The sequence below is a fragment of the Nocardia sp. NPDC059240 genome (genome assembly GCF_042753865.1).
GTDB lineage: Bacteria > Actinomycetota > Actinomycetes > Mycobacteriales > Mycobacteriaceae > Nocardia.
In genome coordinates this window covers 35,983-93,653 of record NZ_JBHZAC010000002.1, presented here as the reverse complement: position 1 = coordinate 93,653, position 57,671 = coordinate 35,983, and the positions used below count along the sequence as shown (strand labels likewise).

Here is a 57,671-nt window from a genome sequence, read left to right as displayed (position 1 = left end):
CCCTGGGTGCCGGGCGCTTCCGAGCTACGGACCGTGGCGGGACCTTGTCCGATGGGGCATTCGGACCTGCCACTGATCACTTGCGGTTTGCTCTCTTCTCGAGCCCACGCGGATGGTTGCCGCGCGGATAGCGGGGTGAAGCAGTTGTGTAACTCTCGACGGCGGGCGAGGCGGGACCGATTCGGTCTCGTCGCGCGGCCGTCGTCAATGGTGTCACAATCCGTTATCCGAACGTTACAGATTTTCGGATTTCTTTGGAAGCCCTCAGATTCTCGGGCCGTCGTGTCGGCGAGTCGTGGTGTCACCGCGTTGTCCAGCGGCGTTACGGGTAACGCACGGTTGCGGGTAGCAGTACCTCCCCTTGAGCGCTGGCACTCCCGTGTATAGAGTGCTAGGAGGCACTGGTTACTGCTGAGGTGCCAGCTAGTGACTACTACGCAGGGGTCCCGGCACCCGCGACGACGGGGCTGATTGCGCAGGGGTCATGCACGAACGAAACCGTGAGTCCGGGGAACAGCCCCGGGCGAGAAGAATCCCCTGAAAGTGGAGGGCTCAACGTGGCGAGCGTGAACATCAAGCCGCTCGAGGACAAGATCCTCGTCCAGGCCAACGAGGCCGAAACCACCACCGCCTCCGGCCTGGTCATCCCCGACACGGCGAAGGAGAAGCCCCAGGAGGGCACCGTCATCGCCGTGGGCCCGGGTCGGGTTGCCGAGGACGGCGTGACCCGCATCGCGCTGGACGTCAACGAAGGCGACGTCGTCATCTACAGCAAGTACGGCGGCACCGAGGTCAAGTACAACGGCCAGGAGTACCTGATCCTGTCGGCGCGCGACCTGCTCGCTGTCGTCACCAAGTAAGAACGCTTCAACTCTCGGGGCTCTCAGGGGCTTCCCCTGAAACCCCTTCGAGAGAAACGCCGCCCCGGAGTCAGCTGCACACCGCAACCGACCCGGGGCGGAGTGCGTTCCAGCCCAACTCATTTCAGGAGTAGGTACACATGGCAAAGCAGATCGAGTTCGACGAGAAGGCTCGTCGCGCTATGGAGCGCGGCGTCGACAAGCTCGCCGACGCCGTCAAGGTCACCCTCGGCCCGCGCGGCCGGCACGTGGTGCTGGCCAAGGCTTTCGGTGGCCCGACCGTCACCAACGACGGTGTCACCATCGCGCGTGAGATCGACCTCGAGGACCCGTTCGAGAACCTGGGCGCGCAGCTGGTCAAGAGCGTCGCCACCAAGACCAACGATGTGGCCGGCGACGGCACCACCACCGCCACCGTGCTGGCGCAGGCCCTCATCAAGAACGGCCTGAAGAACATTGCCGCGGGCGCGAACCCGATGACCCTGGGCAAGGGCATGAGCAAGGCCGCCGAGGCCGTCGCCGCCGCCCTGGCCGCCGCCGCGACCCCGGTCAACGGCGAGAAGGCCATCGCGCAGGTCGCCACCGTGTCCTCGCGTGACGAGGAGATCGGCGCCCTGGTCGCCGAGGCGCTGACCAAGGTCGGCAAGGACGGCGTCGTCACCATCGAGGAGTCCTCGAGTCTGCAGACCGAGGTCGCCATCACCGAGGGCGTGCAGTTCGACAAGGGCTACCTGTCGCCGTACTTCGTGACCGACCCCGAGACCATGCAGTCGGTCTACGAGGACGCGTGGATCCTGCTGAACCGCGAGAAGATCAGCTCGCTGCCGGACCTGCTGCCGCTGTTGGAGAAGATCGCGGAGTCGGGCAAGCCGGTCGTCATCATCGCCGAGGACGTCGACGGCGAGGCGCTGTCCACCCTGGTGGTCAACGCGATCCGCAAGACCCTCAAGGTCGTCGCGGTGAAGGCCCCGTTCTTCGGTGACCGTCGCAAGGCGTTCCTGGACGACCTGGCCATCGTCACCGGCGGCACCGTCGTCAACCCGGACCTGGGCATCACCCTGCGTGAGGCCGGCCTGGACGTGCTGGGCAAGGCCCGTCGCATCGTGGTCACCAAGGACGACACCACCATCGTCGAGGGTGCGGGCGCTCAGTCCGACATCGACGGGCGAGTCTCGCAGCTGCGCAAGGAGATCGAGAACACCGACTCCGACTGGGACCGCGAGAAGCTGGAAGAGCGCCTGGCCAAGCTGGCCGGCGGCGTCGCCGTCATCAAGGTCGGCGCGGCCACCGAGACCGAGCTCAAGGAGCGCAAGTACCGCGTCGAGGACGCTGTCTCCTCGGCCAAGGCCGCGGTCGCCGAGGGCATCGTCCCCGGCGGTGGCACCGCCCTGGTCCAGGCCGCCGCGACCCTGAACGCGCTGCGCGACTCGCTCACCGGCGATGAAGCGGCCGGTGTCGAGGTCGTGCGGCTGGCCATGCTGGCCCCGCTGTTCTGGATCGCCAGCAACGCGGGTGTCGACGGCGCGGTCGTCGTCTCCAAGGTCACCGATGGCTCCAACGGCTTCAACGCCGCCACCCTCACCTACGGCGACCTGGTCGCCGAGGGTGTCATCGACCCGGTCAAGGTCACCCGCTCGGCCGTCGAGAACGCCGTCTCGGTCGCCCGCATGGTGCTCACCACCGAGTCCGCCATCGTGGAGAAGCCGGCCGACGAGCCCGCCGACGCCCACCACGGCCACTCGCACTGAGTCTCTTGAAGGCGCACTGAGAATCGTGACGGCCGATCTCGGCTGACATGACGAGGCCCCCGGACGAACCACCGTCCGGGGGCCTCGTTGTCTGTCCAGTCTGGACCGCAGCGTCTTTCAGGCGAGACCGGTGCGGGTCAGCAGGGATTCGGCTTCGGCCGAGGTGAATTCTCGGGTCAGTTCCACCGAGGATTCGAGGGCGTCGTGGAGGACGCCGTACATATTGGACGGCCGCCAGTTGAAGTGGATTCCCTTGGGGGCCACGACGAGCAGGTGTTTGCCGTCGAGGCGGGGGAGCTCGTCCAGGGAACCGGAACCGGGCATGAAGGCGACGCCGGGGTAGGCGAAGTTGAAGCGCTGGTGGTCCATCAGCGTTGCGGCACTGTCGTAGTCGGCGCGCGTGAGGTGGTCGTTGCGGGCGTACCGGACGGCCAAGGGGTCCACGGGGTCGGCGTCGAGGTAGCCGGGGCCGGTGTGGCGCAGCAGGGCGTCCTGGAGCAGGGCGTAGCAGTGGTAGAGGCGGTCCCGCACGCCGGTGAGGCGGAATTCGAAGGCGCGCCGATTCTTCGGGTCCAGGACCAACAGATCGACATCGTCGTGGAGGGTGAAGACGTCGCGCAGCCAGAGCGGGACGAGCTGGTCCTCCTCCAACTGATCGAGGCGGTCCATGATCGCGGGGCGTTCCCGCCAGCGCTTGCGGGTCTCCTTGGAGCGGCACAGCATCGTCATCGACGCCGGAATGCTCAATTGCCCCGCCGCGCGGGCGAGTTCATCGGGTTTCTCGGCCAGCGCGTCCAATTGCCGGACCAGTAGTTCGAGCGTCGCGTCGATGGCCGCGCCGGGATCCGCCCCGTGCTCGACCATGGTTCCGCTCAGCAGCGCGAGCAGCGCGGTGTGGAACAGATCGCCCGCGGGCATGAGATTGCGCAGCGACACCACACCCGCCGTCAACTCCGCGGCGGTGGTCCCTGACTGCACCTGCGCGATCTCCGCACGCACCGCGTCGGGCAGCAGGATGCCCTGCCCGGAGGTGAACGAGTCGATCTCCTCGGAACTCGTGCGTGCGCGCACGAATTCGGTCAATGCCTCCAGCGTCATCAAAGTCCCAACCCCCGAACCGAACCGACCGCCGCACGCTACCAGCCGATCCTCAGAGCGACTCACAGGTTATTTGCGAGAGCCTCGGCGGGTGGGTGCGGGCAGAAGTAGGAACGGACGAAGGCGCGGAGGAACTGCCTGTTAGCGGCAAAGTGCGCACCCGGAACCGGTCAGGCGACCTGTTCCTCGGGTGCGCAAAAGGAGCGGAGGGTCTTCGAAGTGGCTAGTCCCGCACTGGGTACGTGGGGCGGCCGTTGCTGTGTCGGAGCGCGGTGTGGGAGCGGTGAATCGTGTTCGGCGTCGAGTCTGTGGCTATCGCGGCGAGAAGACGTTCGCGGAGGGCGGGCGGCGGCGCGACGGCCGTCGTCGACGCGGCCAGCGCGAGCGCTTCTCGGGTCTGCTGCACTTCCTGGGTGAAGGCGGCGCGCAGTACCGGGTCATCGGTATCCAGGATTTCCGCCACTGCGCGCTGATCTTCGTCGCCGATCGATCCGAGCGCGACAGTGTGCGCGAGATCGATCTGGCTTTCGTTCATCTCACGTCACTCCCAAACTTTTCTTGAGTCGTGTCAGTCCATCCCGTATACGGGACTTAACGGTCGGTAATCCTACGCCCAAATATGCCGCTACCTCGGCATATGTCCGTCCACCGAAGTAGGCGAGGGAGATGGCTTCCCGTTGTGTCTCCGTCAACGTGGCCAGGCCGGCGAGTACCGCCTGCTGCTCCAGCCGTCGTCCGACTTCTTCGGTGACCTCATCGAATTCGTTACCGAGAGTGCTGGTGCCGTAGGCGACTTCGCGGAGGGCGTGCGCCTGCTCGGCACGGACCCTGTCGACCGCGCGTCTATGGGCGAGCGTCATCAACCACGTGACGGCTGAACCCTTGTTCGAGTCGAAATTGGATGCGGTGCGCCAAATCTGGAGATAGACCTCCTGGGTGGTCTCCTCCGCGTATCCCGGATCATGTAGGACGCGTAGGACGAGGCCGAACACTCGCGCGTTGGTGCGGTCGTACAGCTCGGCAAACGCCTGCTGGTCGGACTGCCCACAGCGTTCGAGAAGTGCGGCGAGTTCGAGACTTTCGGCTGCACGCGCCGTCACCGCAGAGTCCACGCTGGGTGTTCCCACCCGACTGTTCCTCGAACTCTGGAACGAGTCGCCCTCTGCGGCAGGCGGCCGCGTTGTCACAACGCTCCGTTCTGTGTCATCGGCCACGAGGATAGCGTGCCGCTATGGCCTCCTCTCGGTGGGGGTATCGGCAAAGCGACTGTGGCACAGCAGTTTTCCGTTTTGCACCGAAACGCCGCAATCGTGGCTCGCGAGACACGCCGGGGCGAGTCGACAACCGTCAGACCCCGCCGAGCGGTGCCGGTTGTTTGCTAGGCATTCGGTACACCATCACCCGCGGATGGGAAAAATCTTCAGCTCACGCCGCCGCCTGCACCAGCAACAACGCTGATGAACACCAGTCACGCGAGTTTGCTCGCGCTCACTCCACCGCACCGATCGGCAACCGGCACGAACCTCGGATACCTGTCACCCGAATCCACAGCGACCACGCCCGGATTCGCGTCAACCCGCCTTGCCAAGCATCTCCCGCAAGAAGATTCACCGGGGACCCGTTCACTCCCGAGTTCCGCGACCGGGATTCGGCCGGTACCGCGAGAAGTCCCGTGACGAGGATTCGGCCAGCAGTCCGAGCAGCCTCGTCACGAGGTTCGGTCAGTGGCCCGAGAAGTCTGTGTCGAGAGTTCGGCCGGCAGTCCGAGGGGTCTCGTCACGGGTTTCGAGCGGAAGGCCCGGTGGGGTCCGATGGCGGGTTGGTCAGGCGACGATCCGGCGGCGGTTGCGGCGGGCGTGGAGTTCGCGTTCGGTCTCGGACATGCCGCCCCAGATGCCATAGGGCTCGCTGACCTTCAGTGCGTGCGAACGGCAGTGCAGCAGCACCGGGCAGGCCTTGCAGATCTCCTTGGCGCGTAGCTCGCGCTGGGAGCGGGCACGGCCGCGTTCGCCGTCCGGGTGGAAGAACACGGACGAGTCCTGGCCGCGGCAGGACCCGCGCATCTGCCAGTCCCAGACGTCGGCGTTCGGACCAGGGAGGTGGGTTGGCATAGGCATGGTGAACTCCTCTTGGTGCGAGCTCGTCGGCATTGTCGAGCGGTGCTGGTGGCAAACAGATGGCCGCATCGCCGTGGCCCGGCGATCGCACTTCGCTGGTGCCGTATTTCAACACGACGCCAACGATGGCGATGACGTACGTTAGGTCGCACAACGAATTCGAGTCAATAGCTTCATTCGACTCGAGCCGAATACCTGCGCATTAGAGAATTAACATCCTCGCTATTTACAAGACACCCTCGCTGTGGCGATACTGTTCGGTTGCCCAGCAGCGTGACCAACCTGTGATAGCTCATCCGACTAGTCAAATCCGCTGGTCGCAGCTGCTTTTCGAGTGCGAATACCTGTCATGCGATCTATGCAAGCATCGCGATCAGAGTGATCTCAGCCATTGGACATCCGGCGCTGAGTACGGTAGAGATGGCCGCTTCGAGGCGCTCAGGTTAATAGCGCGAAACGCTATACGAATTCCTTACGGGCGTGCTAGCCGATAGCGAGAACAGATTTACGGACTGGAAACACAAAGGCGCTTGTGAATGCTGATGGGTTGCTGGCGAACTGTGATATGGCGGCTGCCCTCACTTGACCCCGCGCTGGTTAGAGTGCGGCTGTGCCTGTGCTCGAAGTGAACTCCGAACTCGCCGACGCCGCCTTCGGCGCGGCCCCCGAACGCGCTGCCGCCGGGTTGCCCAGCGCCGCCGATGCGAACGAATCCTGGTTGCGGGCGGTCGCTCTCGGTGGTGTCGGGCGCTATGCCGCCGCCCGTACCGAGCTGATCCGCGCCCGCAGCGCGACCGCCGATCCCGCACTGCTGTCACTCACCCACAGCACCGAGGGTTCGCTGCTGCGCCAGCTCGGATGGCACAGTCACGCCGCTGTCGCGGATGGCCGCGCCGCCGCGTTGGTGCTCCCCGTCAAATGTGACGGACCTCACGTCCCGGCTGTGGCCGCGGCCGATATCCGCCAATCGGAAGCGGTTTGCGATGCGTTGACCGGACTCGCGGCCGACGCCCTCGGCACCTTCCGCCCGGCGCTTGCCGCCCGGCTGCTGAATCGTTGCCAGAATTACCTCGACATTCATCTTCCGGGCGGCGAGTCGGCCTGGCGGCCGCGTCTGCGGTTGCACTGGGTGTCTGCCGAGACGGCGCTGTCGGCCCCCGGCGCGGGGTTGATCTCCGCTCCGGCCGGCGACCTCACCGAGGCGGCGCGGCAGGCTCCCGCGCTGGCGCACGCGCGGGCCGCGGTCGCCCTCGCCGAGCGGTCGCCCTCGCGCCGGCATCTGGTGAAATCCCGGCTACTGCTGGCCGCCGCGCACGCCGCCGCCGGTGATCTCGACGGATCCCGCACTCTCGCAATCGAAGTCGACCGCGAGTGCCGCGAACACGAACTGCTGCCCCTGCGCTGGGCCTGCGCCATGCTCCGCTCGGGCGTGCAGCCGGACGGCGACGGCACGGCGGTCGCCGCGGCGGCCGCGCGGTTGCTGGCAACTCGCGGTGGGCGATTGCGTTCGGCGAGCGAGGTTCTCGGGCGTCCCTGAGCGCCCCCGGGGGCTTCCCTGAGTCGTCCCCGAGAAGGACCCCGTAACGCCTGGCTTGAATGAGCCAGCCGCTATTGTTGGACCGTTCCGCCCCTCCGCGGAAGCACCGGCCCTCCCGCCGCCGTGCCCTCTCGTAAACGCCAGGAACAGCTCTGACGATGAACAACACGGGTGAGGAGTTGGATCCCGCTGTCGTTGCTGCCGCAGCGCAGGGCGACCGGGCTGCCCTTTCCCAGGTACTGGTGAGCATCCGCCCCCTGGTGGTGCGGTATTGCCGTGCGCGCATCGGGTCGGCCGAACGTGGCCAGCTCTCCGCTGACGACGTCGCACAGGAGGTTTGTCTGGCCGTCATGACAGCCCTTCCCCGGTATCAGGATCAGGGTCGGCCGTTCATGGCTTTCGTCTACGGCATCGCCTCGCACAAGGTCGCAGACGCCCACAGAAACTCCGCCCGTAACAAGGCGGACGCCATGGCCGAAGTACCGGATGTCATATCCACCGACCAGGGACCGGAACAGCGAGCTCTCGAATCCGAAACGAGCCGACAGATGAACGCTCTGTTGGCGACTTTGCCGGAGAAGCACCGAGAAATCCTGATCCTTCGCCTGGTCATGGGTCTGTCGGCTGAAGAAACTGCAGTCGCCGTGGGCAGTACGGCGGGTGCTATACGAGTCGCCCAGCACCGGGCGCTCGCGAAACTCAAGTCTCAAGTGGCGAGGGCAGGTGAAATGTATGGCTAGGGATGGCGAGCGCGGTCGGGGCGACTTCAAGGCGCGACCTGGATCGCAGAACAGCGGTCCCTACGCCGAGGCGTCCGGTGATACCGGGCCGGTGGATATCGCCGCGGTGCGACGCGACGATGCGCTGATCGACGCCATCTCCGGCGATGGTCCCGTGCAGACGGGCACTTCGGAGGAGTATCAGCTCGCGGCCTTGCTGGCGGACTGGCGTGCGGAGATCATGGCCGAGCCGTTGCCGGCCGGACCGGATCTGGATGCCATTGTCGCAGCGGTCAATCAGGAGATCGGCGCCCGGCAGGCGCGGATCGGGGCATCGAACCGGGGGCGACTACGGCTGGTTCGCCCGCTGCTGGGCGCGGCTGCGGCGATGGCACTGGTGATCGGCGGACTGACGGCGTTCTCCTACAACGCGGCCCCCGGTGATCCGCTGTGGAAGGTCAAGGAGGTCGTGTTCAGTGAACAGGCCCAGTCCACGGTGGTGTCTCGGGCGGACGACAGCCTGATCCAGGCGCAGCAGCTCCTGGCGCAGGACAAGCCGGAAGAGGCGCAGAAGGCGCTGGCGAAGGCGGCCGACAATGCCAACCAGGTCAATGATTCCGGCAAGAAGGATGACCTGAACGGGCGCTGGCAGCAGCTGTTCGGCGTGCTGGCGGCGAAGGCACCCGATTTGGCGGCCCCGTTGACGTCGCTGATGCCGACCCCCACCAAGGTGCCGGTGCCGACGACCATTCCGGTCGAGCCGACCACCCCGGTGACCGTGCCGAAGCCGGATGCGAGCACGGCGCCGTCCATCGATCCTTCGGTGTTGGGTACCAATCCGAATCCGAACCCGAATCCGTCCTCGGGCGGCGGTGTTTCGACCGTGCCGACCGTACCCCCGGTGACAACGATTCCGGCGCAACCGTCTTCGGAGCCGACCGAACCGGCGACTCCGCCGACCGGCGCTCCGGGCGGCAACACCAGCACGGTCGTGGTCGTACCGACCGCCGGTAATACCGGCGGCGGGGCGACCACGGGTGGCGGTGTGCCGCCCACCCAGGCGCAGCCGACCATCGAGAAGCCGATCCCGAATCCGGTGGTGCCGACCACAATCGCCATCCCGACCGTGCCGCTGGTACCGGGACCCGGGGTGCACTAGGCAGCAGCGCTATCCGATCACCCTGTGGCGGTCGGTGTTTCAGGACATACGAGAAGGGCCCGCATCCTCAGGATGCGGGCCCTTCTCGGTGAAATCAGACGTCGAACCCGTCGAATCCGTCGCCGTGCAGTGCCTCGTTCATCGAGGCATCCGCGTAGCCACGGCAGTAGTCCCAGGTGACGTACGCCTCGGGCGTCGGGTCGTAGGCGGGCTCGTGCGGTCGCACCGTGCCGTCCACCAGTAGCTGGAGGAGGTTGGCGCGCAACATGTCCCAGTCGTGGTAGTGGTCCTGTCGGCAGTCCTCGCAGCTGACCACGAGACCGCGGATACCGCGGTGGGCCAGCAGTGCCTCATATACCGCGAGGTCGGCGAGATCCTCTTCGACCGCTAGGCGCTCGTGAGGATCCAGCGGCTCCCCCGGCTCGATGGCATCGAGCGCGGCCGACGGGTCGGAGGGGTCTCCGGCGAATGGATCCGGCGGCAAGCCAGGTGGTAGATGGTCACGCACAGTCCCACGGTACGCAGAACAACCCCTTGTGCGCCAGCGCTGAAGGGGATTTGCCCTCACTTCGCTGGTGGTACAGCGCACAGTGATGTCGTGACAGTCGACACAGTAATGCCATAGCCGACAAACCGCAGCGGTTGTGGTGCCGGAGACAGCACCGCGATGGCCTCGGAGACAGTGCTGTGGCCGGGCTCGGGCGCGGGTGCGAAGTGGAATTCGACGACGGATACCATGGTTGACCAAGAGCCGGGTAGTAATCACCGGCATTGCCAGTCATCCACGCGTCCGCCGGTTCCCGGTCCTGCGGACGCTGCCGAGGTCCAGGAGGGGTCGATCCGAATGAGCAGTCCCGTGACGGGCGAACGCAGTGATTTTGGCCGCCCTCGTACGGGCGGCGACGATCCCGACAAGATCGCCATGCTCGGCCTCACCTTCGATGATGTGCTGTTGCTGCCGGCGGCCTCGGATCTGATTCCGAGCTCTGTCGACACCTCCAGCAAGCTGACGCGCGACATCTCGCTGCGCACCCCGCTGGTGAGTTCCGCGATGGACACCGTGACCGAGGCGCGCATGGCCATCGCCATGGCGCGCGCGGGCGGAATGGGTGTGCTGCACCGCAATCTGTCGGTGGAGGCGCAGGCCGCGCAGGCCGAGACGGTGAAGCGGTCCGAGGCGGGCATGGTGACCGATCCGGTCACCTGTCGCCCCGACGACACGCTCGCCGAGGTCGACGCCATGTGTGCGCGCTTCCGCATTTCCGGTCTGCCGGTGGTGGATGCCCGCGGGATTCTGATCGGCATCATCACCAACCGTGATATGCGCTTCGAGGTGGATCAGGACCGCAAGGTCGAAGAGGTGATGACCCCGGCGCCGCTGATCACCGCGCAGGAGGGTGTCACCGCCGAGGCCGCGCTGGGGCTGCTGCGCCGCCACAAGATCGAGAAGCTGCCGATCGTGGACGGGTCCGGCAAGCTGCGCGGGCTGATCACGGTCAAGGACTTCGTCAAGACCGAGCAGTACCCGAACGCCACCAAGGACCGCGACGGGCGACTGCTCGTCGGCGCGGCCGTCGGTGTCGGCGAGGACGCGTGGTCGCGTGCCATGACGCTGGCCGAGGTCGGCGTGGACGTGCTCATCGTGGACACCGCGCACGGGCATCAGTCGGGCGTGCTGCAGATGGTCGCCAAGGTCAAGGCCGAGGTCGGTGACCGGGTGCAGATCATCGGCGGCAATGTCGCCACCCGCGCGGGTGCGCTGGCACTGGTCGAGGCGGGCGTGGACGCGGTGAAGGTGGGTGTGGGCCCCGGCTCCATCTGCACCACCCGCGTGGTCGCCGGTGTCGGCGCGCCGCAGATCACCGCGATTCTGGAGGCCGTCGCGGCGTGCAAGCCGCACGGTGTGCCGGTCATCGCCGACGGTGGCGTGCAGTACTCGGGTGATATCGCCAAGGCCATCGCGGCCGGTGCGTCGACCGTGATGCTGGGTTCGCTGCTGGCCGGTACCGCCGAGTCGCCGGGCGATCTGATCCTGGTGGGCGGCAAGCAGTTCAAGAGCTACCGCGGCATGGGTTCGCTGGGTGCCATGCAGGGGCGTGGCGAGGCCAAGTCCTACTCCAAGGACCGCTACTTCCAGGACGACGTGCTGTCGGAGAAGAAGCTGGTGCCCGAGGGCATCGAAGGTCGGGTGCCGTTCCGTGGCCCGCTGGACCAGGTCATCCACCAGCTGGTGGGCGGTCTGCGGGCGGCCATGGGTTACACCGGCGCGCAGACCATTCCGGATCTGCAGGCGGCCCAGTTCGTGCAGATCACGGCGGCGGGTCTGAAGGAGTCGCACCCGCACGACATCACCATGACCGTCGAGGCTCCCAACTACACCACTCGTTCGTAGCCGGCCGAAACCGGTTCGCGCATGGCCGCGGACCGGTTTTGTCATGTCCGGCAATCGAACTCGAAAGGACTGAAACACGATGCGCGATATGGTCGAGATCGGCATGGGCCGTACGGCTCGGCGTACCTACGAGCTGGACGATATCGACATCGTGCCCTCGCGGCGGACCCGTTCGTCCAAGCAGGTGTCGCTGGCGTGGCAGCTGGACGCGTACCGCTTCGAGATCCCCTTCCTGGCGCATCCGACCGACGCCTTGGTGTCGCCGGCGTTCGCCATCGAGCTGGGCAAGGCCGGCGGGCTGGGCGTCATCAACGGTGAGGGCCTGTGGGCCCGGCACGCCGATGTGGACGCCAAGATCCAGCAGCTGACCGATGTCGCCGAGAAGGAGGGCACCGAGGCGGCGGTGCAGCTGCTGCAGGAGCTGCATGCCGCGCCGATGCAGCCGGATCTGCTGGCAGCCGCGGTCGCGCAGGTGCGTGCGGCCGGTGTCACCACGGCGGTGCGGGTGAGCCCGCAGAACGCGCGGGCGCTGACCCCGGCGCTGGTGCAGGCGGGCATCGACCTGTTGGTCGTGCACGGCACCATCATCTCCGCCGAGCACGTGGGCGACGGAGAACCGTTGAACCTCAAGACCTTCATCGCCGAGCTGGATGTGCCGGTGGTCGCGGGCGGCGTGTCCGATCACCGCACCGCGCTGCACCTGATGCGGACCGGCGCGGCCGGCGTCATCGTCGGCTACGGCTCCATGCAGGGCGCCACCACCACCAACGAGGTGCTCGGCATCGGGGTGCCGATGGCCACCGCCATCGCCGACGCCGCCGCGGCGCGCCGGGATTACCTGGACGAGACCGGCGGCCGCTACGTGCACGTCATCGCCGACGGCGAGACTCTGACCTCCGGTCACGTCGCCAAGGCCATCGCCTGCGGCGCGGACGCGGTGATGCTGGGCGTGCCGCTGGCCATGGCGCAGGAGACCCCCGGCAACGGCTGGTACTGGCCGTCGGCCGCCGCGCACCCGTCGGTGCCGCGCGGCGCGGTCCTGCCGTACGCCATCCAGGAGGAGCGCGTCCCGCTGGACCAGCTCCTCAACGGCCCCTCCAACGACCCGTTCGGTTCGCTGAACCTCGTTGGCGGCCTGCGCCGTTCGATGGCCAAGAGCGGCTACTGCGACCTCAAGGAATTCCAGAAGGTCGGTTTGAACGTTCGCGGCTGAGCGAACAACCTCTGACCACGCGCCCTTGCACATTCACCCGAATGTGCAAGGACGCGAGTCGTTTTGGAGGGTGTTCAGCGGCTGCCGGGGCGGGCGCTGAAGTTCTGCAGCGGCGGGACTGCCAAGTCGCGGAGGAACTCCCGGATGGCGGAGTTGACCGCTACCGGGTGGGTCATGTTCACCGTTTGGCGGGCGCCCTCGATTTCCACGTAGCGGGCATCCGGGAGGCGGTCGGCCAACTCGCGGGCGTGGGAGCGGGGGACGCCGGAGCGGGTGGGGTGGATGACCAAAGTGGGGCAGGTGATTTCGGCTAGTCGGTCGAGGATGGAGTCGCGGGTGAGGAGGGCGCCGGCGGCCACCTCGGTGGCGTTGGGGTCGCGGGCCAGCCAGCGTTTCACCCAGACGGCGCGGTACCAGTCGTCCTCGCCGATGAGCCAGCGGGCCAGGTATTCGGCCAGCGCCGGACGGGGGCCGTCTTCGTACCATTTGTCCAGAAACCTACGGGCATTGGTGAGTTCGGCGGGGGTCGGCTCGTGCGCCTCACTGCTGAGCAGCACGAGAGCGGCGACCCGGTCGGGGGCCAGCAGCGCGGTGCGCAGGGCGATGAAGCCGCCCTGCGAAATCCCGCCCACCACGGCGCGTTCCACGCCGAGCTGATCCAGTACGGTCAGCGCGTCCCGGGCGGAGGTCCAGTACGTGAACGGCAGCCCCTCGTCATGGGTTCTGCCGTGCCCGCGGGCATCCCAGGTCACCATCCGGAACTCCGGTGTCAGCGCCGCCTGCTGCGACGCGAACATCGTTCGGTCCATGAGGAATTCGTGCCCCAGCAACACAACCGGACCTTCGCCCCCGCTGTCCTCGTAGTGGATCTCGGCATCGATCGCACGGGCGAATGGCACGAAGTAGAGAATAGCGAGCGGGGGCGACAAACTTCCGGGCTTTCCTGCCCACTGGCACAGTCGGTGTCGCTCGGCCCGAATCCGGGGTGTCGCTCGGCCCGATTCGCCGGGCCGGAATCCCCGCCGCCGGAGGTCGGAAGTCCCTATCCGGGAACCGGGTGCCGCGAATACCGTCCCGTTGCCACCACTTCCGGGCCGGGCAGTACATCGCTTCCGAGGCCGCGGCGCATCCCCGGCCCGGAGTGATGGTCCAACCGCAGGTCACGCGGTCTGCGCAGCTTTGTGTGATCGGGGGTTGCCCGGGGGCGATGTGTCCTGTATCGCTCCGTAGACTGTGCGGGTGGCAGATACCCAGCGACCAGTCCTTGTCGTCGACTTCGGCGCGCAGTACGCGCAGTTGATCGCGCGCCGGGTGCGCGAGGCGAGTGTGTATTCCGAAGTGGTTCCGCACACGATCACCGTCGAGGAGATCGCGGAGAAGAACCCCTTGGCGGTGATTCTCTCCGGCGGGCCGAGCAGTGTGTACGCCGACGGCGCGCCGCAACTCGATGCCCGGCTGTTCGATCTGGAGCTGCCGGTCTTCGGTATCTGCTACGGATTCCAGGCCATGGCGCAGGCGCTCGGCGGGACGGTGTCGCACACCGGGACTCGCGAGTACGGGCGTACCGAACTGAGCGTGGACGGCGGCATCCTGCACGGCGGGCTGCCGACCCGGCAGCCGGTGTGGATGAGCCACGGTGACGCCGTCACCGACGCCCCCGCCGGGTTCGAGGTGACCGCGACCTCCGCGGGCGCACCGGTCGCCGCGTTCGAGGATCGGGCGCGCAAGCTCGCCGGTGTGCAGTACCACCCCGAGGTGCTGCACTCGCCGCACGGCCAGCAGGTTTTGAGCCGGTTCCTGCACGAGATCGCCGGGATTCCGGGCGCGTGGACGGCCTCCAATATCGCCGAGGCGCTGATCAAGCAGGTCCGCGAGCAGGTCGGGGAAGGGCACGCCATCTGCGGCCTGTCCGGCGGCGTGGACTCCGCGGTCGCGGCTGCGCTCGTGCAGCGGGCCATCGGCGATCGCCTGACCTGTGTGTTCGTCGATCACGGTCTGCTGCGTGCGGGCGAGCGCGAACAGGTGCAGCGGGATTTCGTCGCCGCGACCGGGGCCAAGCTGGTCACCGTCGACGCGGTCGACAAGTTCCTGGGTGAGCTGAAGGGCGTCACCGATCCGGAGGAGAAGCGCAAGATCATCGGCCGGGAGTTCATCCGGTCGTTCGAGGACGCGGTCTCCGAGGTGGTCGGCGAGCAGGGCGAGACCAAGGTCGAGTTCCTGGTGCAGGGCACGCTCTACCCGGACGTCGTCGAGTCCGGCGGCGGTGCCGGTACCGCGAACATCAAGTCGCACCACAATGTCGGTGGCCTGCCGGACGATCTGGAGTTCGCGCTCGTCGAGCCGCTGCGCCTGCTGTTCAAGGACGAGGTGCGCGCGGTCGGCCGCGAGCTGGGGCTGCCCGAGGAAATCGTTGCGCGCCAGCCGTTCCCGGGTCCGGGTCTGGCCATCCGCATCATCGGCGAAGTGACCTTCGACCGGCTGGAGCTGCTGCGGCAGGCGGATGCCATTGCGCGCGAGGAGCTTACGGCCGCCGGTCTGGACAAGTCGATCTGGCAGTGCCCGGTGGTGTTGCTGGCCGATGTCCGCAGCGTCGGCGTGCAGGGCGATGGCCGCACCTATGGTCACCCGATCGTGCTGCGCCCGGTCTCGTCCGAGGACGCCATGACGGCCGACTGGACGCGACTGCCGTACGAGGTGCTCGAGCGCATCTCCACCCGCATCACCAATGAGGTGGCGGAGGTCAACCGCGTGGTGCTCGATGTGACGAGCAAGCCGCCGGGGACCATCGAATGGGAGTGAGTTAGCTCCCCCCGTACGCGAAGGGCCCCGCACCTGAAAAGGTGCGGGGCCCTTCGGCCTTCGTGGGAGGGCAGCTCCCGGAAGGGGTGCGCTGTCCCGGCGAGGGTGGGACAGCGCGGTCGGCGTGACTAGTCGCGATTCTTTCTCGGGGTGAGAACCAGGACTACGCCGACGACTATGGCCGCGATCACCACGATCCAGCCCAGCGACAGGCCGCCGGAGACGGGCCAGGAGCCGGGGCCGACGAACGCCCAGATGCTCACTCCCAGGCCGAGCACTCCGGCCAGCAGGAGTCCGAACGACGGTCGGCGCTTCTTGTTCTTGTTCTCAGCCATGGTTCACCTCCACATTTCCCATCTGCACATCGACGGTCAGGTTCAGGACGGGGCCCGTCGGCGGGCCGGAGATTCCGGTGGGGCAGCTCGAGTCGCCCATGCGGACATTGCATTTCGTGTTCACGCGCACGTTCGGCGGCAGGATCACGCGGGCATCGCCCATGCGCACCTTCAGTGCGACGGTGTGGTCCTCGGTGAGTTGCAGCTTGCTCAGGTCGAGGGTGCCCGAGCCCATCGAGACGTGATACTCCGGCAACAGCTCGGAAGCCGTTGTGGCGGACCACTTGTGGTCGCCCATCGCGCCCTGGTCGAACTGGATCGGGCCGATCAGCGAGGCCAGGATGACGAAGCCGGCCAGCGGGGCGAGCAACACCATGAGGCCGTACCCGCGGCGCAGGAACGCGCCGACGATGAGGCCGAGCGCGATCACCGCGAGCGCGGCCGCGCCGATGCGGCTCGGTGTCATCCAATCCACGCCGGAGGCGGCCACCGAACCCGCTGCGGCAGCGGCGAGTATGGCCAGGCCGATGGTGACGGCGGTGAGCCGGGAGTGGGGGCGGCGCTCCGGTGCCACGACGGCGGTCTGCCGGGGCGGCGTGCCGGGCTCGGGCAGGTCCCACGCCAGCGGCGCTACGCCGAGCGGGTCCCAGCCGGGCGGGGTGGGGCCGAAGTCGGGGGAGATCGGGGCCGGGCCGTAGCCGGTGCGCGGACGGTCGCCGGTGGACGGGATGCGGTGCAGGGCAGGGGGTTCGCCGGAACCGGTGGCCGTGGGCGCTGGCGGGGTGTCGCCGTCGGTGTCGGGCACGTCGGCCGGTGTGGTGGCGTCGGGGGATCCGGACTTGGCGAGATCGACCGGGGTCGAAGGAGTCTCGGTGCTCTGCGGCTCCTGCGTGGAGCTGCTCAGGATTACGGTGTCGGCGACGGCGGACGCGGGGGCGTAGCGGGTGTCGAGCACCTCGGTCACCTGCTCGGCGTCGCCGGTCGTGCCCTGCGACATGCTCTGTCCGGCATCGGATTGCGACATGCTCTGGGCGGCAACCGGTTCCGAGGCGGCCTGCTTCGGATCGGGCTCGTAGTGGTCGGGCATGGTGGTGTAGGGCCCGTAGGTTTCGAAAGTGACGGCATTGGTGCCGGGGTAGCCGGTCCAGTACGGGTTGGTGGTGCCCGGGTAGCCGGTGTTGAGCAGGTTGTCCGCGCTCGCCTGCTCGAAATAGGCGGCGGGCGGCTGGGGTTGGCGCTGATACAGCAGCCACCAGCCGACCAGCATGAGGAAGAAGCCGATCACGCCGGAGCCGCCGAGGCCGACACCGACGGGCCCCATCGTGCTCACCGCGATCCCCAACGCCACCATGAGCACGATGGTCTTGGACGACGAATGCGAGGACTGTCCGCGCCCGAAGAGCGATTCGGCGGCGGACGACTGATCACCGGCCTGATTGAGCAGCAGCCACGCGGCCAGGTAGAGCACGATGCCCGCCCCGCCGAACAGCGCCGACACCACGAACGCCACCCGCACCAGCACGGGGTCCACGTTGAAGCGGCGGCCGAACCCGACGGCCACACCCGCGATCGGCCCGTTCTTCGGGAACCGCATCGGCCGGGTCTGCCACAGATCGTGAAGCTGATCGGAGAAGCCGGTACGTCCGGCGCTCTTGGACCAGTCGCTCGTTCTCGTCATGGTCTCCATCGTGGCGTCCGATGCTGCTCAGCCGCATCGGGGATCACCCTGAATGGGCACCTGACTTCGGGATCAGTGACAGGGCGGGCGGTAGGGGAGCTGGGGGAGATAGCGGTGCCACAAGTCCTCTGTCCACAGGCCGCCGGTGATCGCGCAGATGCGGTCTGCCGCATGCTGTTCGTCCAGGTCCCAGAGGTGCAGGGTGCCGTCGGTGGAGCTGGAGGCGAGGTGTCGTTCGTCGGGAGCGAGCGAGGCGCTCCAACTGTATGCGATGGATTGGGTGAGCTCGAGGGTGCGTTTGGGGTGTGCGCGGTCGGTGATGTCCCACCGTTGCAGGACGCCGTCGACGCCGACCATGAACAGGTTGCGGGTGTCGGAGGTCAGTCCGGTGGGCGCGATCGGGACGGTGTGGGCAGTGGTCGGTCCGCCGAGCCGGACCGGGCGCGTCGGTGTGCTGATGTCCCAGAGTTGGATGCGTTCGTTGCTGGTGTCGATCATCGTCCGGCGATCGTCGCTGAGCCCGATCGTGTCGATCACGGACGAGGGGCGGCGCAGGACTTCCGAGAGTCGCTGTGGCGCTGCCGGATCGGTGATGTCCCAGAGATCGATGACGAGTTGCCGGGCGCCTTCCTTGCCGTCCAGACGGTAGAGAAACATCGTGGAGTCGCGCGGTCCGAAGAGCGGCGAACCGCTGGAGAGTGGGTACCGCGCACCGACCGGTTGCGGCCGGGTTGGGTCCGAGAGATCCCACAGTTGGAAGCTGTCGTCGCGGGCGGTGGCCATCAGCCGATGATCGAGGGTGACGGCCTGGACACCGTTCGATTCCGGCGCCGGGGGCGTCCAGTCGCCTTGCAGGCGGGGGTGTGCGGGATCGGAGATGTCCACCGTCCGGACTCGTCCGGTCGGCGCATCGAAGACCAGCAGCGTGTTGCCGTCCGTTGACAGGCGCACGACGATGGAGTCCGCTTCCGCGCGATATTCGCCGATCCGCGTGGGCAGTTCGGGGTTTCGGACATCCCAGAGTGTGATTCGGCCGGCGCTCCCCACGGTGGCCAGGCGGGAGCCGTTCGCGGCATACATGGGCACCATGCCAAGGCCGCTGTGCTGGGGCAGCACGCCCGTCGGCAGCGACCAGATCTGGATATCGCCGCTGTACCCGCCCGCTGCCAGCTCGCGTCCATCGGGTGCGAAGGCGAGTGTGTCGGGTCCGCCCATACATCGTGAAGACGCCTCACCGAAATGGCATACGGCGGGACTCATGGGCAGGGCGTCGATCAATCGCGCCGGGGTTGTCGGATCGGTGACGTTCCAGATCGACGACCCGCGATTGCCCGAGACTGCGAGGGCATCGCCACGGGGCGAGAAGTCCAGGGCACGCAGCAGTGTGCTCCCGGTATCGATCGAGGCGGTCTGGTGCGGATGCGCCGCATCCCGCACATCCCACAGGGCCACACCGGGATTGCTCCCGTCGGACTTCTCCGTCGCCCGACTGGTGCCGACCGCCAGCATCGTGCTGTCGGGGCTGAAGGCGAGGGCGAGCAGCAGCTCGGCGGGACCACCGACGACGGGGGCTGTCAGTGCCGGGGTCGCCGGATTCCGGACGTCCCACAGCTGAACCGCGGCGGTTGTGGTGTGGTCGTCGGTAGCGGTGAGGGCGAGCAGATGGCCGTCGGGACTTAACCGGAGATTCCCGGGAAGGCCGCCGGACGCGGCCAGCGGTCTGGTTGCCGCCAGGACCGGAGTCTGGGAAGCGCCGACGTTCCACAGCATGAGATGTGCCCGGGTCACCACGGCCAGCGTGTGCCCATCGGCTGCGAAAGTGATTCGGAGCGGACCGGAGTCGGGCAGATCCGGCAACGTGGCGAGCGATCTGGGTGCCGCCGGGATGGTGAGGTCCCACAGTGTGACCGTGCGGGGCGAGCCCTCCGCTGAGGTGGCGGTGGCCATGAGGTTTCCGGAGCCGAGAGCCACATCGTCGACGCCGTCGAGTTGGTTGCCGAGCGGTCGGGGATGGCGGGCGTCGGCCGTATCCCACAGTCGCAGACCACGATCGGACGCCAGGCTCGCCAGCACGGACCCGCCCGGTTGATAGCCGAGTCGAAGAAGTACCTGGGGATGCGCGGGCGTGACGGTCACCAGGGGGTCGATCTGGGTTTGCAGCAGCCGGGCCCGGACGTCGGCGTCACCGGGCCGCATGCGCCAGGCGATCAGGTTCAACTGCGCGGCCAGTGATGAATCGGTTTGGTGCACGCGGTCGGCCTGCGCGAGTAGAGCGGCGAAATCCCGGTCGTCGCGGCGCTGATCGGCCAGGTCGTTCTGGACGTACAAGCCGATGGCCAGGGCGACCATGCCGAGGGCGAGGAAGGCAGAGTTGATTCGGGTGTTGCGGGAGCGGCGGCGGGATTTGCGGCGGGCGGTGGCTGCGGCGGTGAGGAATTCGTGGGCCAGTGGGCCGACGGGTGGGGGGTTGGCGTGGTCGGCGGCTTGGCGGAGTCGGGTGCCTCGGTAGAGGAGGGAGGAATCTCGTTCGTGGGCGGCCCATTCGGCGGCGTCGGTTTCGAGGCGTTGGCGGACCAGGTAGCCGACGCGGTCCTCGTCGATCCAGGAGCGCAGGCGGGGCCAGGCGGTGAGGACGATTTCGTGGGTGAGGTTCACCGCGTCGGATTCGAGGGTGATCAGGCGGGTGCGGGAGAGCAGTTCCAGTGCGGTGGTGGCGGCTTCGGGGTCGGCGGTGGCGGCCAGCAGGTCGGAGCGGATGCCGGGGCGGCGGGTGTCGCGGCTGTCGCGGCCGACGGCGACCAGGCCCAGCAGGATGCCTCGGGCCGCGTCCTGCTGGGCGGAAGTCAGTTCGTTCCAGGCGTATTCGGCGGTTTCGGCGACCGAGCCGACCACGCCGCCCGCCTTGCGGTAGCCGGTGACGGTGAGGCGGCGGCCCTCCCGGTGCTGCCAGGTGGCGGCCATGACGTGTGACAGCAGCGGGAGTGCGCCGGGATCGTAGCTGCGGCGATCGGGATGTTCGGCCGTGCCGCACAACTCGGTGATGACGAGCTCTTCGAGGCCGGGCTCGAGCTCCAGGCCGACCTTGCGGGCGGGGCCCGAAATGGCTTGTGCCAGTTCGTCGGTGCGCATCGGGCCGAGGAGGTAACTGCGCTGCTCCAGGGCTTCCTGGAGGATGAGATGGTTGAGGCAGTGGGCGTAGAAGTCGGCGCGGACAGCCAGCACCACCGCCACCGGATCGTCGTTGCGCGTGGCGGCGGTGTGCAGGGCGGTGAGGAATTCCTCGCGTTCGCGTTCGCTCTCGCAGGTGGTGAACAGCTCTTCGAACTGATCGATGATCACCAGTCGGCGTACGGACTTCGGGCGTGGGGCCAGGGCCGTGGGCAACTCTTCTGGGTCGTCGAGAGCGGTCCGCAGCGCGGTGCTGGGATGGGCGCCGGGCGTGGCGGTGGTGACTTCCCAATCACGCAGTGCGGGCGTCAATCCCGCCGAGAGCAGTGAGGATTTGCCCGCACCGGACGTTCCGACGACCATCACGATCCCGGTCGCCGTGCCGACCAGCTCGGTGAGTTCTTCGGTAGCGCGGGCGCGACCGAAGAACAGCTCACGATCCTCCCGCCGGTAGGCGCCGAGTCCCAGATACGGGCAGGCGGCCTCGGTATCCTCATCGGGATCCCAGGTGGTGGCCGCATGCCAGAGTCGTTGCCACTCTTTGGCTTCCGCCAGCTGCCTGGTCAGCGGATGATTCGCCTTCCGCGCCAGCTCCACGAGCGTGAGCACCACCGGCAACAGCGATTCGAACCGCGCCGGCACATTCCGCCCCGCCTTCCAGTCACTGATCCGCTGCGCCGAAGCCCCACCCGGCCGCCCACCCTGCGCCGCCCGCATCCGCGTCTCCGCAGCACTCGCGACCCGCCGTAATGTCGGATTTCCCGCCGCCTCATACAGTTCCGTGAATCGTCCGGCGAAAAGCGCTCGCGGCGAGCTGATCTGACCTTGTTCCCCGACCCCACTCACCACGGACAGCCCACTTCGCCTTCGATCCCCGCCTGCACGACATCAACTTAACCGAGCGGGAACTCACCGGCTCGATCGTTGCGAAGCTCGTTCACGCCACCTGCGGCGCGCCCATCGGTGGTGATTGGCTGCATGATGACCTGAGCGACTTGTCGACGTCGTTCTCCCCGCTCGCAGTCAATCACCGCACCACGCCAATGGTGTCCACATCAACCGGCTCGTCAGACTTTCGTCACCACCGCAGCCGGTCGAGACGTTTGTGCTCGCCTAGCCTGATGAAGCATGGAAATGATTGCGCACGATGCTGATTCGGTGCCGGTGGCGGTTGGTGGGTATACCAACGGGCTGGAGGTGATCGGGGCGCGGCGGCTGCTGTTCGTGAGCGGTCAGATACCGGAGGGGCGGGATGGGGAGGTGCCGGACGACGCGGCGGGACAGTGTCGGCTGATCTGGAGGAATATCGTCGAGACACTGGCGCATGCCGGGTTGACCGTCGCGAACATCGTCAAGGTGACCACGTATTTGAGCGATCGTTCACTCGCGGCGATCAATACGGCGGTCCGCACCGAGGTCCTCGACGGCCACCAGCCCGCGCTGACGGTCGTGCTGGCCGGGATCTTCAACCCGCGATGGCTGCTCGAGATCGAGGTTATCGCGGCGGAAGGGTAGCGGTTCGGGTCAGGTATCCCGCGACTGGCGGTAGACCGCGACCACGGGGATTTTGCGGGTGGTCTTGGCGCGGTACTCGGTGAAGACCGGCATGATCTCGATCATGCGCTCGTAGAGGGTATAGGCCTCCGCGCCGGCGAGGAATTCGGCTTTGCCCGTGTAGGTTTCGGTGCCGAGCTCGATGGTGATCTCCGGGTTGGCGCGGAGGTTGTGGTACCAGGCGGGGTGTTTGTCCGCGCCGCCATTGGAGGCGATGATGACGATGCGGTCGGTGTCGGGGACGTAGACCAGCGGGTTGGTCACGGCGCGACCGGATTTCGCGCCGGTGGTGGTGATCAGCACCATGTTGGTGCGGCCCTCGAACGGCCCACCCACCTTGCCACCGTTGGCCCGAAACTCCTCGATCACCGATTCGTTGAATGCGTTCATCTCACCCGTCCCTGTTGTTGTTGCCGTTGCGGGTAACCGGGTGGGGTGCGGGGAAATTCCGGCGGACTACCGATGGGGGCAGGGTGGGTTGTAGGGGAGTTGGGGGAGGTAGCGATGCCAGAGGTCTTCGGTCCACATCGCGCCGGTGATCGCGCAGACGCGGTCGGTGGCGTGCCGGTAGTCGAGGTCCCATAGGCGGATCGCGCCGCTGGATCCGGTGCCGATCACGAAGTCGCCCGCCGGAGTGAAGACCACATTCCAGAGCTTGTCGCCGGAGTCGGTCAGGGGGCCGCCGATCGGTTGCGGGTGGGCTCGATCCGAGAAGTCCCACACCTGGATCGATCCGCTGTTGCCGGAACTCACCATGAGACGGCTGTCGGAGGTGAAGGCCACTGCGGAGACCGACTGGGTGTGCAGGGGTATCGGATTATCGAGCTGGACCGGTCGCATCGGGTCGCGAATGTCCCAGAGCCGTACCTTCTCGTGCTCGAGTCGGACCATCGTGTGCTGATCAGGTGTGAAGGTCACATAGGTCTCGATTTCGTCCCCGGTGAGATGCACAAGCGTATTCAGCTCACGGGGATGGGCGAGGTCGCTCACATCCCATCGGCTTACCGTGAGGTCGTTGGTGAGGCCATGCGAGATCTGCTTCTGGGCGAACAGTGTGGTGTTGTCGGCGCCGAAGGTGACATCGAGGTCGGTCGCCTTGTCGAACGTGATCGGGGTGCCGGTGGCGGCCGGGTGCGTCCGATCGGACAGGTCCCACAACTGGAGCTTGTCGTCGCTGCCGACGGTGGCCATCCGTCGCCAATCATGGCTGATTCGAATCGATTTCAGGCGGGCAGGCAACTGCCAGTCGGCCGCCGGGTGGATATGGGCGGGGTCGGACAGGTCCAGCAGCGCGACGCTCATCGTGAAGGCCCCCGACTCGACGAGCATGGTGTTGCCGTCGGGCGACAGTTCGGTGCCGTAGACGTCGGGTGGCAGCCGATACCCGCCCAGCTGAGCCGGCTGCCGCCGATTCGAGTTGTCCCACAACGTGATTCGGCCGTCTGCGGATTCTGTTGTCATCCGGGCGCCGGAGCTGTCGAAGCGGGGCGTGAACACGGTCCCGGCGTGCCCGGTGATGATGGTGGGCGGTAGCGACCAGGTTTGAATTTCACCGGCCTTGCCCCCGGCCAACAAGGTCCGCCCGTCGCCGCTGAAGGCGAAGGTGGACGGCCCGCCCGAGCAGGGAAACGTCTCGTTGGACGGGTACTTGCAGATGGTCGTGCTGGTCGATAGATCGTCGCTGATCAGGGCGGGCGAGACGGGTTCGGTCACATTCCAGAGTGCGATGCCTCCGGACCCCGACAATGCCAGCGTGTGACCGTCGGGACCGAAAGCGAGCCCTCTGATCTGCTGCGGATCACCGTGAGTATCGGTGGCCACGACGGCCCCGGTCGTACGTGGCTTCCGCGGATCCTGGGTATCCCACAGTTGCACAGTGGCTTTGGGGTCGGTGGTCCCGTTGAAGGCGCCGAAGCTGTCGCCGATCAGACCTATCGCCAGCATCTTGCTGTCCGGGCTGAACGCCAGGTCCGCGATGGAACTGGGAGCGGCGTCGAGCCGGTCGGCCAGCAGTGTCGGCGTCGTGGTGTCGTCGACACCGAGCAGGAAGACGGTCGATTTCGTCGTTGGATCGTCACCGGATTTGCGGGTGACCGCGAGTACCCGTCCGTCCGGGCTCACCCGCAACATAGGAGAGGGCAGACCTTGCGGCACTGTCGGGTACAACGCGAAGGGTGCACCGGCGACGGGAGCCGCAGGGTTGGTCAGGTCCCAGAGCGTCACGGCGGTCATGGAGGTAGTGGCCAGCGTGCGGCCGCTACCCGCGAAGGCTACGGAAAGGAAGTCCTGCGGGATACCCCGAACGGGTGGTGGGGTGGGCAGCGCCACGAGTTGGTGTGGAACGGCAGGATCGGCGACATCCCAGATCCGGATGCCCGTGGTCGCCGTGGTGGCCATCAGGGTGCCGTCGGGGCTGAACGCGACCTGCCAGACAGCGTCGATCGGAACGCCCAGCTGCACAGGATGGTACGGATTGTCGACGTCCCAGAGCCGCAGCTGGCTGTTCCAGTCGGTCGAAGCCAGGACGCCACCCTTCCGGCCGGTCATACTCCGGATGCCGACCTCATGCCCCGGAGTGCTCGCCATCAAGGACATGTTCTGGGTGCGCAGCAATCGGGTGCGCACCTCCGCATCATTCGGGGCCAGCTGCCCGGCAACCAGATACAGCTGTGCCGCCAGCGACGGGTCCACCCGGCGTAGCCGGTCGGCCTCGTCCAGCACCGCCGCCAGTGTTTTCTCGTCGCGCTGTTCACGGGCCAGACGGGTTTGGGTGTAGGCGGTGAAACCGGAGACGAGCACCACGATGGCGAGCATCGCGAGGATCGCCTTGGTGCGGACCGATCGGCGACGGCTTCGGGTGTGGGCCTTCGCCGAGGTATCGAGAAATTCCTGTGCGAGTGGCCCGACCGGGGGCGGGGCGACATTGTCGAGGGCATTGCGCAAGAGGGTGCCGCGATAGAGAAGTGATGAATCGCGGTCGTGGGCAGCCCATTCGGCGGCGTCGGTTTCGAGGCGTTGGCGGACGAGGTAGCCGACGCGGTCTTCGTCGATCCAGGTGCGGAGGCGCGGCCAGGCGGTGAGAACGATTTCGTGGGTGAGGGTGACGGCGTCGGCGTCGAGGGTGATGAGGCGGGTGCGGGAGAGGAGTTCCAGTGCCGCGGTGGCGTCTTCGAGGTCGGCGGCGCGGGCGAGGAGGTCGGGGCGGAGGCCGGGGCGGCGGGTGTCGCGGGCGTCGCGGCTGACCGAGACGAGGGCGAGGAGGATGGCGCGGGCCGCGTCCTGCTGGCCGAGAGTCAGTTCGTTCCAGGCGTATTCGGCGGTTTCGGCGACCGAGCCGACGACGCCGCCGACCTTGCGGTAGCCGGTGGTGGTGAGGCGGCGGCCGTCGCGGTGCTGCCAGGTGGCGGCCATGACGTGGGAGAGCAGGGGGAGGGCGCCGGGGTCGTAGGTGCGGTGGCCTTGATGGTCGGCGGCACCGCAGAGTTCGGTGATGACGAGTTCTTCGAGGCCCGGTTCGAGTTCCAGGCCGACCGTGCGGGCCGGACCCGAGATCGCCTGTGCCAGTTCGTCCTGGCCCATGGGGCCGAGCGGGTAGCTGCGGTGTTCGAGGGTGTCGCGCAGCACCGGATGGTGCAGGCAGTGCGAATAGAAGTCGGCGCGCAGGGCGAGGACTACCTTGATCGGATCGTCCGCGCGGGTGGCGCATTCGTGCAGGACGGTCAGGAAATCGGTCCGCACCACGTCGTCGGTGCAGGTGGTGAACACTTCCTCGAACTGATCTACGACCAGCAGGCGGCGGGTGCCGCCGGTGCGGGGGGCCAGGGCTGCGTGCGCCCGCGTCATGGCAGGTGTTCCGGATTCCGCTGCGGGACTGCCGAATACCGTCAGCAGGGTGGTCAGTGGGTCGGCTCCGGGAGTGGCGGTGGTGACCTCCCACTCGGCCAGTGCGGGGATCAGGCCCGCGGACAGCAGTGAGGATTTGCCCGCGCCCGACGCGCCCGTGACGACAACCAATCCGGTCGAGTCGCGGACCAGATCGACGAGTTCGGTGGTGGCGGCGGTGCGTCCGAAGAACAGTTGCCGGTCTTCGCGGCGATACGGGCTCAGTCCGGGGTACGGGCAGGCCGCCTCGGTATCCTCGTCCGGATCCCACGAGGTGGCGGCTTGCCAGAGGCGTTGCCACTCTTTGGGTTCGGCCAATTGCCGGGTGAGCGGATTACCCGCCTTACGGGCCAGTTCCACCAGTGTGAGCACCACAGGCAAGAGCGATTCGAACCGTGCGGGCACATTCCGCCCGGCCTTCCAATCGCTGATGCGCTGCGCAGACGCCCCACCCGGCCGGGCGCCCTGCGCCGCCCGCATCCGGGTCTCGGCAGCCGTTGCCACGCGCCGCAGCGTCGGATTCCCCGCTGCCTCATAGAGTTCCGTAAATCGTCGAGCGAAAAGTGCTCGTGGAGAACGAATCTCCCCATTGTCAGTACTTTCGCTCACCAAAGCCGTTCCGGTTCCCGCTCACTCCCACCCGATGAGCCCAAGATTACCGACCGGGCGGCCTTCTCCCAACCCGGTCGGCACGTGGTTGTTCAGGCGGAGGCGGCGATCTTCCAGAGGTGGCCGTCGGGGTCGGCGAGGTAGGCGAAGTAGCCGCCCCAGCCGGCGGAGGCGGCGGGCTTGACGATGGCACCGCCCGCGTCGAGGGCGGTGGTGATGACTTCGTCGACTTCTTCGGGGGTGGCGACGATGTGGTGGAAGGAGACGCCGCGGAAGCCGGTGCCTTCGGGGGAGACGCCCGCGTCCTTGGCGGCGTGGGCGGTGGGGTAGATGCCGAGGGCGGAGCCGCCGTCGAGGTCGAAGGACGCGAAGTTGGGGAAGTCCTGGGCGAGTTTCGCGCCGAGGGCGACGTAGAACTTCTTGGAACGCTCCATGTCCTCGACCGCCAGCATGATGGTGGTGACCTGCAGTGCCATTGTCTTCTCGTTTCTGCCGTTGTTTTCGGGTTCGCTGACTCGACCGGCGGCACGGAGGAAATGTGACCGGGTGTGGCGGGGGTCACAGATGCACTGTTTCGAATGGCTTGTGCTGTCACATATCCCGGCTCCCACTGGTCGAGGAACCATGACCACGATTACGAGCCCCTCGATCCAGACCCGTCCCGCCACCCGTGCGCAGGCCCGCACCATCGCCTACTGGGCGTGCACCCTGCTGCTGGTATTCGTGCTGAGCGGCGGCGCCTACGGCGAACTCACCCGGCAATACGGAACGCTGGAGACCCACACCATCCTCGGCTTCCCCACCTACCTGCTACCACTGCTCGCGACCTGGAAACTGCTCGGCAGCGCCGCGATCCTGGTCCCCGGCTTCCCCCGGCTGAAGGAATGGGCTTACGCCGGAATGTTTTTCAACATGACCGGCGCCTTCATTTCCCACCTCATCGAGAAGGACTACGGCTCCGCCGGAATGCACCTCACCGTGACCGCCGGTGTCACCGGCCTGGTCCTAGCCTCCTGGGCACTGCGCCCCGAGAGCCGCACCCTGCCCAGGCAGGGTGCGGCTCAGCGGATTACAGCGTGATCGGGTCGCCTACGACGTAATCGGCTGCGTCCGCTCCCGGGGAGGTTCCCTCGATGATGGTGTAGGACTGGACGGTCAGGGGGCCGCCGCAGCCGTCCACCTTCAGCTGGTAGTCATTGCTGACGATGTAGCCGGCGTCGCCTACCGGCAGCTGCTTTCCGTCGCCGTCGATCTTGACATCGATGATCTTGCCGGGCGTGATGTTGAGGTTGAAGCCGATGGTGCCGCCGATGGTCGGGATGATGTTCACGCTCGCGGTGGGTGTCACCATCTCCAGTCCGGCCGAGACGCCGAGGTCGGCGCTCACGTTCACGCCCGCGGTACCGGCGATGTTGAACTTCACGTCCAGATCCACGGCGCAGGCGGCGAAGTATCCGGTGCGGATCTTGGCGGTGCCGCCGGTGACCTTGCCGTAGGACGTGTTGCTCAGGTACACCTCCCGGCTGGTCGGCATCCCGTTCAAGGGCGGGACCACGTGGAAGGAGGCGTCCTGATTGCCGACCGTGACCGACAAACCGTTCGGTGCGACGGTCGTCTTCTCGTGCGGCGCAAGCCCCCCGTCCGCATGGGCGATGCCTCCGGTCGCTACTCCTCCGAGCAGACCCGCGGTAGTGATGGCACCGGCGATAGCGGTCTTGATGTTCATGGTGAGTCCTCCCCGACTCTCGATGCGAAGCTCGTTCGGCCCGCTGAGATGAAAGTTAGGGAAGGGGCGTACGGCTCGGCGAAAGCCTTTATCCGGGATGGTCGGAAAACCCCTGATCGCCGGTGCCGCAGCAGTTATCCGGTCCGGTCGTGGCGGAATCCGGGTGCGTCGGGCCGGCTGTCCGGTCCGGTCGGGGCGGCAGTGGAAGGCGGTGTACCGGAGCGACCGTCCGATTCCATTGCCGTGCAGGTCAACACGTCTTTTCCGTCCGGACCGGACAAACTGGCGGCTCGATGGGATCCTTTGTCCTACATCAGGATCAAGAGTCGAGGGCGGTGATCGATGGGCCCGGAGGCTCGGATCGGCGACGGTGTCGAGGACATCTCGCCGCGTGCCCTGTTCGCCAGGCGCTTCAGCGCGCTGTACGTCACGGCGGGCAATCCCACGCTGCGCAGCGTGGTGGACACCGCCAATGCCAGGATGCGGGCCGCGCGGTCGCCGGGAGATTCCGGCCGGTCGACCATTCAGCGGGTCAGCGACTGGCGCGTCGGGCGCAGCGTGCCCGCTCGATTCGAGTCTCTCGCACCGGTATTGCTGACCCTGATGGACATGGCGGTGCGTGCGGGCACGCCGCCTGCCGGGCTCGCGAGCCTGTCCGACTGGCGGACGCTGTGGCAGGACGCCGCCTCCTCGGCCGCCTCCTCGACGGCCGTGCCGCATCAATTGCCGCGTGCCATCACCGATTTCACCGGCCGGGAAGAGGTCGCCGATCGGCTCTCCGCACAACTGATCGCGGATTCGACCACCTCGGTCGCGGTCGGCGTGATCACCGGTATGGGGGGAATCGGCAAGACCACCCTCGCTGTTCGAATCGCGCATGGGATTCGGGATCGCTATCCCGACGGCCAGCTCTATGTCGACCTGCACGGTGCCGGGCAGACCCCGGCCGACCCGTTCGCCGTAATCGGTGACCTCCTCCGCGATCTCGGGGTCGGCGAGGGCGCGATACCGGCCACGTTGGAGGCGAGAGCCGCGTATCTGCGTGGCGCCCTGGACAACAGGCGAATCCTGCTCGTTCTCGACAATGCGGCGAGCGCGAGCCAGATCGCGCCGATGCTGCCGGGTTCGACCGGGTGCGCCGTTCTCATTACGAGCCGAATCACGTTGCCCGACATCGAGGGTGCGTCGGCCGTGCAACTCGGCGGTCTCACCGCGCACGAAGCGGCCACGCTGTTCGGCAAGATCGTCGGCAAGGAGCGGGCCGCCGCCGAGCCCGCCGCCGTCGAAGAGCTGGTGGGCCACTGCGGGTCGCTGCCCCTGGCGATCCGGATCGCGGCCGCGCGCCTGGCGCATCGAGCGAGCTGGACGATCGAGAGCATGGCCGTCCGGCTCGCCGACGAACAGCATCGGCTGTCCGCGCTCCGGGCCGGGGAGGTCAGCGTCGAAGCCGCCTTCCGGCTCAGCTACGACCAACTCGACCCGGAACACCGCTGGGCCTTCCAGCGGCTCGCCGCACCGGAATGCGACGATCTCTCGGTCGACGGCGCCGGGGCCATCCTCGGCAAGGCCCGCCACGACACCGAGGAAATCTGCGAAACGCTCGTGAATCTCGGTCTGCTCGAGAGCGTGTCACCGGGCCGATACCGCTATCACGACCTGGTCCGGCTCTTCGCGCTCCGGCAGTTGGGCGACGCCGCCGAAGTCGTGGGGTATCTGCTCGATTACTACCTGGCCACGATGAAAACCCTCCTCGTCGCCGTCAACCCCACCACCACATTGCCCGTCGAACTCGCCCCCACCCGGGGACCGGGCATGACCTTTGCCGATGTGACCACCGCCTACCTGTGGCTGTACGCGGAGCGGCGCAACCTGATCGCACTCGGCCGGCAGGCCGCGCGACTGGGCGGGCGCACCGTCGACCTGATGGCCGACATCGCGCTGGCGGCAGCCGAATCGGGGGAGGGAGCACACGCCCCCGACCTCACCGCGGCGCTGACAGCCGTGCTCGGCACGGCGATTCGGGCCGGTAACCTCCCCGCGCAGCAGCGGCTGCGGATCGCGGTCGGTTCCGGTCTGGCGATGACGCTGATGGGATATCGGCTCAGCCGCGACCATCTCGGGCGCGCGATCTCCGAAGGGCCACCGCTCGCACCGCGGCTGGCGGGATCGGCAGCCATCGCGCACCTGAGTATCTGCTGGATGGACGACGCCGGAACCGATGTCGCGCAGCAGTATCGCGAATGCCTGCGGTACGCCGACGCGACCGGGGATTCGATACTCGAAGTCGCCGCCCACTATCTGGCCGGGTACGGATTTCTGTTCCTCGGTGAGGCCGAGAACGCCCATGCGGCCGCCTGCCGGGCGAGCAGCACAGCGCAGCGAACCGGCATCTTTCCGCTCTACGCCGGTGCCCAGACCTTGCTCGGCAGCACCGTATTCGATACCGGGCGGGGCAGTCGTGCCGACGCGGTGAGCCTGTGCGCGAAGGGAGTTCAGCTCGCCCTGCGGTCGGGCTCGCGCACCCTCGAAGGGTGGACGCTGATGATGCTGAGCCGCGCCCGGCTGCTGGCCGGGGATTACCCCGCCGCCGAAGCCACGGCCAGGGAGGCGATCATCGCCGCCGAGTGGGCCGGTCGCGGAGTGGAGGCGCGATCCCTGCTGATGCTGGCGTCCGCTCTGCGGGCGTCCGGCCAGGTCCACGAGGCGCATTTCGCCTTTCAGCAAGCCGGGGAGGTCATCGAACAAAACGACATCCCGCTGATCCCTTGGGAGCGGCTCCTGCTGTCCGGAGACCGAACACCGGCTCGATGACCTGAGCGCCCGTCACCTCAGGGGCGGGATCGGGGTGTTTCCTGATGTCGGGTGTCGGGCGATCGTGCCAGTATCGAGGCATGTATCCGGCCGCGCCCCTGTACGACCCTGCCCGCGGGGCGGTCACCTCCGTGACCCAGCCCAAGCTGGTGCGGCGCAGCGGCGGGCGGATCGTGGGCGGGGTGGCGGGCGGGATCGCCGATCATCTCGGGGTCGATGTCTTCAAGGTGCGGGTGGTCTTCGTACTGCTGTCCGCGCTGGCCGGGGCCGGGATCGTGGCCTACGGCATGCTGTGGATCTTCACGCCCGGCGGGGCCGACGCGACACCGCCGACGGCTTCGGAACGGCGGCAGGGCATCGGGCTGGCACTGCTGGGGATGGCCCTGTCGGTCGCGACGGCCTGGGTGTTCAGTGGGACGGCCGCGCACGTGGTGGGGCCGATCATCGTGGTCGCCATCGGCGCGGCGCTGGTGTGGCGCGAATTCGACGCGGACGGGCCGAGATCCGTGCTCGGGCTGCCGACCAGACCCTCGGTGGTGACGTGGGCGCGCATTGTCGGCGGGGCCACCCTCATCGTGGTGGGCCTGGGTGTGGTGGTGCTGGGGCGGATCAATCTCAGCTCGCTCGGGTCGGCCCTGCTGGCGGTGGCCGTCACCCTGGTCGGGGCCGGACTGCTGACCGTGCCGCTGTGGCTGCGCATGATGCGGGCGCTGAATTCCGAACGCGCGGCGCGGATTCGCAATGACGAACGCGAGGAGATCGCCTCGCACCTGCACGATTCGGTGCTGCAGACGCTCGCGTTGATCCAGCGGCAGGCCGACGATCCGCAGGAAGTGGTGCGGCTGGCCCGCAGCCAGGAGCGCGAACTCCGCAAATGGCTGTTCGAGGACACCGGTCCGGCGCAGTCGAGTCTGGCCGCGGCACTGCGCACCATCGCGGGTGAGGTGGAGGACCAGCACGGGGTGAAGGTCACGCCGGTCACCGTCGGCGATGTGTCGATGGATGTCGACGACAGCGGAATCGGGCTGGGCAAGGAGCAATTCACCGCGGTGCTGGGGGCTTCGCGGGAGGCGCTGGTCAATGCCGCCAAGCATGCGGGCGTGCCGACCATCGACCTGTACGCCGAGGTGGAACCGCATCAGGTGAGCGTGTTCGTGCGCGACCGCGGCAAGGGATTCGACCCGGACGCGGTGGCCGAGGACCGCCAAGGCGTGTCCAAATCCATTCACGGGCGCATCGAACGCCGGGGCGGGCACGTGGAGTTGAAGTCCAAACCCGGCAACGGGACCGAGGTGCGAATCTTCATGCCGCGCAAGGATGGTGGTGACGAGCGGCTGGTCGTGCAGCAGGATGTGGGTGTGCCGGTGTCAGGTGAGGAGAACTAGGTGAGTGTCCGGGTCTTTCTGGTCGACGACCATGCCGTGTTCCGGTCCGGGGTGCGCGCGGAGCTGAGCCGCGAAACCGATATGGAGGTGGTCGGCGAGGCGGGCGGCGTAGGCGAGGCCATCGCCGGGATCAAGGCCACCACACCGGATGTGGTGCTGCTGGACGTGCACATGCCCGACGGCGGCGGGGTCGCGGTGCTGCAGGGCATCGATCCGGGACCGGTGTGCCTGGCGCTCAGCGTGTCCGACGCGGCCGAGGATGTGATCGCGGTGATCCGGGCGGGAGCGCGCGGATACGTCACCAAGACCATCTCGGGTCCCGAACTGGCCGACGGCATTCGACGGGTCTCCGGTGGGGACGCGGTGTTCTCGCCGCGCCTGGCCGGATTCGTGCTGGACTCCTTCACCGGCAAATCGCCGGTGCCCGAACCGCCGCTGGATCCGGAACTGGATTCGCTGACCCCGCGCGAACTGGAGGTGCTGCGGCTGCTGGCGCGCGGCTACACCTACCGCGAGATCGCCGAAACCCTGTTCATCTCGGTGAAAACGGTGGAGACGCACGCCTCGAACGTGCTGCGCAAAACCCAGCAGTCCAACCGGAACGCCTTGACCCGCTGGGCGCACCGCCGCCGAATCGACTAGAGCACAACCAGAATCACGATGATGATCAGCAGGCCGATGAGCAGGCCGATCGCCACCGCGAGCGGGCCCGCGTTCGGGCCCAGGGCGCTGATATCGAAGCCCTTCGACTTCGGTTGCGGGGCAGCCGGAGCCGCCGCCTGGACGCGCTGCGGGCGGGGCAGCGGGCTGGAGAGCGGGCTGCGCAGTCCGGCCGCCGAATTGCGGGCCGCCCACGCCGGAATGGTGCCGTCCTCGGTGCGGACCGGGGCCTTCAGGATGTAGGGCGCGGTGCCGGGACCGAAAGCGGCGGTGAGGATTTCATTGCGCGCCTCGGTCATGGTGGGGCGGCGCTGCGGGGCGGGCTCCATCATGTGCAGCAGCACGTCGGTGAGCGGGCCGCTGCGGGCGGGCGGAATCACCTGCGCCATGGCGGCGCGCTCCACGATGACATTGCTGTCCTCGTCGAAACCGTAGGGCGGCTGACCCTCGATGGCGGTGTACAGCGTTGCGCCGAGCGAGAATACGTCGCTGGCCGTGGTCGGCCGGGCGCCGCGCGCCACCTCCGGCGGCAGGTAGGCGGGGGTGCCGGTGATGACGTCGCCGATCTCCTCGGTGGCGTCGTTGGCGCCACTCGAGATGCCGAAGTCCGACAGCTTCACCATGCCGACCTCGTCGCCGCGATCGGCGACCAGGATATTGCCGGGCTTGATATCGCGGTGCACGATGCCCGCCGAATGTGCGGTGGCGAGCGCGTCGGCGACCTGCGCCCCGATCTGCGCCACCTCGATCGGCGAGAGTCGATCCACCAGCGCAAGGGCTTTCGCCACGCTGCGCGAGGGCAGGTACTCCATCACCAGCCAGGGTTCACCGGCCTCGAGCACCACGTCGTAGACGGCGATGGCGTGCTCGTGCGACAGCTTGGCCGCCACCCGGCCCTCGTGCATGATCCGGCTGCGCACCTCCTGCGCCTCTTGATCGCTGAGGCCCGCCGTGGTGAGCACCTGTTTGATGGCGACGTCCCGGTGCAACAGCCGGTCCGTCGCCAGCCATACGGCACCCATACCGCCGCCGCCGAGCTTCGACTGCAGACGGTAGCGGCCGGCCACCAGATAATCGGGGCCGACAATGGGACGGGCGCGTTCGGTCACGGGTGCAGGGTAGCGGAAAACCATCCTGACTGGCCTGGTTCGAAACCTGGGGTTTGCTGGCCCTCCCCACCCGGACCTGCACCCTTCCCCCAGACCCATACGGACACAGGGCGTTTCGCTTCGTGGCCGAGGCGCGGGGCGGGCGGCGATTTTCTCACGGTGCTACCGACGTTCCGGACGAAACGGCCGGAGGGATGTTTCGGCGGTGGGCGCGCAGGGCCGTCGACAGCCAGCGGAAGGCGGGGGTGGTCGGTCGGCCGGGGCCCTGGCTGTTGATCAGGCTCAGTAGGCGCCAGTATCGTTCGATCCCCGGCTCGGTGACGGCATCGAGCCATTCGATGAGCGAGATCAGTTCGGGGACGGGCAGATCCGAGGGCACGATCCGATCGAGAACGGCGCGGCCCTCCTCGCTCTGCGGCTCGATGCCGGCGGCCAGGGCGCGGCCCGCGTGCTCGAGGATCAGCGGCCGGACATTGAGGCCGAATTCGATCCGGTTGTCCGTCGCCCAGATCCGGACCGTCCGCCGCAGCACTCGTTCGAAGTCCTGGTCGGAGACCAGTTCCGCCAGTTCGAGCCAGGCGGTGAGCTGCTCGGCGGTGGGGGCGTCGGGGAGGGGTGTGGGCAGTTCGCGCATGAATTCGGCGAGGACGAGGGTGTCCTCGTCGGTGACGTCGGTGAAGACCCGGGTCACGAACTCGTCGATCAGCTTGCCGATCGTGGCGAGGTCGGGGTGTCGCTCGTCATGCATGGGTATCAACCTGCCTCCTCCACCCCCTGCGAGGTCAAGCCGTTTTCGGGCGAGGTGGGCCGACACTCCCCGCATGCCTCTTGACGCGTCTTGCGACTCGAGTTCTACTATCGAACATACTTTCGATTATGTCAGGTAGCTAGGGCTGTGCCGGCTGTGTGGTTCCGAGCGTTGGGTCCCGTCGACTGAGAGAGGTGGTCAATAGATGGGTTCGGCTGCGGAGGGCAGGCTCGAGCAGTTGGCGGAGTTGCGGCGGCGGATGGCCGCGGTACCCGCGCGCGGGGCGGAGGCGACAGCGCACGTGCCGGTGGCCGAGGAGCCTCGCCGGGAGGCGTTGCCGGTGCCGGCCGCGCTCGAAAACCTGCTGCCCGATGGGGGATTGGCGAAGGGGTCGGTGGTCGTCTACACCGGTGCCGGGTCGCTGATCGCCGGGCTGCTGGCCGCCGTGACGGGCGCGGGCGGGCATGCCGCCGTGGTCGGCATGCCGCGCCTGGGGCTGCTGGCCGCGGTCGAGATGGGGGCCCGGCTCGACCGGCTGGCCGTGGTGCCGGATCCCGGACCCGACCCGCTCGAAGTTGCCTCCGTATTGCTGGATGGCCTGGACCTGGTGGTTCTCGGCCTGAACGGGCTCGCCGTCCCGATGTCGCGCACCCGCGTGCTCGCCGCCCGCGCCCGCAGCAAGAACTCCACCCTGATGGTCACCAACGGTTCCTGGTCCGGTTCCGCCCTGCACATCGACACCCGCGTCACCGGCTACGGCGGCCTCGGCCGCGGCTGCGGCCGCCTGCGCACCGTCCGCCTCGACGTCTCCGTCCGCGGCCGCGCCGCCCAACCCCGCCTGGGCCACCTCGCCCTCAGCCCCGAAGGCGGCCGCGTCGAATGGGTCTCCACTCCCGGCCCGGTCCGCCCCGCCGCGACCCCCCTCCGCCCGTCCCGCCATGCCGCGTCCTGACCACGCTCCCGGCCGGGCGAGACAGTCTGCGGCACAGCGGACTTCCCGTGTCCGCCGGTGAAGACGCGACGGGTGCTGGTGGTGTGGTGCATGGATTGGCCCGCGGTGGCGGCGGCCGCCGAGGCGGGGGCGGAGGTCACCAGGGCGGTCGCGGTGATCGGCAACAACCGGGTGGTGGCGTGTACCGCGGTGGCGCGGGCGGAGGGGATTCGGCGGGGGCTGCGGAAGCGGGAGGCGCAGGGGCGGTGCCCGGATCTGCTGGTGGCGCTGGATGATCCGGATCGGGATGCGCGGCTGTTCGAACCGGTGGTGGCGGCGGTGGACGCGACCGTGCCGGGGGTGGAGGTGCTGCGGCCGGGGATGCTGGCGTTGTCGGCGCGTGGGGCGGCGCGGTTCTTCGGGTCCGAGGAGCTCGCGGCCGAGCGGTTGGTGGATGCGGTGGCGGCGGTGGGGGTGGAGTGTCAGATCGGGATCGCCGACGAGTTGTCCACCGCGGTGTTCGCGGCCCGGCGCGCCACCCTGGTGCCGCCCGGGAAGGGTGCGGAATTCCTTGCGCCGATGCCGGTTTCGGAGTTGGCGGTGGAGCCGGTCCTGGCCGCGCCGCAGCGGGTCGAATTGGTGGATCTGCTGCACCGGCTGGGGTTGCGCCGCATCGGCGACTTCGCGGCCCTCACGCCCGCCGAGGTGTCCTCGCGGTTCGGCGCGGACGCGATCCTCGCGCACCGCTGTGCCCGCGCGGTCCCGGAGCGGCCGCCCGCCTCCCGGCTGCCCGCCGCCGATCTGACCGTCGAGCATCGCTGCGATCCCCCGATCGAGCGGGTCGATATGGCCGCCTTCGCCGGTCGTATGCTCGCCGCGGAACTGCACACCCGGCTGGCCGCCGCCGCGGTGGCCTGTACTCGCCTGGTCATCCACGCCGAAACCGAGGCGGGCGACCAGTTTTCCCGCATCTGGCGGTGCGCCGAACCGCTCACCCCGGACAGCACCGCCGACCGCATCCGCTGGCAACTCGACGGCTGGCTCACCCGCCGCGCTCTGGATCGCGGCCGGGCACATCGCGCCGCCTCGGATCGGGCAGGATCGCATCGCGCCGGATCAGACCGTGCCGGATCGAATCGGGCCGGATCGAATCGGGCTGCCTCGCATCGGGCCGAACCGAATCGGGCCGAACCGGATTCGGATCCGTTCGACGACGATGCCGGACCGAACGCGGCGATCACCCTGCTGCGCCTGGAACCGATCGAGGTGGTGTCGGCCGGTGCGCTGCAACTGGGTCTGTGGGGTGGGGTCGGCGAGGACGAGGAGCGGGCGCGGCGCGCGCTGATCCGGGTGCAGAGTTTGCTGGGTGGTGACGCCGTGCGCCTGGGGGTGCTCAGCGGCGGGCGCGGTCCGGGGGAGCGCATCACCATGGTCACCCTCGGCGACGAGCCGGTGCCCGCCACCGATCCGGCCCAGCCGTGGCCGGGCCGGTTACCGGAACCGGCTCCGGCGCTGGTGCTCACCAACCATCCGAAGGTGCGGCTGGAGGCCGCCGACGGTGCCCCGGTCTGGGTGACCGAGCGTGGCCTGTTCACCGCCGATCCCGCGCACCTGCACTGGGGCAGCAGTTCCTGGCGGTTGACGGGCTGGGCGGGACCGTGGCCGGTGGACGATCGTTGGTGGACACACCGTTTCGAGCACGGCTTCGCCGCCCGCGCCCAGGTCCAGTTGGATGCCGAGGACACCACCCGCCTGCGGGCGCTGCTGTTGCTCGGCTACAACCGGGCCTGGCATGTGGAGGGGCTCTACGAGTAGTGCTCAGATGCCCAGCGGCAGATGCAGATCCATCATGTCCGGCCAGAGTTCGGACCAGGGATGCACGGGTCCGCGGCAGTACGAGATGGCGATGCCGCTGTTCACGCCGGGGAATCCGTTGGGGACGTTCAGGTGTGCGAGCACGGTCACCGACCCGAACTGATGCTGCAGGGTCTGCGGGGTGTTCTCGAGGCCGACGTAGAGGACCGCGCCGGTGTCGCCGGGCGGCGGCCCGAAGTAGCCGAATCCGCGATTGGGGCTGTAGACGGGCGGCAGGTCGTAGTCGCGGCCGAAGTTCTGCAGGGCGGCCGCCTGCCAATAGTTCTGGGCGATGATCACTTTCGGCCGCTCCGCCTCGGGCAGCGACCGGTAGGCGTCGGCGACCTTCGCGGTCAGATCCGACCAGCCGGAATTGCCGTAGATGCCGGTCCGCACCGCGAATTCGGCCTGCGTCTTGATCGCCCCGTGGATGTGGGAGGCCGGTTGCGGCAGCACGATCACCAGCACGCCGATGATGATCAGCGACAGCGTCATGATGGGTCCGGCGATGACGCGCAGCGTTCGCCCGCCGCGGTCGTGCTTCGAGTAGGGCAGGGCGGCCGCGCCGATGCCGAACAGCACCGGCAGGAATCCCGCTGTGTAGTACGGCCGTCCGTGTCCGAGCAGGATGACGGCGATCAGCAGCCCGGAGGCGACGAGCATGAACAGGTAGGGCCGCAGCCAGCGCTGCTTGGCCAGGCACCAGAAGGCCCAGGCGCACAGCAGCCCGCCGAGCAGTCCGGTCAGTCCGATCATCTGCGGGATGCAGGCGAGTGGTCCGCCGCCGGCCGCGTCCTGTTCGGCGCCGATCACCTTGCTCATGGCCAGCGCGGGCCAGCCGTGCATTTGCTGCCACCACAGGCCGGGCACGGCCGAGACGGCGAAGATCGCGATGCCCTTCCAAAGCCCGCGCTGCCACAGCAGCGACCGTGGGCCCGCGACCAGGATCGCCGCGGCCAGGCACAGCAGGATGGTCGGGATGAACCATTTGACCTGCAGGTCGATGGCGGCGATGACGCCGATCGCGAGGAACAGCCGGTCGTCGCGGGTGCGGATCCAGCGGATCAGCAGCCAGATGATGGCGGCCTGCAGGGTGGCGTCGAAGGAGAAGGTGCTCAGCTGGACGGCCTGGGTCGCGGCCAGTGGTGAGACGGCGTAGGCGGTGGCGGCCACCAGTTGGGCGTTGCGGGAGCCGCCGAGTTCGTAGGCGACGGCGGCGCTGATCACGACCGCGGCCGCGGTCATCAGGACCGCTGGAAGGCGAAGTACCGGAGCCGAACCGGGGGCCAGCGCGTCGGCCAGATGGGCGATGAGCGGGATGAGTACGCCTTGGTCGGCGTAGGTCAAACTCCGGTGGGCGCCGGCCGCGACGAAGTACAGTTCGTCACCGAAATAGTCGTACCGAAACGTCGGGATGGCCAGGAATGCCCCGCTGAGCGTGGCGAGTAGTAGGACCCAGGCCGTAGCGAAGGATGGCCGCGGCGGGCTCGGTTCCTCGAGATCGACCGCGGGGGCGGCAGCATTGAGAACCATATTTCCCCGACTGAAAAAGCAATGTTTCGAATTGCCGGAGACGCTACCGGGGCGGCTGACCAATTCTTGCCAATGTGGAAGTGATCTATTTCACAGCCCATTCGGCTGCGCATTACCGCAGGGTAGGAACCGTTTCGCGGTTATTCGAGACCGGAATGAATAGACAACCAATGCGCCCGCTCACCTATGGCAGAGCACACAAACTGCGGCATCGCCCCGCCGCCGATCCGTACCCTGGATCCTCGTGGAGTTATCAGTCGCCCGGGCCGAGTTCGAGGACGTCGCCATCGCCTACCGGGATTCCGGGTCGACGGGCGGGCATCTCTACAGCGACACCCCTGTAGTGCTCGTGCACGGCATGGGCGGCGACGGGCACACCTGGGATCGATTCGCGGCCCAGTTGGTCCGGCGCGGGCGACGGGTGATCATTCCCGATCTGCGCGGGCACGGACACAGCGCGCACGCCGACTCGTATCGATTCCCCGAATTCGGGGCAGACATTCTGCGACTCTGCGATCGGCTCGAACTCGAAACGGTGGATCTGGTCGGGCATTCGCTCGGCGGGTACGCCATTTCCTGGGTCGCCATGGAACGTCCGGAACTGGTGCGGCGCTTGGTGATCGAGGAACAGCCGCTGCCCTTGCGCTCCGGCGACGAACCACTGCGATTCACTCGCCGGTTGCCGAGCATCCCGGAACTCTGGCACGCCACCACCAGTGTGATCCGGCATCCGCGCGCGGTGCTGGCCTTCGATCGATCCATGACCGGTGCCGCGCTCGAACAGTTCCGCAAACCGTATCCGGAATGGTGGGACGGCCTGGCCGAGATCACCGCGCCCACCCTGTTCCTGCGCGGCGGCCCCGGCGGCATGGTGGACCCGGGCAAACTGGAGCAGATGGCGGCCGCACTGGCCGATTGCACGGTGCGCACCTTCGGTTCCGGGCACAGCATCCACCGCGACCGCTACCGCGAATTCGAGGCCGAAGTACTCCCCTTTCTGGGGCACTGAGCTGGCGCTATCTACAGTTGAACGGTGTCCGCATCCGAGCGTCCCACGCTGTGGTTTCCCGACGAGCAGTCCTTCCGGGACTGGCTGACGGCCAATCACGCGGCGGTGGACGGGATTTGGCTGAAATTCGCCAAGCAGGGCTCGGCCTTCGCCTCCCTCGACTACGACGGCGCGCTGCGGCAGGCCCTGTGTTTCGGCTGGATCGACGGGCAGTCCCGCAAGCTCGACGACGCCTTCTTCGTCATCGGTTTCACCCCCCGACGGCAGCGCAGCCAATGGTCCCAGCGCAATGTGGGCCTGGCGGGCGAGCTGATCGCCGCCGGGCTCATGCATCCGGCCGGGCAGGCCGAGGTCGACCGGGCCAAGGGCGACGGGCGCTGGGAGAACGCCGTGGGCCGGGATCTGCCCCAGGACTTCCTGGACGCGCTGGCGCGGCATCCGGAGGCGGCGGCCTTCTTCGAGACGTTGCCCATGCAGTCCCGCATCGCCGTCGGCTACCACCTCGGTAGCGCGGTGCGGCCGGAGACGCGAGCGCGGCGACTGGAGCAGGTGATTCGGAAATTGATCGACGGGAAGCCATTGTGATCGACGGGAAGCGACCGTGACGGGGTTCGAGGGATTGCCGTGCTCGACTGCGGCACTGGAGGTTCCGCTACCCGGCAGCGCGACCCGCATCACCGGCTGGCTGTGCGTCGAGCAGCCCGGGGCGTGGGGGCGCGATGTGATCGGTGACGAAGTGCTCGGGCCCGCGATCACCCCGGAATTGGCGGCCCGCACCAAGGCCGCGCACGTCCGCCCGACCCTCATCCGCCGTCCCGGACGCAGCGAATTCACCGGTGTCCGAACCGTTCTCCTCGTCAGCTCGAGACCCGAGGGATCCTGGTGCGAGCGCTTCGAGATCAGCGATCTGCGTGAGCTGCTGGATATCGATCTGCATCTGCTCAACGGCCCGCCCCCGGGAATCGGTGCGGCCGTGACCGATCCGCTCGTGCTCGTCTGCGCCCACGGCAAGCGCGACCAGTGCTGTGCACTGCTGGGCCGTCCCATTGCCGCGAGCCTGTCCGCCTCGCATCCGGACCGGGTGTGGGAGTGCTCGCACACCGGCGGCCACCGCTTCGCGCCCGCCGTCATCGCCCTGCCCACCGGCCTCACCTACGGTCGCCTGGACGAGGATTCGGCGCATGCCATGCTGGCCGCCGCCGACAAGGGCGAGGTGTCGCTCACCGGCCTGCGTGGCCGCAGCTGCTACCACCCGGTCGAACAGGTCGCGGAAGTCGCTGTCCGCCAACGCCTCGCGGATGCCACCTACACCCTGGCGAACCCCGGCACCGAAAACCCCGGGGCAGGCACGGGCCTGCCCGCCGGCGACCTGGACCTGGCCGCGGGCATCGACGACCTGATCGTCGAAGCGGCCCCCGAACACTCCGAACTCGTCACCGATCCGGCCACTTTCGCCGGGGCGGCCCAGGTGACCCATCGAGACGGGCGTCGCTGGCTGGTCACCACCCGCACCGTCGCCTACGCGCCCCGCCAGGCCAGCTGCGGTGCCGCCCCCAAACCCGCCACCGCCGTGGTCGTCGACGAAATCCGCCAACTGAACTGAGCGGTGTCGCCGGAAAATCGCGGGCCTTCTCCCGGCGACCTGATTAGCATCGGGGCACGGCGATGACGAGCGTGACGAACTCCGAGCCGTGGCGGCCGGTCACCGCGGAAACGACCGATCTGAGGCGGCCGGACTTCGGCCGTGAAGGTGTGGTGGCACCGCGACCGACCCGATCGCCCACACCTCCCGGGGATAGCTACCAGGAGGTGAAAACCGATGACGCGCAGTCTGTGTGCGAGCTTGGCGGCGGTGTACGACACCGCACCCGAGGCGAGGGTGACGCTCGAAGGCTGGATACACCGGCGGCGGCAGCTGGCCACCGTCGTGTTCGTGGTGCTCCGCGACCGATCCGGCTTCGCGCAGGTGGTGGTGACGGAACCCGCTGTGCGGGAACAGATCGTGGGACTGCCGGAGGAGACGGTGGTGCGGGTGACCGGGCGACTGGTCGCCGATGCGAAGGCGCCCGGCGGGGTGGAGGTCGTCGAACCCGAGTTCGTGACGCTCGGTGCGCCCGCGCTGCCGACGCCGGTGGAACTGTGGCGGCCCACGTTGGGTGCGACCCTGCCGACCGTCCTCGACCATGCCGCGCTGACCTGGCGGCATCCGGCCCGGCAGGCGGTGTGGAAGATCGCGGCGGCGTCGCTGAGCGGATTCCGGCGGCACCTCGACGAGGCGGGATTCACCGAGGTGGCGACGCCGAAGATCGTGGACGGGTCCACCGAGTCGGGTGCGAATGTGTTCGCGCTGGACTACTTCGGGACCACCGCCTATCTCGCGCAGTCGCCGCAGCTGTACAAGCAGATGCTGACCGGGGTGTTCGAGCGGGTGTACGAGGTCGGGCCGGTCTTCCGGGCGGAACCGCACGACACGACGCGGCATTTGAACCAGTACACCTCGCTGGATGCGGAATTCGGGTTCATCGACAGTCATCGGGACGTGCTCGCCGTGCTGCGGGACACGCTCGCCGCGATGGTCGAGAGCATTCGGTCCACGGCGGCGGTCACGGCGCTGGGGATCGAACTGCCGGAAGTGCCCCAACATATTCCGGTGATCCACTTCGCTGAGGCGCTCGACATCGCCGGAGCCGCACCGGATGAACCGGACCTGGCTCCCGAACACGAACGGTTGCTGGGGAAATGGGCGCTGGAGCGATTCGGATCCGACTTCCTCGCCGTCGAGGGCTATCCCGCCGCCAAACGGCCCTTCTACACCCATCCGCAGCCCGGTGACCCGCGCTGGACCAACTCCTTCGACCTGCTGTTCCGGGGTCTGGAGTTGGTCACCGGCGGGCAGCGACTGCACAACCATGCCGACTATCTGGCAGCCCTCACCGCGCGCGGGGACGACCCGGACCGCTATCCGGCGTACCTGGAGGCCATGCGGCACGGCATGCCGCCGCACGGTGGCTTCGCGATCGGCTTGGAGCGGTGGGTTTCCCGGCTGCTCGAGGTCGACAATGTCAGGTGGGCAACCCTTTTCCCGCGCGATACCCACCGACTGCGGCCATGAGCGTCAAGGCGAACAGCAGAGCGGCCACTGCGGCGAACCAGTCGCCGTAGCGGGCGTAGAGGGTCTCGCCGGTGTCCTGGGGGATCTCGGCGAGAACCGCGCGGGTCACCGTGATGTCGGTGTCGGCGGTGGCGAGCAGGCGGCCGTAGGGGTCGCTGGCGACGAGCTCACCCAGCTGGGGTGCGCGAGCCACGCCGACACCGGACTCGACACCGCGCAGCACAGCCATGCGGCTGTGCAGCCGGCGGTCGACGCGGAAGTCCAGGGCGGGGACCAGCAGCAGGGTCGCGCCCCGGGTGCGATTGGCCCGGACCAGGGCGGGGCGGTCGAGATCGAAGCAGATCGCCAGCGCCCAGGAAGTGCCGGGGACCTGCGTCCAGTCATGACCCGGGCGCAGGTCGTCCTCCAGACCCGGTACCAGGTAATGCTTTTCGTAGACGACACCGGACGGGTAGTCGATGGCTGCGTTCACGCTGGTGTCGCCGCGGGTGAGGCGGAGGCCCGCGACGATGTGTACGTTGCGGCGGGTCGCGACCTCGGTGAGCGGACCAGCCAGCACCGGCAGGCTGGATTCGGTGGCGCGCCAAGCCTTCTCGGGCAGGACGACGGCCTTCGCGCCGTGATCGGCGAGGCGTTCCACCTCGGCCACCACCCGAGTGATCATGTCCCGGCCGTCGACGGAATCCACCGGCACATAGTCCTCGGGCTGCGCGACCGCGACCAGACCCACCGGCGTCGTGGCACCGGCGGGCTCCGACAATCGCGCCCAACCGTAGCCGCACACCGCGATCGCCACCGTGAGTCCGGCTGCCGCCCAGCTCATTCGAGTCCGACGTGGGGTAGCCGGATCGATCAGCACCGCCAGCAGTGCCGGAACCAGCAGGACCAGGAACGAGAGGCCCAGCCATCCGGTCAGCGCGGCGACCTGGATCACCGGCAGCACATCGGTCTGCGTGTAGGCCAGACTCCACCACGCCCCGAACGGGCCGCTCACCGAGATCAGATACTCCATCACCACCCACCCGGACGGCAGGGCGAGGACGGCTGCCGCGAGGCGGCCGTGCCGAATCAGCGAGCGGGTCAACACGATCAACCCGCCGTAGACGGCCGCCGTCCCCACCGTCAGGCCGAACGCCGACACCGGCGGCTGTTCGACGGTGTGCAGGAAGTAGTACAGGTAGGGGATCGCCCCGGCGAACCACGAGCCGAACCCGGCCGCGAAGGCCACCCGGGCCGACACCCGTGGCGCGATCAACAGGACGGGAAGCGGTGCGAGAGCGACCAATCCGGGCCACGGATGCATGCCGGTGCCGAACTTCCACAGCACCGCCGACACGACCGCCGCGGCGACCACCAGCAGCCCCTTCGGGGGCACGAAGGTCCGCGCGGGACCCTCGGCAATTCTTGTGCTTGTCACCCCATCGATGCTGGTCCGATCGGTGCCCGCAGACATCGCCGACGAGAGTGAACCGCCCCTCGCTCGCGCGGCCCAGTCGCCTCGGGCCGGCGGCGTCAGGCGTCGCGGCCGGGGACGATCAGCCCGGCCTCGTAGGCGAACACCACCGCTTGCGCGCGATCACGCAGCGCGAGCTTCGAAAGCACCGAGCTGACATGGGTTTTCACCGTGTGCTCGCTGACGGTCAGCGCCCGCGCGATCTCCGCATTGGACTGCCCACGCGCCAGCTCCCGCAAGGTATCGCGTTCCCGTTCGGTCAACTCCCCGAGCCGGTTCGCCAATTCCGGTCGCGGACTGCCCTGCCCGGTCAGCTGAGCGATGACCCGCCGGGTCACCGTGGGAGCCAGCAGCGCCTCACCCGCCGCCACCACGCGCACCGCCGCGACCAGCTCCTCCCGCCGCGCATCCTTGAGCAGGAACCCGCTCGCCCCGGCTCGCAGCGCGGCATAGACGTACTCGTCCACATCGAACATGGTCAGCACCAACACTTTCGCGTCGGAGCGCGCACAGATCCGAGCGGTCGCCTCGACACCATCCAGTCGCGGCATGCGAATATCCATGACCACCACATCGGGCGTGAGCGCCTCCGCCAGCGCGACCGCTTCCAGCCCGTCGGCGGCCTCACCCACCACCGTGATGTCGGGTTCGGCCGACAGAATCAGGGCGAAGCCGCTGCGGAACAACTCCTGGTCATCGACTACGAGCACACGCACGGCTCAGATCTCCTGGACGAGAGGCAGTTCGGCGCGGACAGTGAATCCGGGGTCGGACCGACCACTGAACAGCCGTCCACTGCATGCCTCGACGCGCGCCCGCATACCCGTCAGCCCTGTTCCGCCCCGCCCCACCCGCGGCTGCGCCCCCGGTCTCGCACCTGCGCCGTCGTCGTGGATCTGCACGGAGAGATGACCTTCCGACCAGTCGAGTGTCACCTGCACCCGGGTGGCGTGCGCGTGTTCGAGCGTGTTCGCCAGGGCCTGCTGCACCACCCGGTAGGCGGTCACGTCCACCTCGCTGGATACCGTTCGGCGCGTACCGCTCTCGACGAGTTCGGCGACGAGCCCGCCGCGCCGCGCGCCGTCCACCAGATCCGGGATGGTCGCGATGCCCGGCTGATGTCGAGCCTGCTCCGGACCGTCGCGCAGGACCGCGAGACTGTGCCGAAGATCGCGGACCGCAGTCCGGCCGGTATCCGCGATGCCCGCGAAGACGGCATCGGCGCGCCCGGGATCGGTGCGGGTCAGGATCGGCCCGGCCTCGGCCTGCACGATCATGGAACCCAGTGCGTGCGTGACGATGTCGTGCACATCCCGGGCGATCCGAACCCGCTCCCGCGCCACCGCCGCACCCCGCTCCTCATCCACCCGTAGCGCACGCTCCCGCAACAATTCGATCTGCGCATGGCGAGCGCGAACCCCGGTCCCGAGTGTCCACGCCGTCGAAAACGACAGCGCCGCATACCCGTAGGACTCGACCGGTTCATTGGGCAACATCAAGGAAGCCACAACCCCCAGCGCCCCCACCACCGCGGCCGTCCACCGCGCCGTCGACCCGCTGTAGGCGGCAATCGTGTACGCGCACACCACGGTTCCGTACGGCAGCGCAGGCAGCGCATGCACACACGCCAGCACGGTGATCGCAGTCCCCACCACCGCCCCCGTCACCAGCGGTGCCCGCCGCCGCCACAACAACGGCACCGCCGCCACCAGCGCCGCCCCAACCACCCACCACGGCCGCCGCCCGGACAGCTGCGGCGCGACCGTCACCACCGTCACCAACACCGTGATGACAAGGTCCACAACCCACCCGGGCGCCCCCCGCACCCACCCGAATATCCCCCGAGCCGCGACATCCTGAATACCCATAGCCCCTCGAGTCTGTCCCACCCCGGGCCCGACCCGCCTCCCGCGCAAGGATGATCCCGCGCTCATACCCGAGAGCGAGCCGGTCCCGCCCACGCACGCTCGGCATGGACGGGACCGCGGCGGCGAATCTCGGTGGGCGGGTTACCAGTGGGTGCCGGGGACGAGGCGGGCGGCGCGGCGGAGGGCGGTGCCGGTGACGCGGACGGCGGGGGGGACCGTGCGGCGGCGGCGTTGGGGGGTGATGATTTCCACGTCGGTGGTGTCCGGCTCGGGGGTGGCTTCGCCCTTGGCGGCGGCCGAGTCGGGGAGGGCGCGGTAGTAGCGGTGCAGCACCCGTTCCTTGATGCCGGGGGCGAAGAGTTGGCCGTATTCGGCCAGGGTGCCGATCGGTACGTCGATCTGCCGGGGGCGCTCGGTGAGGGCGCGGACGATGAGGGCGGCGGCCCATTCGGGGGATTGGGTGCCCGCGCCCTGGTCGCCGCTGGGGGTGATCATGGGGGTGCGCACCAGGGGCATGTGGATGGTGGTGAAAGTGATGTTGCTGGAACGCATTTCGGCGGCGGTCACCTCGGCGAACTTGTCGAGGGCGGCCTTGCTGGCGAGGTAGGCGGCGAAGCGCGGGGTGGCGACCTGGACGCCGGCGCTCGAAATGTTCACGATGTGACCGTCTTTGCGCTCGCGCATCTGCGGCAGCAGGCCCAGCGTCATGCGGACCGCGCCGAAGTAGTTGACGGCCATGGTGCGTTCGAAGTCGTGCATGCGGTCGGTGGAGCGGTGCACGGCGCGGCGGATGGAACGTCCGGCATTGTTGACCAGCATGTCGACGTGCCCGTGCGTCTCCAGAATGGTGGCGAGGGCCGTGTCGACGGATTCCTGATCGGTGACATCGCACGGATACCCGAAGGCTCGCCCGCCCGCGGCGGTGATCTCGTCCACCACGGTGGACAGCTCGTCGGCGCGGCGGGCCAGCAGGATGACGACCGCCCCCTTCTCCGCGACGGCGAACGCGGCCGAACGGCCGATGCCGGAGGACGCGCCGGTGATGACGATGTGCTTGCCGGTCAGGTCGCGCTGAGCGCGCCGACGGGCCAGGTAACCGGCGTGATCTGCGGAGGTATCACTCATCGCTGCTCCCTTGCAGGTGGAATTGCCTCGAACTTACTCCAAAGTAAGTTCCGCCGCCACGACGTGTGAGCGAGTCGCTGTAGAGACCACTCGGTTTCGAATGTATGTTCGATACTCGAGACCGGTCGGATTCGCGAAGGAGGTGGGTCGTGGGCTGGCACAACGGCCCGCCGTCCTGGGCGGAAATGGAACGGGTGCTGTCCGGGCGACCCGATCCCGCGCGCGCCCGGCCGCAGGTCGACGGTGATGGCGGGGACAGCCCGGCCTGGTCGCGGAAAAGGGAGAAATACGAGGCCGGGGAGCTCGGGCGCGTCGAACGGCCGGGGGTGCCCTACGCCGAACTGCACACGCATTCGGCCTACAGCTTCCTCGACGGGGCCAGCCAACCCGAGGAACTGGTGGAGGAGGCCGTGCGACTGGGTCTCGAAGCGCTCGCGCTCACCGACCACGACGGGTTCTACGGGGTGGTGCGCTTTGCGGAGGCCGCGCGGGAATGGGGGATGCCGACCATCTTCGGGGCCGAACTCTCCATCGGCACCGCCGCCCGCGCCGGAGCGCACCTGGTGCCGCGCGGACGGCGACGCGGCCGCGACCCCGAAGCCGACGCACTGAACTCCGAACCCCGCACCGGCACACCGGATCCCGCCGGACCGCACCTGCTGGTGCTGGCGCGCGGGCAGGAAGGCTATCGGCGACTGTCGCGGGAGATGGCCGCCGCGCACATGGCGGCGGGGGAGAAGGGCATTCTGCGCTACGACCTGGACCGGCTCACCGAGGCGGCGGGCGGGCACTGGCACATTCTCACCGGATGTCGCAAAGGCACTGTGCGACAGGCGCTCACACAAGGCGACACGGCGGCCGAGGCGGCGCTGCGCGAACTCGTGGAGCGCTTCGGGCGCGAGCACGTGAGCGTGGAACTCACCCATCACGGAATCCCCGAGGACGATGAGCGCAATGCCCGGCTCGTCGCGCTCGCCGACCAGGTCGGGCTGCCCGTACTCGCCACCACCGGAGCGCATTTCGCCGCACCCCCGCAACGGCGGCGGGCCATGGCGCTGGCCGCCATCCGGGCCAGATCCAGCCTCGACGACATGGCGGGCTGGCTGTCCCCCACCGGCGGCGCGCACCTGCGCTCCGGTGACGAGATGGCGCGGCTGTTCGCCGACTGCCCGGGGGCCGTCGCGAATGCCGTTGCGCTGGGCCGGGAATGCGCCTTCGATCTGCGGCTCATCGCGCCGGAGCTGCCGCCCTTCGACGTGCCGGACGGGCACGACGAGAACTCGTGGCTGCGCGAACTCACCTTCCGGGGCGCGGCCCGACGCTACGGATCGCGGGCGGGGAACGCGGCGGCCTACGCGCAACTCGAGCACGAACTGCGGGTCATCGCGGAACTGGAGTTCCCGGGCTACTTCCTGGTCGTGCACGACATTGTCAGCTTCTGCCGCGACAACGACATCCTGTGTCAGGGCAGGGGTTCGGCCGCCAACTCGGCCGTCTGCTACGCCATCGGCATCACCAATGTGGATCCGGTCGCCAATCAGCTGCTGTTCGAACGATTCCTGTCACCGGAGCGGGACGGGCCACCGGACATCGACGTCGATATCGAATCGGATCGGCGTGAGGAGGCGATCCAGCACGTCTACGCCAAGTACGGGCGCGAATACGCGGCACAGGTGGCCAATGTGATCACCTACCGGGGCCGGTCCGCGGTGCGGGATGCCGCACGCGCCCTGGGCTTTTCGACCGGACAGCAGGACGCCTGGAGTAAACAGGTGAGCCGGTGGACCGGGGTGGCCGAGGAACAGCACACCGAGATCCCCGACGATGTGCTTGCGCTGGCCGGTGAATTGGAAGGGCTGCCAAGGCATCTGGGCATCCACTCCGGCGGCATGGTGATCTGCGACCGGCCCATCGCCGACGTGTGCCCGACCGAATGGGCGCGCATGGCCGATCGCAGTGTCCTGCAATGGGACAAGGACGATTGCGCGTCGGCGGGCCTGGTGAAATTCGATCTGCTCGGGCTCGGCATGCTCTCGGCGCTGCACTACATGATCGACCTGGTCGCCGAGCACAAGGGCCAGACCGTCGAACTGCATCAGCTGGATCTCGGGGAACCGGCCGTCTACGACATGCTGTGCCGCGCCGACTCGGTGGGCGTGTTCCAGGTGGAATCCCGGGCGCAGATGGCCACCCTGCCACGCCTGAAACCCCGCACCTTCTACGACCTGGTGGTGGAGGTGGCGCTCATCCGGCCCGGGCCGATCCAGGGCGGCTCGGTGCACCCCTACATCCGCCGGCGCAACGGACGGGAGAAAGTCGAATACGACCATCCGGCACTGGAGAATTCGCTGCAACGCACCCTCGGCATTCCGCTGTTCCAGGAGCAGCTCATGCAGATGGCCGTGGACATCGCCGGATTCAGCGCCACCGAAGCCGATCAGCTGCGCCGCGCCATGGGATCCAAACGCTCACCGGAGAAGATGGAGCGGCTGCGGGACCGCTTCTATCAGGGCATGCGGGACCTGCACGGCATCACCGGCGAGATCGCCGACGGCATCTACGAGAAAGTTTGCGCCTTCGCGAATTTCGGTTTCCCGGAAAGTCATTCGCAGAGCTTCGCCTCGCTGGTGTTCTACTCGTCCTGGTTCAAGCTGTATCACCCCGCGGCCTTCTGCGCGGGGCTGCTGCGCGCTCAGCCGATGGGGTTCTACTCACCGCAATCTCTGGTCGCCGACGCGCGCCGGCACGGGGTGGCGGTGCACGGGCCCGACATCAACCACAGCCTGGCCGAGGCCACCCTGGAGGCGAAGGGCATGGAGATCCGGCTGGGGCTGGCCTCGGTCCGGCACATCGGCACCGACCTGGCCGAACAGATCGTGGCCGCCCGCGAGATCGGGCCCTACACGTCGTTCCTGGATCTCACCGGGCGCGTGGAACTTTCGGTGCCGCAGGCGGAAGCGCTGGCCACCGCGGGCGCGCTGGGCAGCCTCGGTGCCACCCGCCGTGAGGCGCTGTGGGCGGCGGGCGCGGCCGCGGGGGAACGCCCCGACCGGCTGCCCGGCACCGGCGCGGCCACCGCCGCCCCCGCCCTGCCCGGCATGAGTGCCCTGGAACTGGCCGCCGCCGACGTATGGGCCACCGGGGTCTCACCCGGCAGCTATCCGACCGAATTCCTGCGGGAGCGGCTCGACGCGCTCGGCGTGATCCCCGCCGACCGGCTGCTCGACATTCGCGACGGGGCACGGGTTCTCGTCGGCGGCGCGGTCACCCACCGGCAGCGGCCCGCCACCGCGGGCGGGGTCACCTTCCTCAATCTGGAGGACGAGACCGGCATGGTGAACGTGGTCTGCTCGGTCGGACTGTGGGCGCGCTACCGGCGTCTGGCTACCACCGCGCCCGCCCTGCTCATCCGCGGCCGGGTGCAGAACGCCGAGGGGGCGGTCACCATTGTCGCCGAACACCTGCAGCGCATGGACCTGCGCATCGAGGGCCGCTCCCGCGACTTCCGCTGAAGCGCGCGCGGACAAGCTATTTCGCTTGTCACGGTGGGCGAGCATGGCGAGGATGCCGGTACAGTTCTGGCTCGACAGACACGTACAGGGGTGGGGATTTGTTGCAGCGGGGCGACGTTTTCGCCGGATACACCATCGAACGGCTGCTGGGGCGCGGGGGCATGGGATCGGTCTATCTGGCCCGGCATCCGCGACTGCCGCGCTGGGCCGCGCTGAAGTTGCTCGGCCCGGAGATGTTCGCCGACACCGAGATTCGCGGCCGGTTCGAACGCGAGGCCGAGGCGGTGGCGCGGCTCGAGCATCCGAACATCGTCGCGGTGCACGATCGCGGCGTGGAACAGGGCGTGCCGTGGATCGCCATGCAGTTCGTCGACGGGCCCGACGCCGAAGCGGCCACCCTGCCGCCCACCGCCGCGGTGCACATCGTGGCCCAGGTCGCCGCCGCCCTCGACCACGCCCACGGTCGCGGCGTCCTGCACCGGGATGTCAAGCCCGCCAATATCCTGCTGGAACGCGGGCCCGGGGCGCGCGCTCTGCTCACCGACTTCGGCATCGCCCAACTCCACGACGCCGCCACCCGGCTCACCCGCACCGGCACCTTCACCGCCACCCTCGCCTACGCCGCCCCCGAACAACTCGTCGGCAACCCCCTCGACCATCGCACCGACCAATACTCCTTGGCCTGCACCCTCTTCCACTTCCTCACCGGCGCACCGCCCTACCCCACCGACAACCCCGCCGCCCTCATCCAGGCCCACCTGAAGGGCGCCACCCCGTCGCTCCGCACCCTCCGCCCGGGCCTGCCCCCGGTGCTCGACGCGGTGCTCGCCACCGCGCTGGCCAAGGATCCCGCCCGGCGCTACCCCTCGTGCACCGCCTTCGCCATGGCCGCTCAGCAGGCCCTGACCGTCGTGGCGACCACCGCCCGGGTCGCGCCCACCCGGCAGCATCAGGACGCGCCACCGGCTTCCGGTCACCCTGGCAATCCCGCCCGCCCAGGGAACGCCACGCCGCCCGGCTGGAATCAGGCCGGGGTGAACCGGCAGCCGCCGAATGCGGCGGGGACCACCGGCCCGCCGGGAGGAGCTGGGAGCCGTTCGGCGGCAGCGGGTTTCGTGCCCGGGGTGCGGCGGGACCTGCATTTGTCCACGGCGGCTTCGCTGCTGCTGTCGGTGCCGACGGCGCTGGCGAGTCTGCTCATCGTGCTGGCTCTCGGATCGCTGCTGGGCGGGGTGTGGGCGCTGGTGATCACCGTGGCCTGGTTGGCTTCCGGGGGAATGGTTTTCGTGCCCGCAGTCGAGAACACGCTGGCGCGTTGGTATTACCGGGTGCGGCAGCCGCTGCCCGAGGAGGCAGCGCTGCTGGGGACCGCGTGGGGGCGGGTGACCGCGCGAGCCGGGATCAACGGCACCGAATACTCACTGTGGGTGGAGGATTCGAAGGAACTCAATGCCTTCGCGGCGGCCGGGCATCTGGTGTCGGTGACGCGGTGGTCGCTGATGAGCCTGCTGCCCCAGCAATTGGAGGCGGTGCTGGCGCACGAGCTCGGCCATCATCTGGGCGGGCACACCTGGGCGGCGCTCATGGCGCACTGGTACGGCGCGCCCGCCCGCATCGCCTGGCGCTGGGGGCGGGCCCTGGTGCGCGGAATCGCGGCGGTGCTCAGCGAACTCGCTCCCGTGCTGTGGCTGGTCTTCGTCTGTGGCGGCCTCGGCATCGCCTTCGGCTTCTTCCGGGCCTTCGCACAGGTGGTCGGGCCTGTCGGGGCGGTCGTGCTGGTGCTGCTGGCGCTGGCCATGCCGTTGCTGCAGGCGGCGCTGTCGCGCAACGAGGAGCTCCGCGCCGATCGGACCGCCGTCGACCTCGGCTACGGGCCTGCCCTCTACTCCGTGTTGGAAGCCTGGGCCAATCTCGAAATGGCCGCGGGCCCACGCCCTCTGCGCGCCGGACTGCTCAGCTCGCATCCGGCCGCCGTCGAGCGTATGCGTGCGGTTCACACCCGCATGCAGGCCGTCACCGCCCCGCCGCGCTGACTTCGCCGAGCCCGGCCTCGCCCCCGCACCGGCCCTCGGACAGGGGACGCGCCCGGCACTTCGAGTGAAGTACCGGGCGCGCCAGGATGTTTCGCTGAGGTCAGTGGCGATCAGAAGTCGCCGCCGCCTCCGCCGCCGGAATCGCCGCCACCGAAGTCGCCTCCGCCGCCACCGAAGTCGCCTCCGCCGCCACCGAAGTCGCCGCCCCCGCCGCCGGAGTCGCCTCCGCCGCCGAAGTCGTAGTCGCCTCCGCCGCCGCCCCACTGCTGGTTGCCGGGGTCGTAGCCGCCGCCACCGTATTCCTGCGGCGGGGCGTAGTTGTCGCGGCCGCGCTCCTCATGCTCGCCTTCCATGCGGCCGAGCTCATAGCCGAGCAGGCCGCCGCCGACGGCACCGCCGACCGCGCCCAAACCCGCTGCGGCACCGGGGCTCATGCCCGGGCGGCCGGGCGGCGGGCCGTAACCCGGAGCGCCGAAACCGGGGCCGCCGTAACCCGGACCGCCGGGGTAGCCGCCACCGAAACCGCCGCCACCCATCGGGGGCGGGGGCGGCGGGTTGCGGCGCCGGCGGAGGAACGCGACGACGGCCGCGATGATGCCGCCGATGATCACGATCGGGCACAGCAGGCCCAGCCAGCCGAAGCCACTGCTCTTGGCGGCGGGCTTGGCGACCGGCGCGGGAGCCGGGTTACCGGCCTTGGCGCCGGTGGGCGCGCCCTGACCGGTGGCCGACTTCAGCGAGCCCAGCGCGGCGATCGTCGCGCTCGTGTAATCGTGGTTGCTGCCGAGGCCGTTCTGGAAAGCCGAGCCGGCGGCGCTGGTGTCCTTGATGTGCGAATTCGTACCCGTCCGGATGGTGAAGAACCCCGACTTGGTGTTGATCGCCAGCACCACGTCCGACGAACCGGAAACGTGGGCCTGGGTCTCCTGATCGAATTTGCCGCGATCGTCGGAGAACTTCTGGGTGGTGAAGATCTGCACCGGATCCGTGAGCTGCATGGCGGCATTCGTCACCTTGGTGACATCCAGGACCTTGGAATCGTCGTGCACGGTGACCGGCCCGGCCGCAGCGGTCCCGGTCGCCAGCAGGATCACCCCCACCACGGCTGACAGCAGCATGAGTAAACGCTTGACCATGTTGAACATTCCTTTGTCTGGGCGACCTCCCTGCCGCCACGGCATACGCGACACTACGGTCTGTTTGTCACGATCGCTTATCCGGAAAGGAGTGCGCATGCCCACAGTGGTCCGGGCGACCATCAAACCCGGCAGCAAAAAGGGCCCCCTGGTCGAGATTCTCGACGACGGGGCGTTGCAACTGTACGTGCGCGCCCCGGCCGTGGAGGGCAAGGCCAACAAGGCCGCCATCGAACTCCTCGCCGCCCACTACGGCGTCCCCAAGTCCGCGGTCCGCCTGACCGCCGGCACGACCTCCGCTTCAAACGCTTCGAAATCGACGACTAGACCGCGCCCGGGAAACCCAGCTGCCGCCACGCCTCGTAGACCGCGACGGCGGCGGCGTTGGAGAGGTTCATGGAACGGCGGCCCGGGAGCATGGGGATGCGTAGTTGCTCGGTGACGCGGGGGTCGGCGAGGACTTCCTCGGGCAGGCCGGTCGGCTCCGGACCGAAGAGCAGCACATCACCGTCGCGATAGGCGATCTCGGTGTTGTGCGTGGTGGCCGTCGCGGTGAACGCGAAGACGCGCTCGGGCGCGATGACTTCCCAGGCGGCCGCGAGACTCTGATGCACGGTGACAACGGCCAGGTCGTGGTAGTCCAACCCGGCCCGGCGTAGCTTCGGCTCGGATAGGTCGAAGCCGAGCGGTTCGATCAGGTGCAGCGCGCAGCCGGTACCGGCGGCCAGCCGAATGGCATTGCCGGTATTGGGCGGGATGCGGGGTTCGAAGAACACGAGATGGAACACGGGCTCCAGCATCTCAGAGCGCCGGATAAGCTCGTGCGGTGAGTCCAGCCCATGCCGCACCCGAGAGTCGCAGCAGCCGTGCGGGGGAGTTCCTGCGCGAGAATCTGCCCATGATGTTGGTGGGAGCGGTGCTGGTGGTGGCCATCGTGTTCCTGGCCTGGGATCGCTGGCGGCGCGGGACCTACATCTTCGGCGGGGCGACGCTGCTGGCGGCGGCGCTGCGGATGACATTGCCGACCGACCGGGCGGGCCTGCTCGCGGTGCGCAGCAAGGGTTTCGATGTGGCGTGGCTGACGGTGCTGGGCGGCGCGATCATCGCACTGGCCGCGACCATCAGCAGCCTCGGTGTCACATAGGCCGCACGGCGGCGGTCACGTAAGCGACCGAGGTCGGGGCCGCGACCGGAGTCGCGGCGCTGAAAAGGCGATCGGGATTGCTAGACGGTGGTGATACGGCGACCGAGTTCTCGGCGTAGTACTTCCTGGTCGGGAAGTCTGTGCAGGACGCGGAGTATGGCCGGGCGGAGTTCACGCTGCTCGTCCTCGGAGAGCAGATCGACGAGATCGCGGAGATCCATGTCATCGAATGCGGCGGTCATGTCTGACAGATTACGACCGGAAAGCCCCGAGCACACGTATTCGGGGCCGGCGGTTACGGAGGTGTCATGTCGACGAAACCGGAAGCGTGTCAGGACAATTCGCGCGAAACAGCCACGATACGTGAGGTAACGCGCCGCCCATGAGGCAGCGTAGATACAGCGGTCTGGCAGCGCTGATTCAGCGGTCGGACACCCGCTGGGCGCGCGCCAGATCCATGGTCTCGAGCACCAGCTTGCTCACCGCGTCGAATTCGGTCAGGAAGCCGTCGTGGCCGTCACGCGAGTGGATGACCTCCAGCCCCTTGGAACCGGGCAGCAGATCGGCCAGCTCCTGCTGGGTGCGCAACGGGTAGAGCCGATCCGAATCCACCCCGCCGATCACGCACGGCACCGGCGTGGCCGCCAGCGCCGCCTCGACGCCGCCGCGCCCGCGGCCCACGTCGTAGCGGTTCATGGCCTCGGTGAGCAGCACGTAGGTGGCCGGGTCGAAGCGCGAGATGAGCTTGTCGGCCTGGTACTCCAGGTAGCTCTGCACCGCGTAACGCCCACCCGCCCAAGGGTTCTCGTCCCCCTGGGCATGGTTTTCGAAGCGGTGGTCGAGCTCGGACTCGGTGCGGTAGGTCAGGTGTGCGATGCGCCGGGCGATGCCCATGCCGGTCATGGGCGCGCGCCCGGTGCCGTGGTAATTGCCGCCCTGCCAGTCCGGATCGGCCGTGATGGCGGCGACCTGGGTGGTCTGGGTGCCGATCTGGTCGGCGGTGGCGCGTGCGCCGACCGCCAGCACCAGGGCCGCGCCGATGCGTTCGGGACTGCCGATCATCCACTCGAGCACCCGCATGCCGCCCATGGAACCGCCGATCGCGGCGGCCAGGCGGTCGATGCCGAGCAGGTCGAACAGTTTGCGTTCCGCGGTCACCTGATCCCGGATGGAGATCTCGGGAAACCGTGCGCCCCAAGGCTTTCCGTCCGGGGCCAGCGAGGCCGGGCCGGTGCTGCCCTTACAGCCGCCGAGCACATTGGTGGCGATGACACACCATTCGCGGGTGTCCACCGCGGCACCGGGCCCGATGATGCCGTCCCACCAGCCGGGCTGGCTGTGGTGCACGTCGGCGGGGCCGACCACGTGCGAGTCGCCGGTCAGCGCGTGCTCGATGAGCACCACGTTGTCCGCGTTCGCCGAGAGTTCGCCCCACCGCTGCACGGCCAGCGTCACATCGGGGATGACGGCGCCGTTCTCCAGCCCCACATCCCCGATGGCGATGGTCCCGAGCGTCCCGTCCCGCGGCGGGAGCAAAAGCACCCCCGCCGGCCGGGGGGTGGTCGCTTAGATGTTCACGGTGAGTCTCATATAAACAAAATACGCAGCCGACGACAACAGCAATGTAGATAACGGTGGTGGCCGGAACAAAAAA

At 68.3% G+C, this 57,671-nt stretch carries 46 protein-coding genes and 1 pseudogene; 23 read left to right on the top strand and 24 right to left on the bottom strand.

Translation table 11 applies throughout. The features are described from left to right. Positions 1-557: 557 nt before the first annotated feature. Both groES and groL read left to right on the top strand, forming a co-directional pair. The gene (gene groES, locus ACFXHA_RS06395) at positions 558-860 is read left to right on the top strand and encodes a co-chaperone GroES (protein ID WP_328601917.1); all 303 of its coding nucleotides are present in this window, start codon (positions 558-560) and stop codon (positions 858-860) included. 140 nt (positions 861-1,000) lie between these two features. Then, complete coding sequence (gene groL / locus ACFXHA_RS06390; protein WP_379353636.1) at positions 1,001-2,608, top strand: chaperonin GroEL; 1,608 nt, start codon at positions 1,001-1,003, stop codon at positions 2,606-2,608. Between the two features lie 117 nt (positions 2,609-2,725). On the opposite strand, the gene ACFXHA_RS06385 is transcribed toward groL, so the two are convergent. The 4 genes from ACFXHA_RS06385 to ACFXHA_RS06370 form a co-directional block, all read right to left on the bottom strand. Then, the gene (locus ACFXHA_RS06385) at positions 2,726-3,706 is read right to left on the bottom strand and encodes a hypothetical protein (RefSeq protein WP_379353634.1); all 981 of its coding nucleotides are present in this window, start codon (positions 3,704-3,706) and stop codon (positions 2,726-2,728) included. 223 nt (positions 3,707-3,929) lie between these two features. After that, positions 3,930-4,241, bottom strand: a complete 312-nt coding sequence (locus ACFXHA_RS06380; protein ID WP_379353632.1) for a hypothetical protein — start codon at positions 4,239-4,241, stop codon at positions 3,930-3,932. 1 nt (position 4,242) lies between these two features. Then, positions 4,243-4,818, bottom strand: coding sequence for a sigma-70 family RNA polymerase sigma factor (locus ACFXHA_RS06375; RefSeq protein ID WP_379353630.1), 576 nt, complete (start codon positions 4,816-4,818; stop codon positions 4,243-4,245). 711 nt (positions 4,819-5,529) lie between these two features. Further along, positions 5,530-5,823 (bottom strand): WhiB family transcriptional regulator, encoded by a 294-nt coding sequence (locus ACFXHA_RS06370; RefSeq protein WP_379353628.1) that lies wholly within the window; start codon positions 5,821-5,823, stop codon positions 5,530-5,532. A gap of 610 nt (positions 5,824-6,433) precedes the next feature. Between ACFXHA_RS06370 and ACFXHA_RS06365 the strand changes: the two genes are divergently transcribed. The 3 genes from ACFXHA_RS06365 to ACFXHA_RS06355 all read left to right on the top strand — a co-directional run bounded on the left by ACFXHA_RS06365 (position 6,434) and on the right by ACFXHA_RS06355 (position 9,238). Continuing rightward, positions 6,434-7,360 carry a hypothetical protein gene (locus ACFXHA_RS06365; RefSeq protein ID WP_379353626.1) on the top strand — a complete coding sequence of 309 codons (927 nt, stop codon included), beginning with the start codon at positions 6,434-6,436 and terminating at the stop codon, positions 7,358-7,360. 158 nt (positions 7,361-7,518) lie between these two features. Further along, positions 7,519-8,100, top strand: coding sequence for a sigma-70 family RNA polymerase sigma factor (locus tag ACFXHA_RS06360; protein WP_213557917.1), 582 nt, complete (start codon positions 7,519-7,521; stop codon positions 8,098-8,100). Beyond that, positions 8,093-9,238 carry an anti-sigma-D factor RsdA gene (locus ACFXHA_RS06355; protein ID WP_379353624.1) on the top strand — a complete coding sequence of 382 codons (1,146 nt, stop codon included), beginning with the start codon at positions 8,093-8,095 and terminating at the stop codon, positions 9,236-9,238. The genes ACFXHA_RS06360 and ACFXHA_RS06355 overlap by 8 nt, the downstream gene beginning before the upstream one ends. 94 nt (positions 9,239-9,332) lie before the next feature. Here the strand turns inward: ACFXHA_RS06355 and ACFXHA_RS06350 are convergent, their stop codons facing one another. Then, the gene (locus ACFXHA_RS06350; protein WP_029923780.1) at positions 9,333-9,746 is read right to left on the bottom strand and encodes a DUF5319 domain-containing protein; all 414 of its coding nucleotides are present in this window, start codon (positions 9,744-9,746) and stop codon (positions 9,333-9,335) included. Positions 9,747-10,082: 336 nt separating this feature from the next. Here ACFXHA_RS06350 and guaB point away from each other — a divergent pair, with 336 nt between their 5' ends. Next, entirely contained in the window at positions 10,083-11,630 is a 1,548-nt protein-coding gene (gene guaB, locus ACFXHA_RS06345) for an IMP dehydrogenase (protein WP_379353622.1), read from the top strand. A 79-nt stretch (positions 11,631-11,709) separates the two neighbouring features. Continuing rightward, positions 11,710-12,843, top strand: coding sequence for a GuaB3 family IMP dehydrogenase-related protein (locus ACFXHA_RS06340; protein ID WP_379353620.1), 1,134 nt, complete (start codon positions 11,710-11,712; stop codon positions 12,841-12,843). Positions 12,844-12,917: 74 nt separating this feature from the next. Here the strand turns inward: ACFXHA_RS06340 and ACFXHA_RS06335 are convergent, their stop codons facing one another. Continuing rightward, positions 12,918-13,742, bottom strand: a complete 825-nt coding sequence (locus tag ACFXHA_RS06335; protein WP_379353618.1) for an alpha/beta fold hydrolase — start codon at positions 13,740-13,742, stop codon at positions 12,918-12,920. A gap of 340 nt (positions 13,743-14,082) precedes the next feature. Here ACFXHA_RS06335 and guaA point away from each other — a divergent pair, with 340 nt between their 5' ends. After that, complete coding sequence (gene guaA / locus ACFXHA_RS06330) at positions 14,083-15,642, top strand: glutamine-hydrolyzing GMP synthase (protein WP_379353616.1); 1,560 nt, start codon at positions 14,083-14,085, stop codon at positions 15,640-15,642. Positions 15,643-15,770: 128 nt separating this feature from the next. On the opposite strand, the gene ACFXHA_RS06325 is transcribed toward guaA, so the two are convergent. The 3 genes from ACFXHA_RS06325 to ACFXHA_RS06315 all read right to left on the bottom strand — a co-directional run bounded on the left by ACFXHA_RS06325 (position 15,771) and on the right by ACFXHA_RS06315 (position 21,540). Then, a complete protein-coding gene (locus ACFXHA_RS06325; RefSeq protein ID WP_379353614.1) occupies positions 15,771-15,977 on the bottom strand; it encodes a hypothetical protein in 207 nt (68 codons plus the stop codon). Continuing rightward, positions 15,970-17,655: a PspC domain-containing protein gene (locus tag ACFXHA_RS06320; RefSeq protein WP_379353612.1), complete on the bottom strand. Its 1,686-nt coding sequence runs from the start codon at positions 17,653-17,655 to the stop codon at positions 15,970-15,972. Before ACFXHA_RS06320 ends, ACFXHA_RS06325 begins: the two co-directional genes overlap by 8 nt. A 72-nt stretch (positions 17,656-17,727) precedes the next feature. Beyond that, entirely contained in the window at positions 17,728-21,540 is a 3,813-nt protein-coding gene (locus ACFXHA_RS06315) for an NACHT and WD repeat domain-containing protein (protein WP_379353610.1), read from the bottom strand. A 411-nt stretch (positions 21,541-21,951) separates the two neighbouring features. On the opposite strand from ACFXHA_RS06315, the gene ACFXHA_RS06310 reads away from it, so the two are divergent. Continuing rightward, the gene (locus tag ACFXHA_RS06310) at positions 21,952-22,338 is read left to right on the top strand and encodes a RidA family protein (RefSeq protein ID WP_379353608.1); all 387 of its coding nucleotides are present in this window, start codon (positions 21,952-21,954) and stop codon (positions 22,336-22,338) included. A 9-nt stretch (positions 22,339-22,347) separates the two neighbouring features. Here the strand turns inward: ACFXHA_RS06310 and ACFXHA_RS06305 are convergent, their stop codons facing one another. From ACFXHA_RS06305 to ACFXHA_RS06295, 3 genes are all read right to left on the bottom strand, one after another. Then, positions 22,348-22,767 carry a nitroreductase/quinone reductase family protein gene (locus tag ACFXHA_RS06305; RefSeq protein ID WP_379353606.1) on the bottom strand — a complete coding sequence of 140 codons (420 nt, stop codon included), beginning with the start codon at positions 22,765-22,767 and terminating at the stop codon, positions 22,348-22,350. A 66-nt stretch (positions 22,768-22,833) separates the two neighbouring features. Further along, positions 22,834-26,763, bottom strand: coding sequence for an NACHT and WD repeat domain-containing protein (locus ACFXHA_RS06300; RefSeq protein ID WP_379353604.1), 3,930 nt, complete (start codon positions 26,761-26,763; stop codon positions 22,834-22,836). Between the two features lie 197 nt (positions 26,764-26,960). Beyond that, entirely contained in the window at positions 26,961-27,344 is a 384-nt protein-coding gene (locus ACFXHA_RS06295) for a VOC family protein (RefSeq protein WP_379353602.1), read from the bottom strand. A 148-nt stretch (positions 27,345-27,492) separates the two neighbouring features. Here ACFXHA_RS06295 and ACFXHA_RS06290 point away from each other — a divergent pair, with 148 nt between their 5' ends. After that, entirely contained in the window at positions 27,493-27,948 is a 456-nt protein-coding gene (locus ACFXHA_RS06290) for a DoxX family protein (protein ID WP_379353600.1), read from the top strand. On the opposite strand, the gene ACFXHA_RS06285 is transcribed toward ACFXHA_RS06290, so the two are convergent. Further along, the gene (locus ACFXHA_RS06285) at positions 27,938-28,594 is read right to left on the bottom strand and encodes an MspA family porin (protein WP_379353599.1); all 657 of its coding nucleotides are present in this window, start codon (positions 28,592-28,594) and stop codon (positions 27,938-27,940) included. The genes ACFXHA_RS06290 and ACFXHA_RS06285 overlap by 11 nt on opposite strands. Before the next feature lie 342 nt (positions 28,595-28,936). Here ACFXHA_RS06285 and ACFXHA_RS06280 point away from each other — a divergent pair, with 342 nt between their 5' ends. From ACFXHA_RS06280 to ACFXHA_RS06270, 3 genes are all read left to right on the top strand, one after another. After that, a complete protein-coding gene (locus ACFXHA_RS06280) occupies positions 28,937-31,405 on the top strand; it encodes an NB-ARC domain-containing protein (protein WP_379353597.1) in 2,469 nt (822 codons plus the stop codon). 80 nt (positions 31,406-31,485) lie between these two features. Further along, complete coding sequence (locus tag ACFXHA_RS06275) at positions 31,486-32,790, top strand: PspC domain-containing protein (protein ID WP_379353595.1); 1,305 nt, start codon at positions 31,486-31,488, stop codon at positions 32,788-32,790. Beyond that, the gene (locus tag ACFXHA_RS06270; protein WP_379353593.1) at positions 32,791-33,432 is read left to right on the top strand and encodes a response regulator; all 642 of its coding nucleotides are present in this window, start codon (positions 32,791-32,793) and stop codon (positions 33,430-33,432) included. It begins immediately after the preceding gene. Here the strand turns inward: ACFXHA_RS06270 and ACFXHA_RS06265 are convergent. Next, complete coding sequence (locus ACFXHA_RS06265) at positions 33,429-34,583, bottom strand: serine/threonine-protein kinase (protein WP_379353591.1); 1,155 nt, start codon at positions 34,581-34,583, stop codon at positions 33,429-33,431. The genes ACFXHA_RS06270 and ACFXHA_RS06265 overlap by 4 nt on opposite strands. Positions 34,584-34,713: 130 nt before the next feature. Next, positions 34,714-35,307, bottom strand: a complete 594-nt coding sequence (locus ACFXHA_RS06260) for a hypothetical protein (protein ID WP_379353589.1) — start codon at positions 35,305-35,307, stop codon at positions 34,714-34,716. Between the two features lie 205 nt (positions 35,308-35,512). On the opposite strand from ACFXHA_RS06260, the gene ACFXHA_RS06255 reads away from it, so the two are divergent. Both ACFXHA_RS06255 and ACFXHA_RS06250 read left to right on the top strand, forming a co-directional pair. Further along, positions 35,513-36,259, top strand: coding sequence for a hypothetical protein (locus tag ACFXHA_RS06255; RefSeq protein WP_379353587.1), 747 nt, complete (start codon positions 35,513-35,515; stop codon positions 36,257-36,259). A gap of 90 nt (positions 36,260-36,349) precedes the next feature. Further along, on the top strand, positions 36,350-38,053 hold the full coding sequence (locus tag ACFXHA_RS06250; protein ID WP_379354975.1) for a DNA polymerase Y family protein: 1,704 nt from the start codon (positions 36,350-36,352) through the stop codon (positions 38,051-38,053). A gap of 3 nt (positions 38,054-38,056) precedes the next feature. Here the strand turns inward: ACFXHA_RS06250 and ACFXHA_RS06245 are convergent, their stop codons facing one another. Further along, a complete protein-coding gene (locus ACFXHA_RS06245) occupies positions 38,057-39,625 on the bottom strand; it encodes a glycosyltransferase family 39 protein (protein ID WP_379353585.1) in 1,569 nt (522 codons plus the stop codon). 244 nt (positions 39,626-39,869) lie between these two features. Between ACFXHA_RS06245 and ACFXHA_RS06240 the strand changes: the two genes are divergently transcribed. The 4 genes from ACFXHA_RS06240 to aspS all read left to right on the top strand — a co-directional run bounded on the left by ACFXHA_RS06240 (position 39,870) and on the right by aspS (position 43,746). Beyond that, positions 39,870-40,634 (top strand): alpha/beta fold hydrolase, encoded by a 765-nt coding sequence (locus ACFXHA_RS06240; RefSeq protein ID WP_379353583.1) that lies wholly within the window; start codon positions 39,870-39,872, stop codon positions 40,632-40,634. Positions 40,635-40,658: 24 nt separating this feature from the next. Continuing rightward, complete coding sequence (locus ACFXHA_RS06235) at positions 40,659-41,219, top strand: YdeI family protein (RefSeq protein WP_379353581.1); 561 nt, start codon at positions 40,659-40,661, stop codon at positions 41,217-41,219. Between the two features lie 16 nt (positions 41,220-41,235). Beyond that, a complete protein-coding gene (locus ACFXHA_RS06230) occupies positions 41,236-42,237 on the top strand; it encodes a sucrase ferredoxin (protein WP_379353579.1) in 1,002 nt (333 codons plus the stop codon). Positions 42,238-42,453: 216 nt separating this feature from the next. Then, positions 42,454-43,746 (top strand): aspartate--tRNA(Asn) ligase, encoded by a 1,293-nt coding sequence (aspS, locus tag ACFXHA_RS06225; RefSeq protein WP_379353577.1) that lies wholly within the window; start codon positions 42,454-42,456, stop codon positions 43,744-43,746. On the opposite strand, the gene ACFXHA_RS06220 is transcribed toward aspS, so the two are convergent. The 4 genes from ACFXHA_RS06220 to ACFXHA_RS06205 form a co-directional block, all read right to left on the bottom strand. Then, complete coding sequence (locus tag ACFXHA_RS06220; protein WP_379353575.1) at positions 43,697-45,163, bottom strand: hypothetical protein; 1,467 nt, start codon at positions 45,161-45,163, stop codon at positions 43,697-43,699. The two genes, aspS and ACFXHA_RS06220, sit on opposite strands and share 50 nt — an antisense overlap. Positions 45,164-45,258: 95 nt before the next feature. Continuing rightward, positions 45,259-45,915: a response regulator gene (locus tag ACFXHA_RS06215; protein ID WP_379353573.1), complete on the bottom strand. Its 657-nt coding sequence runs from the start codon at positions 45,913-45,915 to the stop codon at positions 45,259-45,261. Between the two features lie 3 nt (positions 45,916-45,918). Beyond that, a complete protein-coding gene (locus ACFXHA_RS06210) occupies positions 45,919-47,001 on the bottom strand; it encodes a sensor histidine kinase (protein WP_379353571.1) in 1,083 nt (360 codons plus the stop codon). A gap of 207 nt (positions 47,002-47,208) precedes the next feature. Beyond that, positions 47,209-48,192, bottom strand: a complete 984-nt coding sequence (locus tag ACFXHA_RS06205; protein ID WP_379353569.1) for an SDR family NAD(P)-dependent oxidoreductase — start codon at positions 48,190-48,192, stop codon at positions 47,209-47,211. Positions 48,193-48,341: 149 nt separating this feature from the next. Here ACFXHA_RS06205 and ACFXHA_RS06200 point away from each other — a divergent pair, with 149 nt between their 5' ends. Further along, positions 48,342-51,704, top strand: coding sequence for an error-prone DNA polymerase (locus ACFXHA_RS06200; protein ID WP_379353567.1), 3,363 nt, complete (start codon positions 48,342-48,344; stop codon positions 51,702-51,704). Between the two features lie 98 nt (positions 51,705-51,802). Beyond that, positions 51,803-53,737 carry a protein kinase gene (locus ACFXHA_RS06195; protein WP_379353565.1) on the top strand — a complete coding sequence of 645 codons (1,935 nt, stop codon included), beginning with the start codon at positions 51,803-51,805 and terminating at the stop codon, positions 53,735-53,737. Positions 53,738-53,847: 110 nt separating this feature from the next. On the opposite strand, the gene ACFXHA_RS06190 is transcribed toward ACFXHA_RS06195, so the two are convergent. Next, entirely contained in the window at positions 53,848-54,873 is a 1,026-nt protein-coding gene (locus ACFXHA_RS06190) for a hypothetical protein (RefSeq protein WP_379353563.1), read from the bottom strand. 97 nt (positions 54,874-54,970) lie between these two features. On the opposite strand from ACFXHA_RS06190, the pseudogene ACFXHA_RS06185 reads away from it, so the two are divergent. After that, a pseudogene (locus ACFXHA_RS06185) lies at positions 54,971-55,171 on the top strand (DUF167 domain-containing protein); the annotation flags it as partial. Between the two features lie 25 nt (positions 55,172-55,196). Here the strand turns inward: ACFXHA_RS06185 and ACFXHA_RS06180 are convergent. Continuing rightward, positions 55,197-55,673, bottom strand: coding sequence for a tRNA (cytidine(34)-2'-O)-methyltransferase (locus tag ACFXHA_RS06180; RefSeq protein WP_379353561.1), 477 nt, complete (start codon positions 55,671-55,673; stop codon positions 55,197-55,199). Between the two features lie 98 nt (positions 55,674-55,771). Here ACFXHA_RS06180 and ACFXHA_RS06175 point away from each other — a divergent pair, with 98 nt between their 5' ends. Continuing rightward, positions 55,772-56,017 (top strand): DUF3017 domain-containing protein, encoded by a 246-nt coding sequence (locus ACFXHA_RS06175; RefSeq protein ID WP_379354973.1) that lies wholly within the window; start codon positions 55,772-55,774, stop codon positions 56,015-56,017. Between the two features lie 80 nt (positions 56,018-56,097). Here the strand turns inward: ACFXHA_RS06175 and ACFXHA_RS06170 are convergent, their stop codons facing one another. Both ACFXHA_RS06170 and ACFXHA_RS06165 read right to left on the bottom strand, forming a co-directional pair. Continuing rightward, a complete protein-coding gene (locus tag ACFXHA_RS06170; protein ID WP_379353559.1) occupies positions 56,098-56,259 on the bottom strand; it encodes a hypothetical protein in 162 nt (53 codons plus the stop codon). Positions 56,260-56,437: 178 nt separating this feature from the next. After that, entirely contained in the window at positions 56,438-57,553 is a 1,116-nt protein-coding gene (locus ACFXHA_RS06165; protein ID WP_379353557.1) for a homoserine O-acetyltransferase, read from the bottom strand. Between the last annotated feature and the right edge of the window lie 118 nt (positions 57,554-57,671).

Bases quoted from the DNA above. Each gene is read 5' to 3' on its own strand.
- groL (WP_379353636.1), top strand. From the start codon at position 1,001: ATGGCAAAGCAGATCGAGTTCGACGAGAAGGCTCGTCGCGCTATGGAG.
- ACFXHA_RS06385 (WP_379353634.1), bottom strand. From the start codon at position 3,706: ATGACGCTGGAGGCATTGACCGAATTCGTGCGCGCACGCACGAGTTCC.
- ACFXHA_RS06380 (WP_379353632.1), bottom strand. From the start codon at position 4,241: ATGAACGAAAGCCAGATCGATCTCGCGCACACTGTCGCGCTCGGATCG.
- ACFXHA_RS06370 (WP_379353628.1), bottom strand. From the start codon at position 5,823: ATGCCTATGCCAACCCACCTCCCTGGTCCGAACGCCGACGTCTGGGAC.
- ACFXHA_RS06360 (WP_213557917.1), top strand. From the start codon at position 7,519: ATGAACAACACGGGTGAGGAGTTGGATCCCGCTGTCGTTGCTGCCGCA.
- ACFXHA_RS06355 (WP_379353624.1), top strand. From the start codon at position 8,093: ATGGCTAGGGATGGCGAGCGCGGTCGGGGCGACTTCAAGGCGCGACCT.
- guaB (WP_379353622.1), top strand. From the start codon at position 10,083: ATGAGCAGTCCCGTGACGGGCGAACGCAGTGATTTTGGCCGCCCTCGT.
- ACFXHA_RS06340 (WP_379353620.1), top strand. From the start codon at position 11,710: ATGCGCGATATGGTCGAGATCGGCATGGGCCGTACGGCTCGGCGTACC.
- ACFXHA_RS06325 (WP_379353614.1), bottom strand. From the start codon at position 15,977: ATGGCTGAGAACAAGAACAAGAAGCGCCGACCGTCGTTCGGACTCCTG.
- ACFXHA_RS06320 (WP_379353612.1), bottom strand. From the start codon at position 17,655: ATGACGAGAACGAGCGACTGGTCCAAGAGCGCCGGACGTACCGGCTTC.
- ACFXHA_RS06315 (WP_379353610.1), bottom strand. From the start codon at position 21,540: ATGCGGGCGGCGCAGGGTGGGCGGCCGGGTGGGGCTTCGGCGCAGCGG.
- ACFXHA_RS06310 (WP_379353608.1), top strand. From the start codon at position 21,952: ATGGAAATGATTGCGCACGATGCTGATTCGGTGCCGGTGGCGGTTGGT.
- ACFXHA_RS06305 (WP_379353606.1), bottom strand. From the start codon at position 22,767: ATGAACGCATTCAACGAATCGGTGATCGAGGAGTTTCGGGCCAACGGT.
- ACFXHA_RS06295 (WP_379353602.1), bottom strand. From the start codon at position 27,344: ATGGCACTGCAGGTCACCACCATCATGCTGGCGGTCGAGGACATGGAG.
- ACFXHA_RS06290 (WP_379353600.1), top strand. From the start codon at position 27,493: ATGACCACGATTACGAGCCCCTCGATCCAGACCCGTCCCGCCACCCGT.
- ACFXHA_RS06285 (WP_379353599.1), bottom strand. From the start codon at position 28,594: ATGAACATCAAGACCGCTATCGCCGGTGCCATCACTACCGCGGGTCTG.
- ACFXHA_RS06280 (WP_379353597.1), top strand. From the start codon at position 28,937: ATGGGCCCGGAGGCTCGGATCGGCGACGGTGTCGAGGACATCTCGCCG.
- ACFXHA_RS06275 (WP_379353595.1), top strand. From the start codon at position 31,486: ATGTATCCGGCCGCGCCCCTGTACGACCCTGCCCGCGGGGCGGTCACC.
- ACFXHA_RS06265 (WP_379353591.1), bottom strand. From the start codon at position 34,583: ATGGTTTTCCGCTACCCTGCACCCGTGACCGAACGCGCCCGTCCCATT.
- ACFXHA_RS06260 (WP_379353589.1), bottom strand. From the start codon at position 35,307: ATGCATGACGAGCGACACCCCGACCTCGCCACGATCGGCAAGCTGATC.
- ACFXHA_RS06255 (WP_379353587.1), top strand. From the start codon at position 35,513: ATGGGTTCGGCTGCGGAGGGCAGGCTCGAGCAGTTGGCGGAGTTGCGG.
- ACFXHA_RS06250 (WP_379354975.1), top strand. From the start codon at position 36,350: ATGGATTGGCCCGCGGTGGCGGCGGCCGCCGAGGCGGGGGCGGAGGTC.
- ACFXHA_RS06245 (WP_379353585.1), bottom strand. From the start codon at position 39,625: ATGGTTCTCAATGCTGCCGCCCCCGCGGTCGATCTCGAGGAACCGAGC.
- aspS (WP_379353577.1), top strand. From the start codon at position 42,454: ATGACGCGCAGTCTGTGTGCGAGCTTGGCGGCGGTGTACGACACCGCA.
- ACFXHA_RS06205 (WP_379353569.1), bottom strand. From the start codon at position 48,192: ATGAGTGATACCTCCGCAGATCACGCCGGTTACCTGGCCCGTCGGCGC.
- ACFXHA_RS06190 (WP_379353563.1), bottom strand. From the start codon at position 54,873: ATGGTCAAGCGTTTACTCATGCTGCTGTCAGCCGTGGTGGGGGTGATC.
- ACFXHA_RS06180 (WP_379353561.1), bottom strand. From the start codon at position 55,673: ATGCTGGAGCCCGTGTTCCATCTCGTGTTCTTCGAACCCCGCATCCCG.
- ACFXHA_RS06175 (WP_379354973.1), top strand. From the start codon at position 55,772: ATGATGTTGGTGGGAGCGGTGCTGGTGGTGGCCATCGTGTTCCTGGCC.
- ACFXHA_RS06170 (WP_379353559.1), bottom strand. From the start codon at position 56,259: ATGACCGCCGCATTCGATGACATGGATCTCCGCGATCTCGTCGATCTG.